The sequence below is a fragment of the Xanthomonas sp. 1678 genome, from assembly GCF_031455575.1.
Classification (GTDB): Bacteria; Pseudomonadota; Gammaproteobacteria; order Xanthomonadales; family Xanthomonadaceae; genus Xanthomonas_A.
Genome location: NZ_JAVDSZ010000001.1, coordinates 450866 through 506287, shown reverse-complemented (window position 1 = coordinate 506287; position 55422 = coordinate 450866). Strand labels below are relative to the sequence as shown.

The 55422-nt window shown below is 70.3% G+C and carries 53 protein-coding genes (1 of these 53 running past the window's edge); 27 read left to right on the top strand and 26 right to left on the bottom strand.

Annotated elements, in window-relative coordinates:
- Nucleotides 1-107: 107 nt before the first annotated feature.
- Both J2Y70_RS02305 and J2Y70_RS02300 read right to left on the bottom strand, forming a co-directional pair.
- Complete coding sequence (locus tag J2Y70_RS02305) at nt 108-452, bottom strand: RidA family protein (protein WP_263397774.1); 345 nt, start codon at nt 450-452, stop codon at nt 108-110.
- Entirely contained in the window at nt 449-1135 is a 687-nt protein-coding gene (locus J2Y70_RS02300) for a DUF998 domain-containing protein (protein ID WP_309912779.1), read from the bottom strand. The genes J2Y70_RS02305 and J2Y70_RS02300 overlap by 4 nt, the downstream gene beginning before the upstream one ends.
- Nucleotides 1136-1658: 523 nt before the next feature.
- On the opposite strand from J2Y70_RS02300, the gene mprF reads away from it, so the two are divergent.
- Entirely contained in the window at nt 1659-4226 is a 2568-nt protein-coding gene (mprF, locus tag J2Y70_RS02295; RefSeq protein ID WP_309912778.1) for a bifunctional lysylphosphatidylglycerol flippase/synthetase MprF, read from the top strand.
- Nucleotides 4227-4486: 260 nt separating this feature from the next.
- Here mprF and J2Y70_RS02290 read toward each other — a convergent pair whose 3' ends face one another.
- The 5 genes from J2Y70_RS02290 to J2Y70_RS02270 form a co-directional block, all read right to left on the bottom strand.
- Nucleotides 4487-5893 (bottom strand): AcvB/VirJ family lysyl-phosphatidylglycerol hydrolase, encoded by a 1407-nt coding sequence (locus J2Y70_RS02290; protein ID WP_309913251.1) that lies wholly within the window; start codon nt 5891-5893, stop codon nt 4487-4489.
- A 167-nt stretch (nt 5894-6060) separates the two neighbouring features.
- Complete coding sequence (locus J2Y70_RS02285; protein ID WP_309912776.1) at nt 6061-6255, bottom strand: oxidoreductase-like domain-containing protein; 195 nt, start codon at nt 6253-6255, stop codon at nt 6061-6063.
- 68 nt (nt 6256-6323) lie between these two features.
- A complete protein-coding gene (locus J2Y70_RS02280) occupies nt 6324-6926 on the bottom strand; it encodes a hypothetical protein (protein WP_309913246.1) in 603 nt (200 codons plus the stop codon).
- An 8-nt stretch (nt 6927-6934) separates the two neighbouring features.
- Complete coding sequence (gene thpR / locus J2Y70_RS02275; protein WP_309912774.1) at nt 6935-7579, bottom strand: RNA 2',3'-cyclic phosphodiesterase; 645 nt, start codon at nt 7577-7579, stop codon at nt 6935-6937.
- A 238-nt stretch (nt 7580-7817) separates the two neighbouring features.
- Nucleotides 7818-8273, bottom strand: a complete 456-nt coding sequence (locus J2Y70_RS02270) for a PA2169 family four-helix-bundle protein (protein WP_309912772.1) — start codon at nt 8271-8273, stop codon at nt 7818-7820.
- Nucleotides 8274-8730: 457 nt separating this feature from the next.
- Between J2Y70_RS02270 and J2Y70_RS02265 the strand changes: the two genes are divergently transcribed.
- Nucleotides 8731-9810, top strand: a complete 1080-nt coding sequence (locus tag J2Y70_RS02265; RefSeq protein ID WP_309912770.1) for a tetratricopeptide repeat protein — start codon at nt 8731-8733, stop codon at nt 9808-9810.
- Nucleotides 9811-9902: 92 nt separating this feature from the next.
- Here J2Y70_RS02265 and J2Y70_RS02260 read toward each other — a convergent pair whose 3' ends face one another.
- Nucleotides 9903-11108 carry an MFS transporter gene (locus J2Y70_RS02260; RefSeq protein WP_309912768.1) on the bottom strand — a complete coding sequence of 402 codons (1206 nt, stop codon included), beginning with the start codon at nt 11106-11108 and terminating at the stop codon, nt 9903-9905.
- A gap of 266 nt (nt 11109-11374) precedes the next feature.
- Here J2Y70_RS02260 and J2Y70_RS02255 point away from each other — a divergent pair, with 266 nt between their 5' ends.
- Nucleotides 11375-12463 carry an alkene reductase gene (locus tag J2Y70_RS02255; RefSeq protein ID WP_309912766.1) on the top strand — a complete coding sequence of 363 codons (1089 nt, stop codon included), beginning with the start codon at nt 11375-11377 and terminating at the stop codon, nt 12461-12463.
- Between the two features lie 51 nt (nt 12464-12514).
- Here J2Y70_RS02255 and J2Y70_RS02250 read toward each other — a convergent pair whose 3' ends face one another.
- Nucleotides 12515-15013 (bottom strand): S9 family peptidase, encoded by a 2499-nt coding sequence (locus tag J2Y70_RS02250; protein ID WP_309912764.1) that lies wholly within the window; start codon nt 15011-15013, stop codon nt 12515-12517.
- Nucleotides 15014-15108: 95 nt separating this feature from the next.
- The gene (locus J2Y70_RS02245) at nt 15109-16014 is read right to left on the bottom strand and encodes a LysR family transcriptional regulator (protein WP_309912762.1); all 906 of its coding nucleotides are present in this window, start codon (nt 16012-16014) and stop codon (nt 15109-15111) included.
- An 85-nt stretch (nt 16015-16099) separates the two neighbouring features.
- On the opposite strand from J2Y70_RS02245, the gene J2Y70_RS02240 reads away from it, so the two are divergent.
- Together J2Y70_RS02240 and J2Y70_RS02235 are read left to right on the top strand one after the other, a co-directional pair.
- Entirely contained in the window at nt 16100-17308 is a 1209-nt protein-coding gene (locus tag J2Y70_RS02240) for a serine hydrolase domain-containing protein (RefSeq protein WP_309912760.1), read from the top strand.
- The gene (locus tag J2Y70_RS02235) at nt 17305-18516 is read left to right on the top strand and encodes an MFS transporter (protein WP_309912758.1); all 1212 of its coding nucleotides are present in this window, start codon (nt 17305-17307) and stop codon (nt 18514-18516) included. Before J2Y70_RS02240 ends, J2Y70_RS02235 begins: the two co-directional genes overlap by 4 nt.
- Before the next feature lie 92 nt (nt 18517-18608).
- Here the strand turns inward: J2Y70_RS02235 and J2Y70_RS02230 are convergent, their stop codons facing one another.
- Entirely contained in the window at nt 18609-18950 is a 342-nt protein-coding gene (locus J2Y70_RS02230) for a zinc ribbon domain-containing protein YjdM (RefSeq protein ID WP_263397760.1), read from the bottom strand.
- 104 nt (nt 18951-19054) lie between these two features.
- Between J2Y70_RS02230 and J2Y70_RS02225 the strand changes: the two genes are divergently transcribed.
- The 9 genes from J2Y70_RS02225 to J2Y70_RS02185 all read left to right on the top strand — a co-directional run bounded on the left by J2Y70_RS02225 (nt 19055) and on the right by J2Y70_RS02185 (nt 25632).
- Entirely contained in the window at nt 19055-20008 is a 954-nt protein-coding gene (locus tag J2Y70_RS02225) for a cation diffusion facilitator family transporter (protein WP_309912756.1), read from the top strand.
- A 125-nt stretch (nt 20009-20133) separates the two neighbouring features.
- A complete protein-coding gene (locus J2Y70_RS02220) occupies nt 20134-20604 on the top strand; it encodes a peptidylprolyl isomerase (RefSeq protein WP_263397758.1) in 471 nt (156 codons plus the stop codon).
- A 162-nt stretch (nt 20605-20766) separates the two neighbouring features.
- Nucleotides 20767-22125 (top strand): Hsp70 family protein, encoded by a 1359-nt coding sequence (locus J2Y70_RS02215; protein ID WP_309912754.1) that lies wholly within the window; start codon nt 20767-20769, stop codon nt 22123-22125.
- 303 nt (nt 22126-22428) lie between these two features.
- The gene (locus J2Y70_RS02210; protein ID WP_309912752.1) at nt 22429-23109 is read left to right on the top strand and encodes a methyltransferase domain-containing protein; all 681 of its coding nucleotides are present in this window, start codon (nt 22429-22431) and stop codon (nt 23107-23109) included.
- Nucleotides 23106-23441, top strand: coding sequence for a YkgJ family cysteine cluster protein (locus J2Y70_RS02205; RefSeq protein WP_309912750.1), 336 nt, complete (start codon nt 23106-23108; stop codon nt 23439-23441). The genes J2Y70_RS02210 and J2Y70_RS02205 overlap by 4 nt, the downstream gene beginning before the upstream one ends.
- A gap of 16 nt (nt 23442-23457) precedes the next feature.
- Nucleotides 23458-23655 (top strand): hypothetical protein, encoded by a 198-nt coding sequence (locus J2Y70_RS02200; RefSeq protein WP_179563732.1) that lies wholly within the window; start codon nt 23458-23460, stop codon nt 23653-23655.
- 94 nt (nt 23656-23749) lie between these two features.
- A complete protein-coding gene (locus J2Y70_RS02195) occupies nt 23750-24547 on the top strand; it encodes an EAL domain-containing protein (RefSeq protein ID WP_309912748.1) in 798 nt (265 codons plus the stop codon).
- Between the two features lie 134 nt (nt 24548-24681).
- Nucleotides 24682-25260 (top strand): mechanosensitive ion channel family protein, encoded by a 579-nt coding sequence (locus J2Y70_RS02190; protein ID WP_309912745.1) that lies wholly within the window; start codon nt 24682-24684, stop codon nt 25258-25260.
- A gap of 99 nt (nt 25261-25359) precedes the next feature.
- A complete protein-coding gene (locus J2Y70_RS02185) occupies nt 25360-25632 on the top strand; it encodes a DUF2789 domain-containing protein (protein ID WP_263397752.1) in 273 nt (90 codons plus the stop codon).
- A gap of 148 nt (nt 25633-25780) precedes the next feature.
- Here the strand turns inward: J2Y70_RS02185 and J2Y70_RS02180 are convergent, their stop codons facing one another.
- Nucleotides 25781-26047 (bottom strand): DksA/TraR family C4-type zinc finger protein, encoded by a 267-nt coding sequence (locus J2Y70_RS02180; protein ID WP_309912743.1) that lies wholly within the window; start codon nt 26045-26047, stop codon nt 25781-25783.
- A 234-nt stretch (nt 26048-26281) separates the two neighbouring features.
- A complete protein-coding gene (locus J2Y70_RS02175) occupies nt 26282-27187 on the bottom strand; it encodes a LysR family transcriptional regulator (protein WP_309912741.1) in 906 nt (301 codons plus the stop codon).
- 253 nt (nt 27188-27440) lie between these two features.
- Between J2Y70_RS02175 and J2Y70_RS02170 the strand changes: the two genes are divergently transcribed.
- Together J2Y70_RS02170 and J2Y70_RS02165 are read left to right on the top strand one after the other, a co-directional pair.
- Nucleotides 27441-28220, top strand: a complete 780-nt coding sequence (locus J2Y70_RS02170) for an SDR family oxidoreductase (protein ID WP_309912739.1) — start codon at nt 27441-27443, stop codon at nt 28218-28220.
- Nucleotides 28221-28305: 85 nt separating this feature from the next.
- Nucleotides 28306-28485, top strand: a complete 180-nt coding sequence (locus J2Y70_RS02165) for a hypothetical protein (protein WP_309912737.1) — start codon at nt 28306-28308, stop codon at nt 28483-28485.
- Here the strand turns inward: J2Y70_RS02165 and J2Y70_RS02160 are convergent.
- Nucleotides 28446-28979 carry a DUF2058 domain-containing protein gene (locus J2Y70_RS02160; protein ID WP_309912736.1) on the bottom strand — a complete coding sequence of 178 codons (534 nt, stop codon included), beginning with the start codon at nt 28977-28979 and terminating at the stop codon, nt 28446-28448. The genes J2Y70_RS02165 and J2Y70_RS02160 overlap by 40 nt on opposite strands.
- 124 nt (nt 28980-29103) lie before the next feature.
- Here J2Y70_RS02160 and J2Y70_RS02155 point away from each other — a divergent pair, with 124 nt between their 5' ends.
- The 3 genes from J2Y70_RS02155 (at nt 29104) to J2Y70_RS02145 (ending at nt 31657) form a co-directional block, all read left to right on the top strand.
- A complete protein-coding gene (locus tag J2Y70_RS02155) occupies nt 29104-29610 on the top strand; it encodes a YgjP-like metallopeptidase domain-containing protein (protein ID WP_309912734.1) in 507 nt (168 codons plus the stop codon).
- A gap of 70 nt (nt 29611-29680) precedes the next feature.
- Entirely contained in the window at nt 29681-30391 is a 711-nt protein-coding gene (locus J2Y70_RS02150) for an rRNA pseudouridine synthase (RefSeq protein ID WP_263397746.1), read from the top strand.
- A 159-nt stretch (nt 30392-30550) separates the two neighbouring features.
- Nucleotides 30551-31657: a S41 family peptidase gene (locus J2Y70_RS02145; RefSeq protein ID WP_309912732.1), complete on the top strand. Its 1107-nt coding sequence runs from the start codon at nt 30551-30553 to the stop codon at nt 31655-31657.
- 68 nt (nt 31658-31725) lie between these two features.
- Here the strand turns inward: J2Y70_RS02145 and J2Y70_RS02140 are convergent, their stop codons facing one another.
- The gene (locus J2Y70_RS02140) at nt 31726-32529 is read right to left on the bottom strand and encodes an SGNH/GDSL hydrolase family protein (RefSeq protein ID WP_309912731.1); all 804 of its coding nucleotides are present in this window, start codon (nt 32527-32529) and stop codon (nt 31726-31728) included.
- Between the two features lie 169 nt (nt 32530-32698).
- Nucleotides 32699-33835, bottom strand: coding sequence for a HAMP domain-containing sensor histidine kinase (locus tag J2Y70_RS02135; protein WP_309912729.1), 1137 nt, complete (start codon nt 33833-33835; stop codon nt 32699-32701).
- A gap of 837 nt (nt 33836-34672) precedes the next feature.
- Between J2Y70_RS02135 and J2Y70_RS02130 the strand changes: the two genes are divergently transcribed.
- The 3 genes from J2Y70_RS02130 (at nt 34673) to J2Y70_RS02120 (ending at nt 38476) form a co-directional block, all read left to right on the top strand.
- The gene (locus J2Y70_RS02130) at nt 34673-36445 is read left to right on the top strand and encodes a PQQ-binding-like beta-propeller repeat protein (RefSeq protein ID WP_309912727.1); all 1773 of its coding nucleotides are present in this window, start codon (nt 34673-34675) and stop codon (nt 36443-36445) included.
- 344 nt (nt 36446-36789) lie between these two features.
- Nucleotides 36790-38190 (top strand): serine protease, encoded by a 1401-nt coding sequence (locus tag J2Y70_RS02125; RefSeq protein ID WP_309912725.1) that lies wholly within the window; start codon nt 36790-36792, stop codon nt 38188-38190.
- Between the two features lie 133 nt (nt 38191-38323).
- Nucleotides 38324-38476 (top strand): hypothetical protein, encoded by a 153-nt coding sequence (locus J2Y70_RS02120; protein ID WP_263397740.1) that lies wholly within the window; start codon nt 38324-38326, stop codon nt 38474-38476.
- Between the two features lie 363 nt (nt 38477-38839).
- Here the strand turns inward: J2Y70_RS02120 and J2Y70_RS02115 are convergent, their stop codons facing one another.
- The 3 genes from J2Y70_RS02115 to J2Y70_RS02105 form a co-directional block, all read right to left on the bottom strand.
- A complete protein-coding gene (locus tag J2Y70_RS02115) occupies nt 38840-39013 on the bottom strand; it encodes a DUF1328 family protein (protein WP_309912723.1) in 174 nt (57 codons plus the stop codon).
- Between the two features lie 157 nt (nt 39014-39170).
- Nucleotides 39171-39746 carry a glycosyl hydrolase 108 family protein gene (locus J2Y70_RS02110; RefSeq protein WP_309913243.1) on the bottom strand — a complete coding sequence of 192 codons (576 nt, stop codon included), beginning with the start codon at nt 39744-39746 and terminating at the stop codon, nt 39171-39173.
- 122 nt (nt 39747-39868) lie between these two features.
- Complete coding sequence (locus tag J2Y70_RS02105; RefSeq protein ID WP_309912721.1) at nt 39869-40831, bottom strand: lipase family protein; 963 nt, start codon at nt 40829-40831, stop codon at nt 39869-39871.
- A 325-nt stretch (nt 40832-41156) separates the two neighbouring features.
- On the opposite strand from J2Y70_RS02105, the gene J2Y70_RS02100 reads away from it, so the two are divergent.
- Nucleotides 41157-41645 (top strand): pyridoxamine 5'-phosphate oxidase family protein, encoded by a 489-nt coding sequence (locus tag J2Y70_RS02100; protein ID WP_263397738.1) that lies wholly within the window; start codon nt 41157-41159, stop codon nt 41643-41645.
- Nucleotides 41646-41738: 93 nt separating this feature from the next.
- Here J2Y70_RS02100 and J2Y70_RS02095 read toward each other — a convergent pair whose 3' ends face one another.
- The 6 genes from J2Y70_RS02095 to J2Y70_RS02070 all read right to left on the bottom strand — a co-directional run bounded on the left by J2Y70_RS02095 (nt 41739) and on the right by J2Y70_RS02070 (nt 48536).
- Entirely contained in the window at nt 41739-42074 is a 336-nt protein-coding gene (locus tag J2Y70_RS02095) for a hypothetical protein (RefSeq protein ID WP_309912719.1), read from the bottom strand.
- A gap of 30 nt (nt 42075-42104) precedes the next feature.
- Nucleotides 42105-42716, bottom strand: a complete 612-nt coding sequence (locus J2Y70_RS02090) for a M50 family metallopeptidase (protein ID WP_309912718.1) — start codon at nt 42714-42716, stop codon at nt 42105-42107.
- A 12-nt stretch (nt 42717-42728) separates the two neighbouring features.
- Nucleotides 42729-42902, bottom strand: coding sequence for a hypothetical protein (locus J2Y70_RS02085; protein ID WP_309912716.1), 174 nt, complete (start codon nt 42900-42902; stop codon nt 42729-42731).
- Between the two features lie 148 nt (nt 42903-43050).
- Nucleotides 43051-43890, bottom strand: coding sequence for an HDOD domain-containing protein (locus tag J2Y70_RS02080; protein WP_309912715.1), 840 nt, complete (start codon nt 43888-43890; stop codon nt 43051-43053).
- A gap of 374 nt (nt 43891-44264) precedes the next feature.
- Nucleotides 44265-44747 carry a nuclear transport factor 2 family protein gene (locus J2Y70_RS02075; RefSeq protein ID WP_309912713.1) on the bottom strand — a complete coding sequence of 161 codons (483 nt, stop codon included), beginning with the start codon at nt 44745-44747 and terminating at the stop codon, nt 44265-44267.
- Nucleotides 44748-44906: 159 nt separating this feature from the next.
- Entirely contained in the window at nt 44907-48536 is a 3630-nt protein-coding gene (locus J2Y70_RS02070) for a methylmalonyl-CoA mutase family protein (protein WP_309912712.1), read from the bottom strand.
- Nucleotides 48537-48765: 229 nt separating this feature from the next.
- Between J2Y70_RS02070 and J2Y70_RS02065 the strand changes: the two genes are divergently transcribed.
- The 4 genes from J2Y70_RS02065 (at nt 48766) to J2Y70_RS02050 (ending at nt 53051) form a co-directional block, all read left to right on the top strand.
- Entirely contained in the window at nt 48766-49083 is a 318-nt protein-coding gene (locus tag J2Y70_RS02065) for a YXWGXW repeat-containing protein (protein WP_263397733.1), read from the top strand.
- Between the two features lie 299 nt (nt 49084-49382).
- A complete protein-coding gene (locus tag J2Y70_RS02060) occupies nt 49383-49925 on the top strand; it encodes a hypothetical protein (RefSeq protein WP_309912710.1) in 543 nt (180 codons plus the stop codon).
- 196 nt (nt 49926-50121) lie between these two features.
- Nucleotides 50122-51705: a S53 family peptidase gene (locus tag J2Y70_RS02055; RefSeq protein WP_309912708.1), complete on the top strand. Its 1584-nt coding sequence runs from the start codon at nt 50122-50124 to the stop codon at nt 51703-51705.
- Nucleotides 51706-51950: 245 nt separating this feature from the next.
- On the top strand, nt 51951-53051 hold the full coding sequence (locus tag J2Y70_RS02050; RefSeq protein ID WP_179563706.1) for a Glu/Leu/Phe/Val dehydrogenase: 1101 nt from the start codon (nt 51951-51953) through the stop codon (nt 53049-53051).
- Between the two features lie 540 nt (nt 53052-53591).
- Here the strand turns inward: J2Y70_RS02050 and J2Y70_RS02045 are convergent.
- A protein-coding gene (locus J2Y70_RS02045; protein WP_309913240.1) for a S8 family serine peptidase crosses the window boundary here: on the bottom strand, nt 53592-55422 show its 3' portion. The gene runs 1016 nt beyond the window's last position; only the last 1831 of its 2847 coding nucleotides appear in the window; its start codon lies off the right edge, out of view — the gene reads right to left on this strand; its stop codon occupies nt 53592-53594.

Below are 55422 nucleotides of genomic sequence, written 5' to 3'. Positions count from 1 at the left end.
CTGAAGCGCGACGTGATACGGATCGGCCCCTGGACCGATCGCATGGTCAAGCGGCTGGAAGTGGGGATCGAATCCCCACTCCCCACTCCCCAATCCCGGCCTTCAACTCACACGGCAGCAGTAATCACGATCTCGACCTTCCACTCCGGATTGGCCAGCTTGGCCTGCACGGTGGCGCGGGCCGGGGTGCTGCCCGGGCAGACCCACGCCTCCCAGACCTTGTTCATTTCGGCGAACTCGGCCAGGTCGGTCATGAAGATTTCCGCGCGCAGGACCTTGCTCTTGTCGCTGGCCGCACGCGCCAGCAGTTCGTCGATCGCCGCCAGCACCTGGCGGGTCTGCCCGGCGATGTCGGCACTGGTGTCGTCGGCGATCTGCCCGGCCAGGTAGGCCACGCCGTTGTGCACGGTCATTTCCGACATGCGCGGGCCGGTATCGAAACGCTGGATCATGATGGGCTGTCCTGAAGAGGGGAAACGCTGCCATTGTCGCGCGATTGCGCCGCCGCTGCAGGACGCCACAACCGATACGCGGCCAGCAGCAGCCAGGCCAGGATCAGCACGATCGCCAGTTTCTGGGTCAGTCCGCGCGGCGGCGCGCGCCACAGCACGTGCAGCCACAGCGCCACGAACGCCGCGACTGCCAGCGCTGGCAAGGCGACGGCGGCGCCGCGCCAGCGCGGTTGCCGACGCAGCCACGCGCTCTGCAACAGCATGGCCGTGGTCACGCACAGGAATGCGGTCTGTGCCGACACCGCATGCAGCAACGGCGCCAGCAACGGTGCGCGCTGCGGCAGGTAGCTGTCGCCGATCGCCACGCCGCACAGGCCCAGCGCGGCCACCGCGAACAGCAGCGGCGGCGCGGCGCTGCGTGCCTGCGGCGGAGCCTGCGCGTACAGGCCGGCCGCCAAGGCGACGATGCCCGCCGCCAGCAGCACGTAGACCACGCGCAGCAGCAGCCCGCCGGGACCGTGCAGGTACAGGCTCAGCGTCGCCTGCTGCCAGTGCAGGTCGGTGCGCAGCAGTTGCAGCGCCAGCGCGGTACCGAGGAACGACAGGCACAGCACCGTGGCGAGCGCGCCGGCGGCGCACGGCCAGCGCGGCGGTGCGGGGACGAGGTCCATGGGCGACGGCATGGGCAGGGCTCCGGATCGGATCGGGGATGCGACGCGTGCGGCAGGTCCGCGCCGGCACCGTCGGCGCGCACCGACGCGGTACCGACGTGCGATTCCACTATGATGCGCGACGCCGGCGCCGCCGGCACAGCCCCCCAGGGTCGGTCGACGCCGTTGCAACAGGCCGCGCCATGTCTGGGCACGTACGGGTAAGGAAGAACGAGTTGATCGTATGCCGACAAGCCAGCACAGGATGACGCGGCCCGATGCGCGCCCAGGCACGGCCCGCCGGAGTGCCGCCGCCGGTGCCCGGGCGAGCGTGCGCGGCGCGAGCCGGCGGGCATGTTGCCGCGGCGCCGCGCATAGCAACATGGTCCGCCGCGGCCGCGCCGACCAGCCCTAGGCGACCCGACATCGCGATGGACCAGCCCCTCCCTGCTTGCAGGCTCGCCCCAGTGGCTGCCCGCACCGCCACCGCCCCACTGCGCAACGCCACCGGCGCGCGCGCGCTGCCGCCCTTCTTCTTCGCTTACGCTGCCCTGCAATGACCGACGCCGCACCTCCCGTTTCCTCCTCCCCGGCCGCTGGCTGGCGCCGTGCGCTGCCGGTAGTGATCAGCCTGGTGATCCTGGCGCTGGCGCTGCGCGCGCTGGCCACCGAGTTCAGCACCCACGGCTACGGCGCGATCCGCCACGCCTTCAACCAGCTCGGCGCCGGCCAGATCGCGCTAACCTTGCTGCTGGGCCTGAGCAGCTACGCCTGCCTGATCGGCTTCGACGCGATCGGCCTGCACCGCAGCGGACGCAAGCTGCATCCGATGCGGATCGGCGTCACCGCGTTCCTGGCGCATGCGGTCGGCCAGACCCTGGGCTTCGCCGCGCTCACCGGCGGCGCGGTGCGCCTGCGCGGCTACGGCCGGGTCGGGCTGAGCCTGGCCGAGATCGGCCAGGTGGTGCTGATGAGCACGCTCGGCTTCGTGTTCGGCGCGTGGCTGCTGCTGGCGCTTGCCCTGACCCTGGAGCCGGCGTCGGCCGCGCTGGCGTTGCCGCTGGCCGCGCCGGCGGTGCGCACGATCGGCATCGCGCTGCTGGCCGGCTTCGGCTTGATGCTGCTATTGGCCGGACGCGAGGGCCGCACGCTGCGCTGGCGCAGCCACGAACTGTGGCTGCCGGACCGGCGCACCACCCTCGGCGTGACCGCACTGAGCGTGGTCGAACTGGGCCTGGCCAGCGCCGCGTTCTACGTGCTGCTGCCGAACGAATCGGGCATCGAGTTCGTCGGCTTCGTCGGCCTGTACCTGGTCGCGGTGGTGGCCGGGCTGATGTCGACCGTGCCGGCCGGGCTGGGCGTGTTCGAATGGAGCCTGCTCAAGCTGCTGCCCGGCGTGGCGCCGGCGGCGCTGCTGGCGGCGGCGCTGATCTATCGCATCACCTACTACGTGGTGCCGCTGCTGCTGTCGGTGCTGATGGCCGCGGCCTCCGGCCTGCGCCGGCCGTTGGCGGCCAGCGCCGGCGGGGTGCGCGTGGCCTGGGGCACGCTGCGCCCGTGGCTGCCGCAGATCATCGCGATGGCGGTGTTCGCGGTCGGCGCGGCGCTGGTCATCGACGGCACCCTGCCGACCCCGAAGCGGCGCCTGGGCATGGCGCCGCTGTCGATCGTGGAGACCTCGCACCTGCTGGCCAGCCTCGGCGGCGTGGTGCTGCTGCTGATCGGCCAGGGCCTGCAGCGGCGCAGCCATGTGGCGTGGATGCTGGCGATCGGCATCTGCGTGCTGCTGCCGTTGCCGGCCTGGCTGCGCGGCGGCCACGCCTCGGTGGCGCTGTCCTCGCTGGTGGTGGCGGCCGGGCTGTGGGGCGCGCGCCGCGAGTTCTACCGCCAGGGTGCGCTGCTCGACGAGGCCTGGTCATGGCCATGGATCCGCAACCTGGGCCTGGTGCTGATCGCGACGGTGTGGCTGCTGTTCTTCGTCTACAGCCATGTCGAATACCAGAACGAGCTGTGGTGGCAGTTCGCCACTTCGGCCAACGCGCCGCGGGCGCTGCGCGCGGTGTTGCTGGTCAGCGTGGCGGTGGTGGTGTTCGGCATGGCACGGCTGCTGCACAGCACGCGCTCGCCGCTGCCGCCGGCCGATGCGGCGCAGCTGGACGCGCTGGCGCCGGTCCTGGCCACGGCCACCGACACCCAGGCCTGCCTGGTGCTGACCGGCGACAAGGCGCTGCTGCCGGCCGAGGACGGCCGGGGCTTCGTGATGATGCAGCGCTACGGCGGCTCGCTGGTGGCGATGGGCGATCCGGTGGGTCCGCAGGACGTCGCACGGGCGCTGATCTGGCGCTTCCGCGAGGAGGCCGACCGGCTCGGCCTGCGCCCGGTGTTCTACCAGGTCGGCGAGCAGCACTGGCAGACCTACCTCGACCTGGGCCTGACCCTGGTCAAGCTCGGCGAGGAAGCGATGGTGTCGCTGGAGGGCTTCCACCTGGAGGGCCGCGACCGCGCCGACCTGCGCCAGGCCTGGAACCGCGGCAAGCGCAGCGGACTGAGCTTCCGCATCGTGCCGCTGGAGGAGATCGATGCGCTGATGCCGGCGCTGGCCGAGGTCTCGCAGCAATGGCTGGAGGAAAAGGCCGGCGAGGAGAAGGGCTTCTCGCTCGGCAGCTTCGACCCGGCCTATCTGCGCCGTTTCCCGATCGCGGTGGTCGAGACCGAAGGCAAGATCGTCGCCTTCGCCAACCTGTGGCAGGCGCCGGCCGGGCACGAGCTGTCGGTGGACCTGATGCGGCACATCGCCGATGCGCCGAAGGGCACGATGGATTTCCTGTTCATCGAACTGTTCCTGTGGGGCCGCGACCAGGGCTACCAGCGCTTCTCGCTGGGCATGGCGCCGCTGTCGGGCCTGGCCCAGCATCGCCTGGCCGGGCGCTGGAACCGCTTCGGCAACCTGATCGTGCGCCACGGCGAACGCTTCTACGGCTTCACCGGGCTGCGCCGCTTCAAGTCCAAGTTCGCCCCGGTCTGGCGTACCCGCTACCTGGCCGCGCCCGGCGGCATGCACCTGCCGGCGGCGCTGCTGGACGTAACGCGGCTGATTTCGCTGGATCCGCGGAAGCCTGATTGACGGCCGGGATTCGGGATTGGGGATTCGGGATTGGTAGCCATTCGGTTGCGGAAGCAGGGATTCGGGGTGATGCCCCACGCGTATCGTGATCGAGCGGTTCGATCTAGCGCCTGGAAGCCACGACGCTCGTGGCTTCCAACGCATCCGCGCTGAGACGTTCACCCCAGACGGGTAAACGCTGGAACACCTGGCCTAAGGCGACCAACGCATGCGCGCCGTGCTCTTGCGAATCCCCAATCCCGACTCCCCAATCCCGGCCTTCAATCGATCCGCTGCAATATCTGCTTGGCCAACTCCGCGTAGTCGCCCTCGAAGTGATGATCGCCGGGCAGCTTCACCAGCTGCGCGCCGCCGCGCGGCAGGTCCGGGCACAGTGCGTCGTCGTCGTCCTCGCCGTAGATGCACAGGGTCTGCGCGCCCGGCATCTTCGCCACTTCCGGCGCGATCGGCAGGCCGTCGTCGCCGGAGCTGATCCAGTTGGAGACGTGGAATTCGTAATCGGCGGTCTTGCCCAGCGACAGCAGCGCGGTGGCCTGCACCTGCGCGCGCATCGGCGCCGGCAATTGGTTGTAGGCGGCCGGCAGCACGTCGGCGCCCTGCGAGAAGCCGATCAGCACCACCCGCCCGCGCCGCCACAGGCGGCTGTAGTGGCGGTAGATCCGGTCCAGGTCGGTGGCGAAGCCCTGCGGCGTGCGCTCGCTCCAGAAGTAGCGCAGCGAATCCACGCCGACCACCGGGATGCCGGCCTGCGCCAGCGCGCCGGCGACCTGCTGGTCGAGTCCGGCCCAGCCGCCGTCGCCGGACACGAAGATCGCGAACACCTCGCCATTGCCGGCCGCTGCGGTGTCGGCCGCGACCGGGACTTCCACCACCGGCAGTCCGGCCAGATCGGCCGGCGTCGGCGGCAGGCTGACCCCGGGTTGCGCGCCCAGCGAACGCACCGCCGCGCGCAACCCTGGCAGCGCATCGCCGCTGGCGCTGCGGCGGAACTGCCGCGCCTGCGGCACCTTCTGCACGAACGCATCGCTCTGCTGGCTGCAGCGCGTCGCCGGCTTGGCCGCGGCCGCCGCCAGCCACGGCAACGGCAACGTCGCCGGCTGCAGCGCGCGCGCCGGCGCGGTGATGCCGGCGCCGCAGATCTGGTCGTCCAGCACCTGCACCGGGCAGAAGTCCTCGGTGACCATGCCGGCCAGCAACTGCTTGGGCGCTTGCGCCGCGACCGCATAGGCCAGCGCGGCGCCGTCGCCATCGCCGACCAGCAGCGGCAGGTGGTAGGTGGGCATGTGGTAATAGGCCTGCACGTAGCGCGAGAAGTTCTCCACGTCGCCGGCAGAAAAGCCGCAGGTGCCGTCGATCTTGGCCAGCACCGCCTGCAGGTGCGCGCCGTCGATCACCGCGACCATCGCGCCGTCGCGGCGCAGCGCCTCGATCTGGCGCGCGCGCGCGGCGTCGCCGTGCTTGCCGCCGGCGAACCACAGCACCACGCGCTGCGCGTCGCCCTGCGGCAACAGCACCGGCACCTGTTCGAAGCGGCCGTGGCTGAGCTTTTCCGGGGCGGCGGCCGGTGCCGCCGGCGCTGCAGGCGTCGCTGCGCCGGGCGCCGCCGAGGCGGCCGCCGACGCGAGCAGCCCGGCCAACGCACTTCCCCACATCCATCCGCCACGCATTCGCATCATCCGGCAATCCTGAAAAGGCGTGTAAAGATAAGCCCGAACGGCGGCAGCGCGAAGCGCGGCGCCGGCGCCGGTTCATGCGAGGTACGTGAGCGCGCTGCCATGGCCTGCCGCTGCGGCTGCCGCACCCCACGCGGATGGCGGCGGCGCGCGGCAGGCGCTCACGCGTCCGGCGCGGCCTCGGGATGGCGCAGCCGCCATGCCGCCAGCGCCTGCCGATAGCGCTCCAGCTCCTCGTTGTACAGGTCATGGACGCACAGCGGGCAGCCGCTGTTGCAGCAGTCGCCGGGCGCCGGCGGCTCGGGTGGCTGCGGGCGCGGATCGGCCATGGCGGGGTCGGACGCGGGATCGGGCATCACGGTGCGCGGCGGAGGGCACGCCGGAGCGTGCGCACAGAGGCAAGTATCGAGCGCATAGCCACGGCTCAGCCGATCGCCTGGCGCAGGTTGGCGCGGGCGGCCGCGTCGTAGCGCGCATGGAACCAGTCGCTGAGGAAGATGCGCGGCTGCGCCAGCACCGTCTTCAGGAACGCGCGGCGCTTGCGCCGGTACAGCCAGCCCGGCACCACCCCGCGGTACTCCTCGGCGATGGCGGCGTCGTAGGCGGCGAACGCGGCGGGATCGGCGCCGAGGATGGCCATGTCGCAATCCAGGAACAGCGCCGCCTCGGCGTCCACCGCGGCGGCCGACAGCTGCCCATGGCGCGCGGTCAGCTCGATCAGCGCGGTCACGCGCGCCGCGTCCAGCCCGGCATCGTGCAGCCATTGCGCGATCGCCGCCTGCGCCAGGCGCGCCGACTGCGCCTCGTTGTCGCCGCGCCCGGCCTGGTACACCGCGTCGTGGTACAGCACCGCCAGGTAGACCTCGCGCGGCTGCCGCCAGCCCACCGCGTGCGCGACGTCGGCGTAGTGTCCCAGCACCGCCTGCACGTGGCCGAAGTGGTGATACGCGCGCGGCGGCGCGGCATAGGCCGCCTGCAGCTGCGTCCATTGCGCGTCGGGCAGCACCAGCGGCGCCGGTTCGCGCATCGGATCGCTCATCGGTTCGCTCCGCCGTCGCCCGCTTCGCAGGCCGGGTCCGCGCGCAGCGGCCAGGTCGCTTCGTGCAGATAGCGTCCCTGCCCCTGCACGCTGCGGATCAGGCTCAGCGTGGCGACCGTCCAGCGCAGTTCCGGCACCGGCTGCGGCGGCACCTCGCGCTCGTCGTAGGCCAGGGTGAGGTGCGGGACATAGGCCGCATCGGCGCGCGTGGCCAGGCCGTGGCGGCCGAGCTGCCGCTGCAGCGCCTCGCGCAGCTGGCGCAGCGCTGCCGGTTCGGCGTCGCCGAGCAGCACCAGCGGCCGCGCACCGGTCCGGTTGCCGAAGCTGGCGACCCGGTCGAAACACAGCTCGAACGGCGCCGACGCCAGCGCCTGTCCGGCGCCATGCGCCTGCTGCAGCAGCCGCGGCGGGATGCCGGCGTATTCGCCGAGATAGTGCACGGTGACATGCAGGCGTTCGGGCGGCAGCGCTCGCCCGCGCAGGCCGTGCGCCGCGCGCAGGCGCTCGCCCAGCGCGAACGCGCGCTGCGCGGTGGCAGGGTCCGGCAGCAGCGCGAAGAACAGGCTCTCGCGCGGTGCCGGCGCGGCGAAGCCCAGCGAGAACTGTGCGCCTGCGGGGGAAGCATCGTGGGCCATCGGCATGGTGCGGCGAAAAACCGCGAACGCTCGGCAATGGATCGGGCGGCCATGGTAGCAAGCGCGCTGTGTCAGGCGCATAGCGCGAACCCGCGATGCGGCGGTGGCTTGCCCCCAACGCAAGAAGGCCGACCGGACGGATCCGGTCGGCCTTCGCCTGTTCGGCACCGGCGCGATACTGCCCGCAAAGGCAGCACCATGCCGAGCCGCTGAAGTCGGCCGGACGCGCGGTCCGGCCGCCGGCTTACGCCGCGTTCTTCATCGCCAGCTTGCGATTGCGCATCACGTCGTGGCAGGCGCGCACTTCCGGCAGCAGGCGGGTGGCCGCATCGCGCGCGGCGACCGGGGTGTCGCTGTCGGCGATGGTCTCGTTGAACGCCTTCACCAGGCGATCCTCGGACTCTTCCAGTTCGGCCACGTAGCCGTACTTGGTGTCGCCCAGCGCGGCGCGCAGCTTGCCGTACATCTGCTGCATGCTGCCGACCATGGTGCCGTGTTCCTCGGGCTTGCCGCCGACCCCCTGCACCACCGCGCTGAGGCTGCTGACGATGTCGGACTTGACCCCGGCGATGCGCAGGAACAGCGCCGACAGCTCCGCGTCGCCGACCTTCTGTGCGGCTTCTTCGTAGAACTGCTTGCCGTCACGGGAAATGGCGATGAGGTCGTTGAGGCTGTGGGTGGTCTTGCTCTGAATGCTCATGGATGGAACTCCTTGCTGCGGTGGGCCGGCGACATCGCGCAACGGGCACGTCGGGTCGTGTTCCCCTGGATGTCGTTCGGCCGCGGATGAAGAATTTGCCGCGTTGCGTCTTGAGGGCGATGCTGGGCGCGGCGGCATAAAGCGCACGTGAGCCGCAGCCGCATCGTCGTCACGCACCGTTGCCGGCGATGAACAGGTGTTCATCGCTGCGCGCAGACAGCTTGGTGATATTTTCGCCAAGGCATGGCGCCGCCTTGCGTGAGTGGACGCGAAGCCGGTTATGCACACGGCTGCCCGGGTTTCGTCCACAGCCGCTGTGGATGAATACGCGCGACCGGGCCGCGGTCACGCCGCTCGCCTACCCGGCTTCGAGCCAATGCCTTCCGGCACATCCAGGGCGGCGGCGAAGGTCTATATTGGCGGGGAGGCCCACTGCCGGGTCGCTGCGAGGTGCGCCATGTTCGGTTGGACCGCATTCGCCCTGGTCGCCGCAACGGCGATCGCACCACCGCCGCCGTCACCGCCCTCGCCCGAGCAGCTGCTGCGGATCCCGCCTGCCCTGCACGCCTTGGTGCAACAGCGCGTGGATCCCCGCGCCTCGCGCGAACACCGCCTCGAGCAGCTGGTGCAACTGGCGTTCGACGCCGATGGGCTGAACCTGCAATACGACGCCAAGGCCACCCACAGCGTCGCCGAGAGCTACGCCACCCGCCGCGTCAACTGCCTGGCCTTCACCCTGCTGTTCGTGGCGCTGGCGCGCGACGCCGGGGTCGAGGCGCAGGTGCAGGAAGTGGGCCGCGTGCTGAGCTGGTACGAGGATGGCGATGCGCTGTACAACGCCGGCCACGTCAACGTCGGCGTGCGCATCGACGGACGCCGGGTCAGCATCGACCTGGACCGCAGCGTGCTGATGGAACGGCGCGGGCCGCAGCCGATTTCAGACCGCCGCGCACTGGCCCACTACTACAACAACCGCGGCGCCGAGCTGATGGCCGACGGCGCGCTGCCTGCCGCGCAACAGCACCTGGCGATGGCGCTGCAGATGGACCGCGACTTCGCCGCAGCCTGGAACAACCTCGGCGTGCTGGCGCTGCGCCAGGGCGACACGCAGGGCGCCGCCGCCGACTACGCCACCGCGCTGTCAATCGATCCCGGCCATGTCTCCACCCTCTCCAACGCCGCCAGCCTGTACCGGCGCCTGGGCGACAGCCGCCGCGAGGCGGCGATGCTGCAGCGGCTGCAGCGCGTGCAGCTGACCGATCCGTTTCACCAGTACCTGCTCGGCAACGAGGCCGAACGGCGCCAGGATTATCCCGCCGCCATCGGCTATTACCGGCATGCGCTGCGCCTGTACGACAGCGCGCACCTGCTGTACTTCGCGCTGTCCCGCGCCTACCTGCTCAACGGCGATCCGCGCCGCGCCAACTGGGCGATGCAACAGGCCCTGGAGCACGCGGACAAGACCGCGCAGCCGCGCTACCAGTCCAAGCTGGACGCGTTGCGGCGGCTGTCGCACAACGCGCAGGCGCGGCGCTGAGCGAACCGGCGCGTCGCTCGGCGCGAACATGTGCCGCCACTTCGCACGCAGGCGCCACGCGCACCGCAGCGCGCGCTGCCCACCGATGCGCGCTAGCTGGCGGTCGCCAAACGCGCGCGGCGCGCGTCGTGGCGCGCCCACAGGTACACCAGCAGGCCGCCCAATGCCGCCGCCGCGCCGACGTAGCCGGTCGAGGTCCAGCCCAGCCCGGCGCTGATCGCGATCCCGCCCATCCACGGGCCCAGCGCGTTGGCCAGGTTGAACGCGGCATGGTTGGAGGCCGCGGCCAGGGTCTGCGCCTCGCTGGCCACGTCCATCAGCCGGGTCTGCAGCACCGGCGCCAGCGCGCCCATGGTGCCGACCGCGACCACCGCCGGCAGCACCGCCCACGGCGACTGCGCGGCCAGCGGCCAGGCCAGCAGCACCGCCATCGACCACAGCAGCACCAGCGGCACCGCACGGAACTGCAGGCGGTCGAACAGCCAACCGCCGGCGAGGTTGCCGAGCAGGCCACCGAAGCCGAACGCGCCCATCGCGAACGGAATCCAGCGTTCGGAGACGCCGGTGACCTGGGTCAGGGTCGGCGCCAGATAGCTGAACACGCAGAACATGCCGGCGAAGCCGACCGAGCCGATGCCCAGCGCCAGCCACACCTGCGGACGGTTGAACGCGCGCAGTTCGCGCAGCGGCCGCTGCCGCGGCTCGTCCGGATCGGCCGGCAGCAGGCGCATGACCAGCACCACGGTCAGCACCGCGATCGCCGCGACCAGCGCGTAGGCGTAGCGCCATTGCGCCACCTGCCCGAGCCAGGTCGCCAGCGGGTTGCCGATCAGCACCGCCAGGTTCAGCCCGAGCAGTACCCAGCTCACCGCCGCGCCGCGCTGGTCGGCAGGGCTGATCGACGCGGCGACCAGCGTGGCCACGCCGAAATAGGCGCCATGCGGCAGGCCGGCGATGAAGCGCACCAGCAGCATGCTGTGGTAGTCCGGCGCCAGCGCGCTGGCCAGGTTGCCGACCGCGTAGAAGCCCATCAGCGCCAGCAACAGCGTGCGCCGTGGCCAGCGCGCGCCGACGATCGCCAGCAGCGGCGCGCCGACCACCACGCCCAGCGCATAGGCGCTGATCAGGTGCCCGACCTGCGGCTCGTCGATCGCCAGCCCGCGCGCGATGTACGGCATCAGGCCCATCGTGGAGAACTCGCTGGTGCCGATCGCGAAGCCGCCCATCGCCAGCGCGAACAGGATCAGCACGTAGCCGCGGCGCGACAGCGGCGCCGGGGAAGTGGCGGGAGTGGACATGCCCGAAGCCTGATCGAAGAGGGCCGCCCATTATTGTGCATCGCAGCACGCGATTGAACCCACGCCCGCGCAACACCGCGTTGCAGCGCTTCCAGGCGGCCTCAACACGGCGACGGCCTCGCCGGCCAGACCTCTGCCGGTAACGCACTGTCCTACCGCGCCCGTGCGCAATCGGCCGCAGCCGTCCCCATCTGATCCAGGGCACGCCTGCGCCGCCGGCGCTGCGTCGCCCTTGCCTCCCCCAATTTCTACGAGAACACCTGCCGATGACCGCTACCGCTTCCCCGCTGTTCACGCCGCTGCGCCTGGGCGCGATCGAACTGGCCAACCGCATCGTGATGGCGCCGCTGACCCGCAACCGCGCCGAAGGCGACGGCCGCATCCCCTCGCCGCTGGCCATCGAGTACTACGGGCAACGCGCCGAGGCCGGGCTGATCGTTGCCGAGGCCACCCAGATCAGCCCGATGGGCCAGGGCTACCTGGACACGCCCGGCATCTACAGCGACGCGCAGGTCGCCGCGTGGCAGCCGATCACCGCCGAGGTACACCGCCGCGGCGGCAGGATCGTGCTGCAGCTGTGGCATGTCGGCCGCATCTCCCACGTCAGCCTGCTGCCGGACGGCGCCGCGCCGGTGGCGCCGAGCGCGCTGCGCGCCGAGGCCAAGACCTACACCGCCGAGGGCTTCAGCGACGTCTCCGCACCGCGCGCATTGCGTCTGGACGAGATTCCCGACCTGATCGCGGACTACCGCCACGCCGCACGCAACGCCATCGCCGCCGGCTTCGACGGCGTCGAGGTGCACGCGGCCAACGGCTATCTGATCGACCAGTTCCTGCGCGACGGCAGCAACCACCGCGACGACGCCTACGGCGGCAGCATCGAGAACCGCACCCGCTTGCTGTTCGAGGTGGTGCAGGCGGTGGCGCAGGAGATCGGCGCCGAGCGCACCGGCGTGCGCCTGTCGCCGGTGACGCCGGTCAACGATGCGCACGACAGCGACCCGCAGCCGCTGTTCGAGCGCGCGGTCGAGCGCCTGGATGCGCTGGACCTGGCCTTCGTGCACGTGATCGAGGGCACCACCGGCGGCCCGCGCGACGGCATCGCCTTCGACTACGCCGCGCTGCGCGCCAGGTTCCGCGGTCCGTGGCTGGTCAACAACGGCTACGACAAGGCCCTGGCCGAGCAGACCGTCGCCTCCGGCCGCGCCGACGCGGTGGCGTTCGGACGCCCGTTCATCGCCAACCCGGACCTGGTGGAACGGCTGCGCCGCGACGCGCCGCTCAACGCGGTGGATGCGGACACGCTCTACGGCGGCGGCGCCAAGGGCTACATCGACTACCCGACGCTGGACTGAGCCGGGCGGGCGTGCGGCGGCGGCGCGAATCGCGTGCCGCCGCCTCACCGGTCAGGGCGTCGCCGCCTGCGGCGATGCGCCCGCGGCCAGATGCGCCTGCAGGAAACCGGCCACGCCGCTCCACAGCGCGGCACGGTGATCGACATCGGCAAAGCCGTGGCCCTCGCCGGCGAAGCTCAGCCCCACCGGCGGATTGCCGGCCATGTCCAGCATCCGCAGCATGCGCCGGGTGTGCTCGTAGTCCACGCGCCGGTCTTCCAGTCCGTGCGCCAGCATCACCGGCACCTTGATCGCGTCGTAGCGGTACAGCGGCGAGGTGCTGACCATCCGTTCCTGTTGCGTGTTCGGGTCGCCGAGCCAGCGTTCCAGTTCGGCGCGGCCTTTCGCATGGCTGCCCGAATCGCTGGCGGTATAGAACAGGATCCGGTCGGCGACCCCGGCGATCGATACCGCGCAGCGGAAGCGATCGGGCCAGCGCATCGCCATGACCAGCGCCGAATAGCCGCCGTAGCTGGCGCCCAGCACGCACATGCGCTGCGCATCCAGCGGATAGCGCGCCAGCGCCTGTTCGATCGCCGCGTCGATGTCGTCCTCGATCAGCGTGCCGAACCCGTCGCGCCCGGCTTCGCGGAACGCGCGGCCATAGCCGTCGGAGCCGCGGAAATTGACCCGCAGCACCGCGTAGCCGAGCGAGGCCAGGAACTGCGTGTCCGGATCGAAGCCCAGCGCGTCGGCCACGCCGATCGGGCCGCCATGCGGGAACACCACCAGCGGCTTGCGCCCGCCGCCTGGCGGCAGGGTCAGGAACGCGTCCAGCGCCAGCCCGTCGCGACCCTTGAACTTGATCACCTCGCTGGGCGCGAACGCCGTGCGCTGCAACCACGGCATGTCCTCGCCGATCGACACCGCGGCGCGCTTGTCCAAGTCCAGGTGAAACAGCTGCGGCGGGCGGTCGGCGGCATCGGCCCACAGGATCATCTGCCGTCCGTCCACATTGCGCGCGGCGATCTGCACGTTGCGCCCGGGCAGCGCGGCGCTCAGCGCGCGGTTGAGGCGTTCGTCGGCGCTCTCGAAATAGTGGCTGACCAGGCGCCCGCTCTCGTAGTAGGTCACCCCGATCGGCGCGCGCCGCGGGCCCTGGATCAGGTCGACGACGTCGACCCCGGGCTGGCTGAACAGCGTGCGCACGATCTTGCGCGCGGCGACGTCGTAGGCCACCAGCTCGCGCTGGCCGCGCCCCTCGTCGGTCACCGCGTAGATCTCGCCCGCATCGAAGGACAGGCCCATCGGCTCGAAATCGCGCAGGTCGCTGAGCGTCATCACGTCGCGGTAGGTCGCGCCCATGCCGTCGCGGTACATCAGCACGTAGTCGTCGTCGCGCCGCACCACCGCCAGGCGCAGCCGCCCGTTGCCGTCGGTCAGCCAGCCCACGTCGCGCTCCAGGCCGATGTTCAACCGCTCCTGGTAGCGCGGCCGCCAGCGGTCGATCGCCGCCTGGCTGGACACGTCCATCAGCTGCACCGCGGTGTCGCCGTTGCGCAGCGTGGTGGCGTACAGCACCGTGTCCGGCGTCTGCGGCAAGGCGGCCACGATGTAGCCGCCGTTGGGCAGGTTCAGCGGCATCCACTTGCGCGTGCCGTCGGCGGCGGTGTCCACGCGCATGCCGCGCACCACGTCCGGGCCGTTCGGCACGCGCACGCTGAACAGCAGCGTGTCGTTGCCGGCCCACAGCAGCTGCTTGATCGGCTCGACGCTGGTGGCCAGCAGGCGCTGCTCGTTGCTGGGCAGATCCAGCAGTTCGATCCGCCATTCGTCCTTGCGCTCGTGCAGCTGCAGCGCCAGCAGGTCGCCGCGCGGATTCAGGCGCAGCGCATTGACCAGACTGTCGCGGAACAGCGTGGCCGGCGCGATCGGCAACGCGCTCGCCGCCGGCGGTGCGCGCAATGCCACCTTGGCGGCCGGCGTGGCGCCCGGATGCTGCGCCAGCGCCTTGCGGTAGAACTGCGGGAACGGATCGGGATAGTGCCCCGAATAGGCCAGTTCGTAGCCGGACCACAGCGCCGGGTGGGTCTGCTGCAGCCAGTCCATCGCCGCCAGCGACCGGTTGACCATGCCCATGTCGGCACGGAACAAGGACGTGGGACGGAACAGCAGGTCGCCCGGATAGGTGATGCGCCCGGCCTGGATGCGGAAACGGAACTCGTCGCTGTCGCGCAGGTTGTAGGCGAACTGCGGTACCAGCACCACCTTGCGCCAGGCGTAGTCGCCGACCGGCGCGATGTACAGCCGGTAGCTGATGCCCGGCTTGAGCCTGGACATGGTGCCGGCGCCGAACAGCTTGCCGTCCTTGTTCAACTCCACGCCTTGGAGGTCGATAGCGGTGTCCACCGCGACCAGCACCAGGCCCTCGTCCGCCGCCAGCTGCGGGGTCTGCCCGGGTTTGACTTCCTGCATCCGCGCCCACGCCGGCAGCGCCAGCAGGCACAGCAGCAACAGCCCTGCCAAGCGGCGCCCCACGCGACCGCCGGCCGCGACAATCTGCTTCTCCATGCGTCCCCCTGCTCCCTGGTTGGGCGGCGCCCCCCGGCGCCCGTCCGCATCATAGCCGCGGCCAGGGCGGTCCGCAGGCCGGCCCGCGCCAGGACCTAAAGGGTCAGACGCTCGCCGAGAAAATCAATGAACACGCGCAGTTTCGGCAGCATGTGCCGGCCCGACGGCCACAGCAGGTGGAAGGTGCCGATGGAATCGACATGGTCGTCGAGCACGGTGCGCAAGCTGCCGGCCTCCAGTTCCGCGCGCACCGAGTGCTCGGGCAGGAAGGCGATGCCGCAGCCGCGCAGCGCCAGGCTCAGCCGCGTCTCGATGTTGTTGCAGACCATCGATACCGGCAACTGCAGCCCGGCCGCCGCCGCACCCAGCGGCCACGCTTCCAGGCGCCCGCTGCTGCGGAACCGGTAGTGCAGGCACTGGTGCGCGGCCAGATCCTCCGGAAGCTGCGGCGTCCCGTGGCGCTGCAGGTAGTCCGGAGAGGCGACCAGGCAGCGCCGGAAGCTGCCCAGCCGCCGCGAGGCCAGCCGCGAATCGTCCGGCTCGGCGACGCGCAGCACCGCATCGAAGCCTTCCTCGATCACGTCCACCAACCGATCGTCGAAATCCAGGTCGAGCTGGATCTGCGGATAGGCGCACATGAACCCGGCCAGCGTCGGCAGCAGCACGTTGTTGTTCATCGGCAGGCTGATCCGCAGCCGCCCTTTCGGCGTCCCGGCCAGGCTGCTCAGTTCGCCGCGAGCCGCCTCGGCCTCGGCCAGGATGCGCCGGCAGCGCACCAGGAACAGCTGGCCCTCGGCGGTCAGGGTCAGGCTGCGGGTGCTGCGATGGAACAGGCGCACGCCCAACGACTGCTCCAGCCGCGCGACGCTCTTGGCCATCGCCGACGCGGACACGCCCAGCGCCCGCCCGGCCTCGGCGAAACCGCCGCTCTCCACCACCTGTACGAAGCCACGCAGGCTGCCCAGACTGTCCATCGCATCGCCACCATTGCGGACATTCATGTCCTCACAGCCAGGAACTCTACCCGTCTTTTTCCGCAATCGGCATGCGCCCATGCTGCACCTCCCTCTTCCACGAGTTGCGCCGATGTCCCTGTCCCCCGCCGTCGCCATCCCTGCCCCGGCCCACGCGCCAGCGCTTTCGCCGCAACACGCCGCGCCGCTGGATGCCGCGATCGATGCCGCGCTGCGTCAGCAGCGGCTGGTCGGCGCGGTAGTGCTGGTCGCCCACCGCGGCACCTGCGTCTACCGCCGCGCCGCCGGCTGGGCCGACCGCGAGGCGCAGCGGCCGATGCGCGAGGACACCGGGTTCCGGCTGGCCTCGGTCAGCAAGCTGGTCGTGGCGACGGCTGCGTTGGCCCTGGTCGCGCAGGGCCGACTGACACTGGATGCGCCGATCGCGCGCTGGCTGCCATGGTTCCGTCCCGCACTGGCCGATGGCCGGGTGCCGGACATCAGCCTGCGCCAGTTGCTCAGCCACAGCGCCGGGCTCGGCTACCGTTTTCTCGAACCGGCGGACGGCGCGCACGCGCGTGCCGGCGTCTCCGATGGCATGGACAACAGCGGCCTGAGCCTGGAAGACAACCTGCGCCGCCTCGCCGAGGTGCCGCTGCAGTACGCGCCCGGCACCGGCTGGGGCTATTCGCTGTCGATCGACGTCGCCGGCGCGGTGCTGCAGGCGGCCAGCGGCCAGTCCTTGCCCGCGCTGGTGCGCGAGCTGGTCACCGCGCCGCTGGGCATGCACGCCACCGCCTTCCATGCCGAGGACGCGGCCAGCCTGGCCGTGCCCTACGTCAACGGCGATCCGGTGCCGCACCGGCTGGGCGAAGGCGAAATCGTCGCGCCGTTCGCGGACGGCGCCGGCATCGTGTTCCATCCCTCGCGCGCGCTGGACCGCGACGCGTTCGCCTCCGCCGGCGCCGGCATGGTCGGCACCGCCGACGACGTGCTGCGCCTGCTGGAGGTGCTGCGCGGCGGCGGCGCGCCGCTGCTGCCGGCCGCGCTGGTGGCCGAGATGGGCCGCGCGCAGGCCGGCGACTTCGGCCCAGCGGATGGGCCCGGCTGGGGCTACGGCCTGGGCTTCGCGGTACTGCGCGATCCCGCGCCGACCGCGACCCCGGAAGCGCCCGGCAGCTGGCGCTGGGGCGGCGCCTACGGACACGCCTGGTTCGTCGATCCGGCGCGGCAGCTGAGCGTGGTGGCGCTGACCAACACCCTGTACGAAGGCATGTCCGGTGCGTTCGTGGTCGAGCTGCGCGACGCGGTCTACGCCAGCCTGCGCGGGGTGCCGGCATGAGCGGCGACTGCCTCGCGCCGTGCCCGGCCGCGGCCGCTGCGACCGCGCCGCCCGCAACGCGGCGCCTGCCGTGGAGCGGCTTGCTCGCGCTGGCCTGCGCCGGCTTCGTCACCATCCTCACCGAAGCGCTGCCGGCCGGCCTGCTGCCGCAGATGGCGGCGGGGCTGGGCGTCGGCGAGGCCTGGGTCGGCCAACTGGTCACCGTCTACGCGCTGGGCTCGCTGCTGGCGGCGATCCCGCTCACCGCCGCCACCCGGCGCTACCGCCGGCGCCCGTTGCTGCTGCTCGCCATCGCCGGCTTCGTGGTGGCCAACACGGTCACCGCGGTGTCCGCCAGCTATCCGTTGATCCTGGCCGCGCGCCTGCTCGCCGGAGTCAGCGCCGGGCTGCTGTGGGCGCTGCTGGCCGGCTACGCGAGCCGCATGGTGGCGCAGGCGCAGCAGGGCCGCGCGATCGCGGTGGCGATGGTCGGCACGCCGCTGGCGCTGGCGCTGGGCGTGCCGGCCGGCACCTTGCTCGGGCAGCAGTGGGGCTGGCGCTGGACGTTCGGCGCGATGTCGCTGCTGGGTCTCGGCCTGCTCGGCTGGGCCCGCGCCGCGCTGCCCGACTTCGCCGGCCAGGCAGCGACCGCCGCGCTGCCGCTGCGCCGCGTGCTGGGCCTGCGCGGCATCGCCCAGGTGCTGGCGGTGATGCTGCTGTTCGTGCTCGCGCACAACCTGCTCTACACCTATGTGGCGCCGCTGCTGGCGCTGTCGACCGCGGCGGCCGCGCTGGACCGCTACCTGCTGCTGTTCGGCGTCGCCTCGCTGCTGGGCATCGTCGCGGTGGGCGTGTGGATTGATCGCTGGATGCGGCCGCTGCTGCTGGCCAGCATCGGCCTGTTCGCGCTCGCCGTGCTGGCGATGGCGCTGTGGCCGCGTTCGCCGGCGCTGCTGGCCGCGACGCTGGCGGTGTGGGGCCTGGCGTTCGGCGGCTGCGCGACGCTGTTCCAGACCGCGATCGCGCGCCGTGCCGGCGACGCCGCCGATCTGGCGCAGTCGATGGTGGTCACCGGCTGGAACCTGGCGATCGCCGGCGCCGGCGTGCTCGGCGGCATGGTGCTGCAAGGTTCCGGCGCCGCCGCGCTGCCGTGGGCGGCGCTGGCGCTACTGGTGCTGGCGTGGGCGTTCGCGCAGCGCCGGCACGGCTGGGCCAACGCCGGCGCTTGAGCAGGGCCGGCACGACCGGCGCGTGCTGTCCGTGATGCCCGCGGCCCATGCGCAACGCGCGACGATCTCGGCGCGCGCCTTTGCGCCGCCGCTCAGGCCTTGCGCAGGAAGCAGGTCTTCAGCACCAGGCCCTTGATCTTGTCCGAATGGCCTTCGATGTGTTCGGCATCGTCCTCGACCAGGCGGATGCCGCGGATCACCGTGCCCTGCTTGAGCGGGATCGACGAGCCCTTGACCTTCAGGTCCTTGATCACCACCACCGTGTCGCCGGCCTGCAGCACGTTGCCGTTGCTGTCGCGTACCACCGTCGCCGTGGCGGCAGCGCTGTCGGCTGCAGTCGGCCACTCGTGACCGCAGTCGGCGCAGATCCACATCGCTCCGTCGACATAGGTGTTCTGCAGGGTGCATTGCGGACAGGCGGGTGCGGCAGGCATGGCATTCCTTGATACGGCGACGACGGCAGGACGGCTATTGTAGCCGCCCGCTCCGCGCCGCCTCGCGCTGCCGCGGTCCAGGCCGCCTCTGCGCAGGAATGCCCATGTCCGCCGCTTCCGGATCCCGCCTTGCGATCTACGCCGCGCTCGCCGGCAATCTCGCCATCGCCATCGCCAAGTTCGTCGCCGCCGCGCTGTCCGGCAGCTCGGCGATGCTCAGCGAGGGCGTGCACTCGCTGGTGGACACGGTCAACGAACTGTTGCTGCTGTACGGCCTGCGCCGCGCCGCGCGACCTGCAGATGCCACGCATCCGTTCGGCTACGGGCGCGAACTGTATTTCTGGAGTTTCATCGTCGCCCTGCTGGTGTTCGCGCTCGGCGCCGGGGTCTCGCTGTACGAAGGCATCGCCCATCTGCGCAACCCGGAACCCGCCGGCAGCCATACCCTCAACTACGTGGTGCTGGGCCTGTCGATGCTGTTCGAAGGCGGCTCGTGGTGGGTGTCGCTGCGCGAGTTCCGCGCGCGCAAGGGCGCCATGGGCTACGTGCAGGCGTTTCGCGAGAGCAAGGATCCGAGCCTGTTCACCGTGCTGCTGGAGGACAGCGCCGCGCTGATCGGCCTGTTCATCGCGATGGTCGGCCTGCTGGCCGCGCAATGGCTGCAGATGCCGGAATTGGACGGCGTGGCCTCCATCGGCATCGCCGCGGTGCTGGCGTGCTCCGCCTTCCTGCTGGCGCGCGAGAGCAAGGGCCTGCTGATCGGCGAGCCGGCGGCGCGCCCGTTGAGCGACGCGTTGCGCCGCATTGCCGGCGCCGATCCGGACGTGCGTGCGGTCAACGGCGTGCTGAGCGTGCAGATGGGGCCGGAGCAGGTGGTCGCCGCGCTCAGCGCCGAGTTCGAGGACCAGCGCAGCACCGCGCAGATCGAAGCCTGCATCGAGCGCATCGAACGCGCCGCGCGCGCCGAGCATCCGGAACTGCAGGCGCTGTTCGTCAAACCGCAGACGCCTGCGGCCTGGCAGGCGCGGCGCAGCGCCCTGCGCGCGCCGCCCGCCTGAACGCGCGACCGGCGCGCCGACTTGCGATCCGCCGCTGCTTTTCGTTAGGGTATCCGGGTAGCACCTCTCATCGCGCTGTGACTGTGCCGGCGTATCCCACTTCTTCCCAATGAATGAGGTTTCCCATGGAGATCGCCAATGGTCTTGTCGCCACCATCCACTACACCCTGACCGACGATGCGGGCGAGGTGATCGACCAGTCCGCGCCGGACAATCCGCTGAGCTATCTGCACGGCGCCGGCAACATCGTGCCCGGGCTGGAAAAGGCGCTGACCGGCAAGCGTCCCGGCGAGCGCGTGCAGGTCGACGTGATCCCGGCCGAAGGCTACGGCCCGCGCCACGAACAGTTGAAGCAGCAGGTGCCGCGCAGCTCGTTCCCGGATGCCGAGGGCCTGGAGCCCGGCATGCAGTTCCAGGCGCAGACCGACCAGGGTCCGCTGCTGGTCACGGTCGCCGAGGTCGGCCCGGAACTGGTGACCATCGACGGAAATCATCCGCTGGCCGGGCAGGTGCTGCATTTCGCGGTGGAAGTGGCCGGCGTGCGCGAGGCCACCGAGCAGGAAAAGAACCAGGGCCACGCCGGCGCGGCGCTGTAACCGCCCGCAGCGAGCGCTGGATCCGTACGAGGCCCGCCATCGCGGGCCTCGTGCATTTGCGGCACCGTGCCGCCTCCGTGCACGCTGCCGGCACGGCGACCGGCTTGCGCCGCGCTGCGGCTTGCCGCACAGTGCGCGGCCCCCTGCCCGGCCCGCAGCGCGATGAGACTCGGCATCGATTTCGGCACCAGCAACTCCGCCGCCGCCGCGGTCGTGGACGGCCGCGTGGTGCCGATCGGCTTCGGCGACCAGCACCAGTTCCGCACCACGGTGTACTTCCCCGAGGTGATGCGCGATCCGTCCGATTTCGAGCTGACCCCGGCGCTGGAACGGCAGGTCGACGAACTGATCGAAGCCGGCCGCCGCGATGCTGCCGCCGCCGGCCGCGAACGCAGCCGCGACGAACTGCGCCGCGACGCGATCCGCGTGGTGCGCCGGCAATGGATGGAAGCGCAGATGCGCGAGCCGCGCAGTTCCGCGGCGCTGCTGCAGAACGCGGTGTACGGCGACGCGGCGCTGGACGCGTATTTCGTCGAAGGCGAAGGCAGCCTGGTGCAGAGCCCGAAATCGATGCTCGGCTACAACCTGCATCCGCGCGCCAGGCAGACCATCACCGGCATCGCCACGCACATCCTCGAACACATCCGCCTGACCGCCTCGCAGCAACTCGGCCTGCAGGTGCGCAGCGCGCTGCTCGGGCGTCCGGTGCAGTTCCGCAGCTCGATCGGCGAGGCCGGCAACGCGCAGGCGCTGGAGATCCTGCACAGCGCCGCGCTCGCCGCCGGCTTCGACGACATCGCGTTCCTGGAAGAACCCGCCGCCGCGGCGATGCACTACCACGCCGGCAGCGGCGAGCGCCACGACGCGGTGGTGGTGGACATCGGCGGCGGCACCACCGACATCGCCCATGCCAGCGTCGGCGGCGACGGCGCGCCGGACGTGCACCGTGCCTGGGGCATCGCCCGCGGCGGCACCGACATCGACCTGGCGCTGAGCCTGGCCAGCTACATGCCGCTGTTCGGCCGCGGCATCACCCGCGTGCCGGCGCACCACTACGTGGAAGCGGCGATGGTGCAGGACACCACCCGTCAGCGCGATTTCCGCCAGCACCGCTACGACGAGGTGCCGCGTCCCTACGACACCCGGCTGCAGGCGCTGCAGGACACCGGCAACACCGCGCGCCTGTACCGCGCGGTGGAACGCAGCAAGATCCGCCTCAGCGACAGCGCGCAGCACGACGAGGCGCTGGACTACATCGAAACCGGGCTGCAGGTGCGGATCCGCGCAGACGAACTGGCCCATGCCGCGCGCAGCTATCTGGACGCGCTGGGCGAACTGCTCGCGCAGGTCCGCAGCGACATCGGCCGCGATCCGGCGGCGGTGTTCCTGACCGGCGGCATGTCGCGCGCCGGCTACATCCAGCAGGTGGTCGCCGCCGCGTTCCCGCAGGCGCGCCTGGTGCATGGCGACCCCTCGTTCGGCGTGGTCCAGGGCCTGGCCCTGGCTGCCGCGCAGCACTGAGCGCAGCGGACCGCACGCAGCGCTGCGGGGCCCGGCGCTTCGCACGCGCGGCGGGACTCTCGCATTGCGCCGGCGCCGCAGCGGATGCGGCAGCACGCCGCGGCTGCGATCGCGACGCACCGCGGCCAGCGCTAGCGCAGGTTCCGTTCATACGCAAGGGGCGCGACTGGCGTAATATGCGCGGTCACGCTTCAGCGTCACGTTCCTACACGCGTCTCGTCCGGCCGTTTCTGTCGCCCGACTCGCCCCTCTTCTCGCGCCAGCCTCCGTCCCGCTTTCGGGCCGGACCCATCGGGAGCGCCTGTGTCCGGCTACGCCACCCAGATTCAAACGCTCAACCTGGGCGGCCAGGACTATCGCATCCGTTCGCTGCTCGATATCCAACAGTTCTCCGATCCCGACGCGCTGGCCGAAGACGCCGGCATCTCCTCGGCGCAATGGAGCCTGTTCGGCAACGTCTGGCCGGCTGGCCGCCTGCTCGCCGAAGCGATGGCGCTGTACGACGTCGCCGGCAAGCGCGTGCTGGAGATCGGTTGCGGCCTCGGCCTGGCCAGTCTGGTGCTGCGCCGTCGCGGCGCCGACATCGTCGCCAGCGACCGCCACCCGCTGACCGAGGTATTCCTTGCCTACAACGCCGCACTCAACGACATGCCCGCCGTGCCGTACCGCCGTCTCGACTGGGACCAGCCCAATCTTGACCTGGGCCGTTTCGACGTGATCATCGGCAGCGACGTGCTGTACGAACACCAGCATCCGACGCTGCTCGCCGACCTGCTGGCGCGGCACGCCACGGCCAGCGCGGAAGTGCTGATCGCCGATCCGGGCCGCGGCAACAGCGCGGCGCTGACCCGCGCGCTGGCCACGCAGGGCTATGCGCTCAGCGAACAGCGCGAAATGCAGCTGGGTCCGGACGATCTGCCACCCTACCGCGGCCGCGTGCTGCGTTTTCGGCGCGACGTCGCGCCCACCGGTGACGCCACTTGAGCGCGCACCCGCCAACGCCCCGCGCCCCGGCCGAAAAATCCGTCGCGTGCGATCGCTGCGACGCGATCTGCTGCCGCCTGACCGTGCTGCTGATGCCCGACGACAACGTCCCCGAGCACTACACCGAGCACACCGCCGAAGGCCTGCACGTGATGGCGCGCGACGAAGACGGCTGGTGCGTGGCGGTGGACAACAAGCGCATGTGCTGTTCGATCTACGAACAGCGCCCGGCAATCTGCCGCAAGTTCACGATGGCCGGCCCGTATTGCCGCGACATCCGCCGCATCCACAACGACCAGTTGGCGCGCGGCATTCCCCTGACGATGTACTGACTCCAGGAGATCCACCATGGCACGTCCCACCAGCAAGACCCCACCCCCGACCGCCAAGACCGCACGCAGCGGCGCCGGCGACAAGGCGCAGAAAGGCCTCAGCCGCGAGCGTATCGAGGCCGACATGGCCGCGTTCCGCAAGGCCGGCGGCCGCGTCGAAGTGCTCGGCACCACCCGCGTGCTGAAGAAAGTCGACGAAGCCGAAGCCGGCTGAGCAAGCGCGCTGCGGCAACGCCGCAGCCGATGTCGGCGCCGTCTTCACGGCGCCGGCCGATAATCGGGCCTCACTCTAGCGGTAGACGCACGGCATGCTCCTGCGATCCCTCTCCGCTGAACTGGGCCAGCCGGCCTGCGGCAACTGCCGCGATGGCGAACCGCTCGACTTCGGCATCCGCATGGCGTTCCAGCCGATCGTCGATGCGCACACCCGTACGATCTACGCCTACGAGGCGCTGGTGCGTGGCGAGGACGGCAGCGGCGCGGCCACGGTGCTGGCACGGGTGCGGCCGCAGCAGCTGTACCGCTTCGACCAGACCTGCCGGGTGCAGGCGATCGCCACCGCCGCGCGGCTGGGCCTGCGCACCCGCCTGTCGATCAACTTCATTCCCAATGCGGTCTACGAACCGGCGACCTGCATCCGCCTGACCCTGGCCGCGGCCGAGCACTACGGCGTGCCGACCGGCGACCTGATCTTCGAGATGAGCGAGTCCGAGCGCATCCGCGACCTGCCCAAGGTGGTGCGGATCCTGCGCGACTACGCGCAGCGCGGCTTCCTGACCGCGATCGACGACTTCGGCGCCGGCCACTCCGGACTCACCCTGCTCGCCGAGTTCCAGCCGCACCTGCTCAAGCTGGACATGGCGCTGATCCGCGGCATCGACGCCAGCGCGCCGCGCCGGCACATCGTCGCCAGCATCGTCGGCCTGGCCGCGGCACTGGGCTGCAGGGTGCTCGCCGAGGGCGTGGAGACGCCCGCCGAATACCGCGCGCTGCGCGCGCTGGGCATCGACCTGTACCAAGGCTTCCTGTTCGCGATGCCGGCGCTGGAAGCGCTGCCGCAGATCTCCGCCGAACGTTGGGACGCGCTGGAACAGGCGGCCTGCTGAGTCAGGCGCTGCACGGCCGCCGACGCGCTGGCGCCGCTGCGGTAGCGAGGCACCGGCTTCGCCGCACCAGCGCACTTGCCCGACACCGCGACGATTGCGACCATCGCGCCTCCCCCGCCACGCCGAAACCGCCGATGTCCTCGTTCCACGCCATGCTGCCGCCCTGGGTCCACCGCTGGCTCGACCTGATCGTGCCGAGCGCGCAGGTCGCCCTGATCGTGCTCGCCGCATGGCTGCTGCGCACGCTGCTGCGGCGGCTGATCCGGCGCCTGGGCACGCACTACGCATTGCCGCCGGAGTTGGTGATGATGGCGCGCCGCGGCAGCGGCTTCGTGATCTACACCGCGGCGTTGCTGATGATCCTGGACCGGCTCGGCGTGTCCGGCACGGTGCTGTGGACCGCGTTCACCGGCTTCGCCGCGGTGGCGGCGGTGGCGTTCTTCGCGGCCTGGAGCGTGCTGTCGAACATCTTCTGCACGCTGCTGATCTTCACCACGCGGCCGTTCCGCCTGCTCGACCACATCGAGCTGCTCGAGAACGGCGAAAAGCCCGGACTCAAGGGCCAGGTGATCGACATCAACCTGATCTACACCACGCTGCACGAGGACCGCGGCGACGAGCGCGACAGCGTGCTGCAGATCCCCAACAGCCTGTTCTTCCAGCGCAGCGTGCGGCGCTGGCGCGGCCACCCGGTGCCGCCGGGGCTGGGCTAGCAAGCGCACGTCCTAACAAGACACTGATCGGCGCATCGGTATCGTTGCCGGTCAGCCCGCCGCCGTGCGACGCGCCCTCCCCTGCCGACAAGGTCTCCCATGGAACACCCCGTCCACCCGTTTGCCGAACTGTTCGCCCAGTTGGGCCTGCCCAACAGCGAAACCGAGATCCGCCAGTTCATCGCCCGCCACTCGCCGCTGCCGGACACGATGCGGCTGGAAGAGGCGCCGTTCTGGACCCCGGCGCAGGCGCAGCTGCTGCGCGAGGAGCGCCTGGACGATGCCGACTGGGCGATGGTGGTCGATCAGCTCAACATCGCCCTGCACTCGCGCCCGGTGCCGCCGGTCAGCAGCGCCGCCAACGACGACTGAGCCTCTGGGGCGTCAGCCAGCCCGAGCGATCGCGCCACGCTGACGCACGGACGCAGCGGAAGCGCAAAGGACGGCACCCGGCCGCGGTGCGCAAAATCAGCTCTGCGTTTGAGGGCTGGCAACCGAACGCGATCCGTCCGTAAATGCCCTAGCGCAGCTGGCTGTCCTTGCTGCCGCGGCGGTTGTAGCCGCTGTGTTCGTGCTGCTCGCGGTCATGCGCTTCCTGGCACGCCACGCACAGGCGTACGCCCGGCACCGCCTTGCGCCGCGCCTCGGGAATCGGCGCATCGCAGTCCTCGCACTGGGCCAGGCTCGGCCCCTGCGGCAATTGGCTGCGCGCGCGCTTGATCGCATCTTCCACGGTGGCGTCGATCTGGTCCTGCACCGCCCCATCGTTTGCCCATCCGGTCGCCATCGGCGTCTCCGCTGTGTTGCCTGTCTGGATGATGCGGCCGTTGCCGGCCGATGCAATGAAGGGCGGCTTCACATTGCCGATGCGTTCAGCGGTTGGGTTAGTCGGGACTCGGGACGGGGGACTCGGGACTCGGCAAAACCTCGGAACTCGCGGCTGCTGAGAAACGCTCGCCTCACCTGGCCACTCGTCAGTCGTCATGACCGCGAGTCCCGAGTCCCCAGTCCCGGCACCCAATCAGCGCCCCGCCAGAAACCCCTGCAACCGCGGCACCACGAAATCCAGGAACACGCGCACGCGCTGCGGCAGTCGTGGACCGCCGCGGTAGAGCGCGTGGATCTCCTCCGTATCGCCTTGCACCGCCTCGCGCAGCACTTCCACCAGGCGGCCCGCCGCCAGGTCGTCGCGCACGTGGTAGTCGCCCAGCCGCGCCAGGCCGATGCCGGCGACGGCCATGCGCCGCACCGTTTCGCCGTTGTTGGCCAGCAGCGCACCCTGCACCGTGCGGTCGACGATGCGGCCGCTGTGCGCGAGCGGCCACACCGGCGCGGCGCGGCGGAAGTTGAAGCCCAGGCAGCTGTGCCGGGACAGCTCGTCGATGCTGCGCGGCGTGCCATGGCGCGCCAGATACGCCGGCGCGGCGACGATCTTGCGGCGCGCCACGCCGACCGGCCGCGCCATCATGCTCGAATCCTGCAAGGCGCCGACGCGGAACGCGACGTCGGTGCGGTCCAGGTACAGATCGACCATCTCGTCGGACAGCGAAAGATCGACCACGATCTGCGGATGCGCCTGCCAGAACGCGGGCAGCACCGGCTCCAGGCCGAGAATGCCGAACGCCACCGACGCGTTGACCCGCACGCTGCCGCCGGCGCTGGCCGCGCCACGCCCGAGCTCGCGCTCCACGTCGTCGAGTTCGGCGAGCAGCGACAGGCTGCGCTCGTAATAAACCTGGCCTTCGGCGGTCAGCGACAGGCGCCGGGTCGAGCGCTCGAGCAGGCGCACGCCCAGGCGGGTCTCGACCCGGCCGATCAGCTTGCTGACCGTGGACGGCGTCATGCGCAAAAGGCGCGCGGCGGCCGAGAAACTGCCGGCATCCACGACCCGCAGGAACACCTGCATCTCGCCAACCCGATTGTCCATTGCACCAACCTGTGAATTCGTTTCACGGATCATAGGCGGGCGCGGCGGATTATCAAATCCGCCATTGCGGCCTATCGTCGCCCCTATCCAGCGGCGTGCATGCCCTCTGCAGTGAGCCGCCTCTTCAGGCCGGCAACCGCCGGCGATGTTCGCGGCGGCCATGCATGACGGGCTTCCGGCCGCATGCGTTTCAGCCTTTGCGCCCACCACAGCTCGCGCCGCTCTCTCTCACCCTTACAGAAGGATGTCCCCTATGGACCTGCAACTCGACGGCAAGACCGTCCTCGTCACCGGCGCGACCGCCGGCATCGGCCTGGCCATCGCCCGCACGCTCGCCGCCGAAGGCGCCGAGGTGATCATCTGCGGCCGCACCCAGGCCAATCTGGACGCCGCCGCCGGCGCGATCGGCGGCAAGGTGCGCGGCGTGCTGGCCGACCCGGCGACCGCGCAGGGCGCACAGGTGCTCACCGTCGCGGTGCCGCAGGTCGACGTGCTGGTCAACAACCTGGGCATCTACGAATCCAAGGAATTCGGCGCGATCAGCGACGCGGACTGGATGCGCTTCTTCGAGGTCAACGTGCTCAGCGGCGCGCGCCTGGCCCGGCACTACCTGCCCGGCATGCTGGCGCGCGACTGGGGCCGGATCATCTTCATCTCCAGCGAAAGCGCGGTGCTGGTGCCGCCCAACATGATCCACTACGGCATGACCAAGACCGCGCAGCTGGCGATCTCGCGCGGCCTGGCGGCGACCACCAAGGGCACCGGCGTCACCGTCAACGCGGTGTTGCCGGGCACCACGCGCTCGGCCGGCATCGAGGACTTCATGCGCAGCGTCGCCAGCGATCCGGACATGGCGCCGGCGGACATGGAGCGCGAGTATTTCGCCAAGGAACGCGCCAGCTCGCTGATCCAGCGCATGATCGAACCCGAAGAGGTCGCCAGCCTGGTCGCCTACGTGGCCAGCCCGCTGTCAGCGGCGACCAACGGCGCGGCCCTGCGCGTGGACGGCGGCATCACCCCGACCATCGTCTGACGCGAGGCGCGGCGCGCGCGCAGGCACTGACAATGCATCGACGCAATGCGCGCAGGCGCTGCCCGATGCACCGTTCCGGATTCTGGTGATCGCCGACGGTCCCGACACCAACGCGTTGCGCGCGGCGCTGTGCGAAGGCCTGCATGCGCACTTCGACATCGACCACGCCGCACGGCGCATGTCTCCGCACACGCCGCACGATGGCGGGCGCGGCGCTGCCGCCGGCTACCAGATCAGGTCGTCCGGCACCTGGAAGCGGCTGTAGTAGTCGTCCTCGTCGCCGGCGGTCGGCGCGGATTGCGTGGTGTCCAGCACGATCGCCGCAGGATCACGACTGGCCACCTTTTCCACCACAGCGCGCGGGATCGGCACATAGCCGGCGTCCAGCCGCGCGATCACCGCGGCGCCGCTGATCAGTTGCGCGCGCAGCGCCGCATCCACCCGCAGTCGCTGGATCTTGCCTGCATCGGTGAAGTGGTAGTCGATCTCGCCATCGGCCTTGAGCTTATTGCTGTCGACGATCTGCCGCGCCTGCGCGCGTTGCTCCTGCGCGCGCGCCTGCGCGTTGCGCTCGGCGGCCAGCGCGCGATCGCGCTCCACCCGTTCCAGCCGCAACCGCTCGCTCTCCAGCTGCTCGGCGCTGGGCGGCGGCGGCGCCTTGCCGTGGCGTGCCTTGGCCTGCTCGCGCGCGACCTGCGCCACCTGGTTCTTCTTCACCAGGCCGGCCTTGAGCAGTTGTTCCTGCAGGGGATTGCGCATCGGGAAAATCCAGTCGATCCAAGACGTTGGCCGCTATCTTACCCGCTGCGGCCAAGCCCTGGCCGCGTGCCTGCGACGGCCGCCACGGCTCGTGCCGGCCGTCGTGGCACGCTATCGTGGCGGCATGCAAGCGCTGAAATTCCTCCTCGGCTATCCGCCCCATGTGCAGGACCAGGTCCGCGAGCTGATCGCGCGCGATCGCCTGGGCGAGTGGCTGCGCAAGCGCTACGACGCGCCCAATCCGGTCCGCAACGACCGCCAGCTGTACGACTACACGCTGGCCCTGAAGGAGCGCCACATGCGCAACTCAGAGCCGCTGCACAAGGTGATCTACGACAACCGGCTGCAGGCGGTGAAGCACGCGCTCGGCACCCATACCAGCATCTCGCGCGTGCAGGGCAGCCGGCTCAAGGCCAGCCGCGAGATCCGCATCGCCGGCGTGTTCCGCGACGCGCCGGCGGCGTTCCTGCAGATGATCGTGGCGCACGAGCTGGCGCACCTGAAGGAAAGCGCGCACAACAAGCCGTTCTACCAGTTGTGCACACACATCGCGCCGGACTACCACCAGCTGGAATTCGACCTGCGCCTGTACCTGACCCAGCTGGATCTGGCCGGCGCGGCCGACGCCTGAAGGCGCCCCGCCGATGGCCGTGCGGCGACGGCTGCACGTACACTGCCCTGCCCTGATCGCCGAGTTTTCGATGTCCGCTCCCACCCGCCTCGACAAATACGTGGCCGCCATGCTGCCGTGCTCGCGCAGCGAAGCGCAGCAGTACATCGAAGGCGGCTGGGTCAGCGTGGATGGCGTGGTGGTCGAGGAACCGCAGGCGGCGGTGACCACGCAGCAGGTGACCCTGGCCGCCGACGCGCAACTGGGCGCGGTCGAGCCGGCCACCCTGCTGCTGCACAAGCCGGCCGGGCTGAGCCTGGAGGCCGCCCTGGCGCTGGTCACGCCGGACACCCGCAGCGCGTTGGACATGGCCAACGTGCGCGTGCTCAAACGCCACTTCCTGCGCCTGAACGCGCCGCTGCCGCTGGAAGATGTCGCCAGCGGTCTGCTGGTACTGAGCCAGGACGGCCGCGTGTTGCGCCGACTGACCGAGGACGCGACCTCGATCGAACAGGAATTCGTGGTCGAGGTGCGCGGCGAACTGAAGCCTTACGGCATGCTGCGGCTGGCGCACGGCCTGGTCTACCGGCAGCGCAGCCTGCCGCCGTGCAAGGTCAGCTGGCAGAACGAGGACCGCCTGCGCTTCGCGATCAAGCACGTGCAGCCCGGGCAGCTGCAGCACATGTGCGCCGAGGTCGGACTGGAAGCGATCAGCCTGCGGCGCCTGCGCGTGGGCCGCATCCCGTTGGGCAAACTGGCAGCGGGCGAATGGCGTTATCTGCCCGGCGGCGAGCGTTTCTGAGCGGCGGCGTTCGCGACCGGTGACGCGCCGACGCACGGCGCGCGCAGCCGTGCCGTCGCGCACGCTTGAGCCTGGCGGTGCGAAGTCCCCCTGTCTTGCGGCCTATTGCGCGCGTCGCGGCTGGCGGCCGACACTCGCCGCGGGCACAAGGGGACGGACATGATCGCAACGATGCTGGCAGCGGCACTGGCCTTGGCGCCGACCGATGCCGCGCTGGCGCAAGCCGACCTGCAGTTCGCGGCCGCGCGCATCGCCGCCGATCATCCCGGCCTGGCCCCCGGCGCGGATCCTGCGCTGGCCGCGCAGGCGCGGCAGGCGGCGAGCACGGCGCAGGCCCGGGCGCGGGGCGTCGTCGATCGCGTCGGCTATGCCCAGGTCATGCAGGCCTATGTCGCCTCGTTCGGCGACCCGCATGTCGCGATCGAACTCGCCTCGCCCGACACCAACACCGGCGCCGCGAGCGCCACCCCGTCCACGCCGGACACCGCCGCGCAAGGCGCATTCGAACGCCTCACGCCGGCGGCCTGGAAATTGACCCTGCCGACCTTCTATGCCGGCGATCCCGGCTTCGAGTCGACCATGGCCGCGATCGCCGCGGCGGCGGACGCGCTGCGGCAACACACGCCCGCCCTGCTGGTCCTGGACCTGCGCGGCAACGGCGGCGGCGCCGCGGCGCCCGGCGATGCGGTGCTGGCCGCGATCTGGGGCGAGCAGGCGCTGCCCACGCTGGACCGCCGCCGCGCCAGCGCCTCGCTGTGGCGGGTCTCCGACGGGGTGATCGAGAACCTGCAGACGCGCCGCACGCGCATCGCCGCGCGCTACCCGCAGGAACTGCCCGGCTTCGACCGCTTGCTGGACGGCCTGCGCGCGGCGCAGCACAAGGGAGAGACGCTGTATCGCGACCCGCTGCCGAGCGCGGCCGCCGGCACCCCGCCGCGCGGCGGCCCGGCACGCATCGTCGCGATCACCGATGGCGCCTGCATCAGCGCCTGTCTGGATTTCATGGATCGGCTGCTGGAAGGTCCCGGCGTGGAGCAGGTCGGCCAGCCGACCGGCGCCGACACGCTCTACACCGAAGTGGAAAGCGTGCCGCTACCGAGCGGGCGCGCGACGTTGCTGCTGCCGATGCAGCGCCTGGAAGGGCGCCAGCGCGGCGCGATGCAGGCCTATGCGCCGCGCGTGCGCCTGGACGACGACGCGGCGGTGAGCGCCTGGCTGCGCCGCGAAGTGGCCGCGGTCTCGCCGCCGGCCGGCACCGCGCCGTAGCGGCGCGGCGCGATCAGGATCCGGATCGATCCATCCGAGCGTGTCGAGCGCGCCTGTGCCGCAACGCGCTACGGCTGCGCCAGCGCGCGCTCCACCGCCTGCTGCGCCAACGGCGCCATCAGCGCGTAGCCGGCGGCGGTGGGATGCACGCCGTCGTTGGCCAGCGCCTTGTCCAGGCCACCTTGCCGATTGCGCATCCTGGTGTGGTAGTCCAGGTACACCGCGCCGTGGCTTTCCGCGTACTGCTTGATCCACGCATTGAGTGCGCCGATCTTCTCCGCCGGCTGCAGCCCCGGCCGCCACGGGTAATCGCTGACCGGCAGCACCGAAGCCAGCACCAGCTTGATGTGGTTGGCCTGCGCCAGCTCGGCCATCGAGCGCAGGTTGTCTTCGATCATGCGTTGCGTGGACAGGCCGGTATTGCCGGCCAGGTCGTTGGTGCCGGCCAGGATCACCACGGCCGCCGGCTTGAGGTCGATGACGTCCTGGCGAAAGCGCACCAGCATCTGCGCGGTGGTCTGCCCGGAAATGCCGCGATTGACGTAGGGCTTGCCGGGGAAGAACCTGGTGCCCTCGCTACGCCCCCACATGTCGGTGATCGAATCGCCGTAGAACACCACGCGCCGCTCGCCCGCGGCCGGCGGCGCCAGCGCGGCATTGTCGGCGCGATAGCGGTCCAGCTGCGCCCAGTCCAGCAGGCGTCGTTGCAGTTCGGCCACGTCCTTGGCCTGCAGCGTGTTCGGCGCGCGCGTGTACAGCGCATCCACCTTGCCCTGCAGCGCGTCGGCGGCAGGCGTCACGCTCTGCGCGAGCGCGGGATGCGCGGCGCCCAGGCATAGCGACAGCATCGTGGCGATCGATGACGGTTTCACGGTCCACCTCCAGCTTGGGGAAACGCGCCACCCTAATCCAAATTTCGCGCCCGCGCGCGGGTGGCGGGTTCGGCGCGCATGGCACGGGTCACGGCAACGCCGCCCCTCGCCAGCGTGCGCGCGGCCTGCGCTGCGCGCGACGCCCGACGCCCGCCGCGGCCGTATGCGCTCAGCCGCTGGCGCGTGCCTGCCGCGGCAACGTCGCCAGGAACCGGGTGCCGTCCTGCTGCGACGAGCTGACGTCGATGCGCCCGCCGTGTGCGCGCACGATCCTGTCGACGATGTACAGGCCCAGGCCCAGGTTCGCACCGGCCACCTGCGGCGCGCCGTCCGCCTCCGCGGTGGTGGTCAACGGCTCGAACAACGAGTCCAGCATCTCGGCGGGAATCGGCGGTCCCTCGTTGTGCACGCTCAAGCTGACCTCGTCCGCCCGCTCGCCATTCACCACGATGCGGATCGGCTGGTCGCGGCTACCGTACTTCAACGCATTGGTCAGCAGGTTCGCCACCACCCGGCGCAGCCGCATCGCGTCCCAGCTGCCGTGCAGGTCGCCGGCCGCGCTCACCTGCACCGGCGGCTTGGGATAGATGGCGGCCATCTCGTCGACCACCTCGCGGGTCAGCCGTTCCAGGCTGGCCGCTTCCGGACGCACCGGCACCGCCACCCCCAGATTGTCCCCGGTGAATTCCATCAGGTCGTCGAGGATCGCCTTCATCTGTGCAGCGCTGCGCATCAACACATGCGCCTGCGGCGCCCGTTCGGGGCCCTGGCCCAGCATCAACTCGGCACAGCTCATCACCGTGGACAGCGGCCCGCGCAGGTCGTGGCCCAGGATGCCCATGAACAAGTGCCGGGTCTGCTCCATGCTCTCCATGAAGGCGCGCAACGAATCGGCCAGGATCTGATCCAGCGCCTCGTTGAAACGGCTCATGTCCGGCAGATCCTGCACCCCCGGGGTGTGCTCGGAGTTGCCCCACAGGCGCATCACGCTGGCGCGCAGAGCGCGGAATTCGGACACCAGCTGCACCATGCCGAAGCCGTGCTTGACCCGCTGCCGGGCATGCAGGCTCGCCGCACCCTCGGCCTCGAACACCTCCGGTCCGGCATCCTGCGAGCGCAGCCGCCGCTGCGCGGCGCTCATCGGCGCGCGCATGTCGGCGACGATTTCGGCCAGCAGTTGCGCGGCGTGATCGCGCAACTGGTAGGGGGTCATCGCCTCGCCCTGCTCGCCGCGGGTCCGCGCGAACGCCATCCAGTCGCGACACAGCGGCTCGATGTTCGCCTCGATGAAATCGGCCAGTTTCATGATGGCGCCCCCGTCCCGCGGCAACCGTGCCCTGCCCGCCGCGCGCGGCCAGCCCACGCACGCATGTGCCCCGCGCCGCCATGGCGTGTCGTCGACGCCTCGCAGCCCCGCCAGCAAAGCGTTCCCATTGCCTAGTCCCCGCGTCAATGCGCCAGCTTAATCATTCTCCGCCTCGATGCGTACATATGCCGCGTGCCGGCAACGGCGGCAGGGGCCCGCCGCCGCCGTCTGGCGGGGCGGTGGCGCCCCCGTGCGGCGCGGACCGCTCCTGTCCGGCAGCACCGGTGCGGCTGGGGCGGCCTGCCGAGGCAGACGAGCGGCGCCGACGCCCACCGCTCCCAGGCAGAAGAGATCACGCCCCGGCGTCGGCGTCGGCACCGGCGTCTTCGCGGCGCGCTCGCGCTGCCGCGCGCGCGCGGCACGGCGAGCGTCTCGCGCGCAGCCTGTCACCAAGGTGACATGCAGCCGCATCGCGTCACGCTGTCGCAGAGACGCCGGTGTACCCGCACCGTCGGCATTCAGCCGCTGCTCATGCGCTGCCGACCGGCATGCCGAGGACGCCGGCGCAAACGCCCGCTTCCCCGCGTTCCAACACGCAGAGCGTTGCCAGGCAAGCGGCTGCGTCGGATGTTGCAGGGACGTGCGACGAGGTCCGTCTTCCCGGGCGGTACAGGCAGTTCCTTCGAAGTGCCATGCGCACGATTGTTTTTCGCTATCTAGGCGGGCTTTTCGCATGCCCTAACTTTTTTGTACGTACATGACACACGCGGTTTTCCGTTCCTACCATTGCGCCGGACGCAAAGGGGGGTCCCCACTCCAAGTCCCGAAGGACACCGCATGAACAGGCATTACGCGCACCGGAAACTCTCCCTGCTGTGGCTGGCGCTGGTTCCCGGATTGATGCTTGGCGCCTCGGCGTCGGCACAGTCCGCCACCGCTCCCACGGCGCCAGGCTCGAACGGCAACGCAGCGCCTTCCAGCTACCTGGACAATCGCGAAGACGACCGCGCCAGCGGCACTTCCGGCAGCAACGCCGGCCCCGATTCCGCGTATGGCGGCGGCAATGGCGGCGCATGGTTCGGCAGCGGCGGCGGCGCGCCGTTCGCCACGCGCAACAGCTGGGAAAACGCCGGTGGCGGCTATCTCAACACCCGCTTCGCGCCTGCCGAGTGGCAGATCACGCCGTTCAATGCGGCACGGCTGCAGACCGCCTGGACCTTCACCACGCAAGGCGACGTCTCCGCCACGCCGACCGTGCAGGGCACTGCGCTGTACGTGCCCGACTGGGGCGGCCAGCTGTATCGCATCGACACCACGCTGGGCAAGGCGGTGTGGCAGGTGAAGCTGTCCGATTACACCGGCAACCCCAACTCGCTGTCGCGCAACAGCCCGGCGATCGCCCGCAACAGCATCCTGGTCGGCGACCAGGCCAGCGGCACGGTGGTGGCGGTGGACAAGAACACCGGCAAGCTGCTGTGGAAGACCCTGGTCGAAGCCAATGCGCAGGCGCGCATCACCGCCTCGCCGGTGGTGTACGGCGATCGCGTCTACGTCGGCGTGTCTTCGGGCGACTGGGGCGGGCTGAGCCCGGGCTACACGTTCTCCTTCCGCGGCAGCGTGGCCGCGCTCGACCTGAAGACCGGCAAGCTGCTATGGCGCTTCCAGACCGCGCCGGAAGGCTATACCGGCGCCTCGGTGTGGGGCACGCTGGCGATCGACCCGCGCCGGCAGCGCGTCTACGCCACCACCGGCAACAACTACTCGGTGCCGCTGGCCGTGGCCAGCTGCGTCAAGAACGCCAATGGCGACAAGAGCGCGCAACTGGCCTGCCTGGCGCCGGACAACTACGTGGACTCGGTGCTGGCGCTGGACATGCGCAGCGGCAAGCCGGCGTGGACGCGCCGCCTGCAGGGCGCCGATGCGTGGTCGCTGTCGTGCCTGGTCGCGCCGACCGCCGGCATCTGCCAGGAGCCGCAGGGGCCGGACTACGACTTCAGCGGCGGCGGCGCCAACCTGTTCACGGTGATCCGCAACGGCAAGCCGCAGGCGCTGGTCGGCGCCGGGCAGAAGAGCGGCGTGTACTGGGCGCTGGACGCCGACAGCGGGCGCACCGTGTGGTCCACCCAGGTCGGTCCGGGCGGCACCGCCGGCGGCATCGAGTGGGGGTCGTCGGTCGATCCGCTCAAATCGCGCGTCTACGTCGCCATCAACAACAACAACCACACCAGCTACACCCTCGCCCCCGGCAACACCGAAACCTGGAACGCCGGCTCGTGGGCGGCCCTGGACGCGGCCACCGGCAGGATCGTGTGGCAGGTGAAGGTGCCAGGCATCGATCCGGTCCTGCCCAGCTTCGGCGCCGGCGGGCGCGGCCCGCTCGCCTCCTCGCCCGGGCTGGTCTACGCAGGCTCGATGTCCGGTGCGATGACGGTGCTCGACGCCGAGACCGGCGCCACGCTGTGGAATTTCGGTGCCGGCGGTTCGGTCTCGAGCGCGCCGGCGGTGGTGGACGGTGCGGTGTACTGGGGCGCCGGCTACAGCCGCTTCAATTTCGGCACCGGCGTGCACAAGCTCTACAAGTTCGTGCCGGCGACGCGTCGCGCTCTCTGATCGCGCGTCCATCGCACCACGTCGCAGCTCACGGCCTCTCCCGCGCAGGCGGGAGGGGCTTTTTTGTGCGCGGGCGCCACGGTTGCGCCCGCGCGCTCGCCGAGACGATCGGCAGCGTTGCGCCATGGCCTGCGCCGCAGCCGCGTGCCGCATGGCGCCGGACCATGCGCATGCAGGCCACGGCAGGAAGACAAGCGTCTACAAAATCGGCCCCTGGCACGTGACGGCGCGCACGCAATCGCCGTGCCGGCGCCCGTAGCCTCGGCCGTGCACCTTGGACGAGGTGCAACGGCATCCGGTCCCCTGCCGGATGATCCAATCGTCTTCTAGCAGAAGGAAGATCCATGAATCGCAAGAACGCACTGTATCTGGCCCTGCTCGCCGGCATCTCCGGCCTCTCCCCCGTCGCCATCGCCGCCAATCCCCCCGCGGCCGAGATGGACTCCGCACCTGTCCAAGCCCGCCCCGACGCGGCCGCGCTCGGCGGCGCCGAACTGCGCAGCCTCGCCACCGGCAGCGCGCATGCGCCGCGCCTGATCGAACTGGCCGCTCCGGACAGCGCCCAGGCCGCGAAGATGAAGCAATTGCGCGGGCAGCAGGTCAAGCATGGCCAGCCGCTGCAGATCGGCTTCTCCCGCGACGTCGCCACGCCGGCGATCAACCTACGCCGGCTGCGTTGGCAGAGCCTCCCCAGCGGCGCGCAGGTGACCAGTTTCGAGATCGTCTCGACCGATGCGGCAGCGCTGCGCGCGGCGTTGCAGCTCAGCGGCAGCGGTGCGCAGCCGGGCGACCCGGCCAAGGCCACGCTGCGCTTCGCCGGCGACGACGGCCGCGTGTTCGAACAGAGCGGCGCCGACTTCGCCGGCAGCGCGCCGGGCTGGTCGGCGGCGGTGTCCGGTTCGCGCCTGGTGGTGGAGATCGAACTGCCGGCCGGCCAGTATCCGCAGGGCTTCGCGCTGAAGATCCCGCAGATCTCGCACATGGACATCAATCCCGTCGCCAGCGAGGAAATGATGCGGCCGATGATCGGCGAGAGCGATTCGTGCGAGCGCGACATCGTCTGCCGCGCCAGCCCCAGCAGCGGTTTCACCTCGGCGGCCAAGTCGGTGGCGCGCATGGTGTTCAGCACCAGCAGCGGCTCCTACCTGTGCACCGGCACCCTGCTCAACAACAGCAACTCGCCGAAGAAGTACCTGTTCTGGACCGCCGCGCACTGCATCAGCACCCAGACCGTGGCCAACACCCTGCAGACCTACTGGTTCTACGACGCCACCACCTGCAACGGCTCCACGGTCAGCTCGGCCTACACCACGCTCAGCGGCGGCGCCTACCTGCGCCATGCCAACACCACCCGCGACACCTCGCTGCTGGAACTGAAGACCGCCCCGCCCAGCGGCGCGTTCTACGCCGGCTGGAGCAGCTCGGCGATCGGTTCCACCGGCACCGCGATCGAGGGCATCCACCACCCCGCCGGCGACGTCAAGAAATACTCGCTGGGCAGCGTCACCGGCCTGTCGACCTCGATCGACGGCAAGTCGCCGCTGTACCGGGTGGTGTGGAACACCGGCGTCACCGAGGGCGGCTCCTCCGGCTCGGGCCTGTTCACCGTCAACAGCAGCGGCGCCTACCAGCTGCGCGGCGGCCTGTACGGCGGCACCTCGTACTGCAGCGCGCCCAGCGATCCGGACTACTACTCGCGCCTGTCCGACGTGTATTCGACCATTCAGCCCTACCTGAGTCCGTAAGCGGCGCCCGGGAGGGCCGTACTCCCGTGCCGGGACAGGCCACGCCGCGCGCGTGGCCTGTCCGCTGCCGGCCACCGCCCCGGCGCGCAACGGTTACACTGGGGGCCCCATCTCACATACGGCAGGCATCCACTTGGCAAAGCCCAACTACTCCTTCGAAAAACGTCAGCGCGAAATCGCCAAGAAGAAACAGCAGGACGAGAAGGACGCGCGCAAGCGCGAGGCGCGCGAGGCGGCCAAGGCCGCAGCCGACGCCGAAGCGAAGACGCCCGACAGCGGCAGCTGAGCGCCGCCGCGACAGCGACCCCGCGCCGGCGTTCGCCAGCGCGTACCGGTTTGCGCTTTACCGGCCGTCCAGACATGACGGCCTCTCCATAGACAGGCATTCGGCGATCTGGCGTAGCGCGCGATGCGGTGCCGATATGCCCGAAATCCCTGGCCGCCTGCTCGGCTGGCTATGCCTGCGCCTGATTCCCACACTCCGTTTCTCGACGCCTACGCTGCACACTTGGCGCCGACCGACGATGCTGCCGATGGACATCCGGCCAGCGGCCCGATCTGGCAACCCAGCCCAAGCGCCTCATGGCCTTGCCAGGCGAGCCGTGGCAAGCCGGATGGCACGTGCGCGCCGCCCGAAGCATGCGAACGTTTAGCCGACCTTCTTGGCCAGCACGGTGCCGAGCAGGAACAGCACTACGGCAATGGCGATGCCGGCCCAGAACAGGAACTTGGCGATACCCATGGCCGCGCCCGCCGCGCCGGTGAAACCGAGCGCGCCGGCGATGAGTCCGATGATGGCGATGATGATGGCCCACTTGATCATGCTGCTGTCTTCCCGCATCCGATAGCGACGCGGCGCCGGTGGCGCGCTCGCCGCAGCCGCACCGTGCGGCCGCATCGGTCCAGGATGCTAGCCAGCGGCGCATGCCCCGCACGTGAAGCGTGCGCGCCGCAGCGGATCACGCCGCACCTGCCCGGCCTCAGGCGACGTCGCCGGACGGTGCTGCCGCGGACGCGGACGGCAACGTAGCCGGAAACCACTCCGCACGCGCGATCCAGCCTGCCAGGAATCGAGCGTCCGCCGGGCGTTCCGCCGCCAGCCGCTGGTAGTAATCGATGCGGCCCTGTCGGTACAGCGCATACACCTTCGCCGGATCGGCCGCCTGCAGTGCGGCCAGCGTAGCCGACCCCATTTCCCCGTCGACGGCCAAGCCCGATGCGCCGAGCTGCTGCAGGATCCGCTGCAACAGCAGGACCGCCTCGGTACCGGCGTTGACGTAGAAGTCGAACACGATCTCCGCCAGCGGCTGCGAGGCGATCTGGTCGGCGTCGAGCTTGTCCCAATAATCCTGTTTGTAGATGGCGGCCGCCTGCATCGGGGTCAGCGCCTGCAGCGCCTGCAGCGTCGGCGCCTCGCCGAGGACCGGCTGCGCATCGCGCTGGAACGTGGCCAGGGTGATGCCACGGTTGGTGACGCCGCCGGGATCGGCCGGATCGTCGACGAAGCCGCCCTCGAAGCGCAGCAGTTGCGGAAAGTACAGATCGAACGATGCCATGGTGGTTGCACTCCTCAGGTGGGATCGGAACCGGCGGCACGCGGTGTGGCGCCGGACCGGCTGCGGCGCCGTGCCGCAGGGAACACCGCCGCGCAGAGAGCCTTTGTCCGGCGCGGCACGGTTCATGGCGCCGCGGCCGCCGCCTCGTCCGGGAATCCCAGGGCCTGTTCGGTAGCGCGTGCGGCCAGCGCGACATCGGTCCATGCGGGCTGCGGCGCCGCCGGTGGCAGTTGGCTGAGCATCAACCGTTTGCTGTCCACGTAATCCGGGAATGTGCCGGACCAGGCCTGCGGCGACAGGTACAACGCATGCTGCAGCACTCGCTGCATGTTGATGATGGAATGCCGCGACAACAGATGCGCGAACCAGGCATCGCGGACGTAATGCGCGGTGCGGAACGCCTGCCCCACCGCGACGTAGCCGAACGCCGACGGCGGCACCGTGGGCGCGTAGTCCCAGTAGTTGTAGCAACGCGTGCTGTCGGCGGCGGGAATCGCCGCCGCGTAGGCCCGGCCCCAGCTGGCGTCGCCGACCATCGGGCTGCAGAAGTTGATGTTGCGCATGCGCCGGCGCGGCTGGCTGACCGCCAGATCCAGCGAGAACAGCTGGCTCAACGCGCCGCCCAGGCTATGGCCAGTGACGTAGACCTCGATCGGCGCGAAATGCGTCAACAGCGCGAACAACTGTTCGCGCATCGAGGCGCGCATGCCGCCGCCCCTGTCGTTGTAGATGCCGTAGAACCCCGCCGACACGCGCGGCGGCGGCGACAGCGTCCCGCCGCTGGGAACGAAATCGGTGGTGACGAAGTCCAGGTCTTCGTAGATGTCCAGATCCGAGTCGGTCCCGCGGAACGCGAACAGGCAGATGCGCGCGTCGTGGATGGATTGGAACAGCAGCCCGAACAGCTCTTCGCTGCCGCCGAACGGATCGCCGTCCCACCCCGACCACCTGGCGACCAGCCGGTAATCGGACGGCGCCATCACCGGCTGGCGTTCGTAGGCTGCATAAGCGGCGATGCTGGCCTGGGCCATCGCCAGCGTCAATTGCGGATCCAGGAAGGGCTGTGTCGCGGAGCTGGCACTCATCGTCGTGCGTCCTTTGCCGAAGCAGGCGACGGATACGGCCGCCACGCAGGAACGCGACACCGCACCCGGCGTGCTGCGCCGGCGCCTCGGAATCCGTCGTGCCCCAGCCACTAGGTATCACTGGCGCGGCCAGCAAGCCTCGACGCCGATCCCAGTCGAAGCCGCGCGCGACCACTGTCTACCACCACGGCGCCACCCGGCTCGCCTTCCCTCCACGCATCGCCGCGGACTCTACCTACACGCCCTGTCCACGCCTCCGTCACGGGTCGCGCGCGCGCGGCGCGGCACAGTGACCGCCGGCATTCACGCCCTATCGGAGATCCGCATGGCCAGCCCGCAGGAACTGGAAGAGAAATTCTGGAAGGCATTGAAATCCGACCGCACCGTCATGCTCGGCCTGGATGGCGTCGAGGACGGCCACGCGCGGCCGATGACCGCGCAGTTCGAAGGCGACCGCGGCGGCCCGATCTGGTTCTTCACTTCCAAGGACAACGCGCTGGTGCAGAAGCTGACCCAGAGCCAGCGGGTGATCGCCGCGTTCAGCGCCAAGGACCACGACCTGTTCGCGAGCATCAGCGGCACGCTCAGCGTGGACAACGACCAGGCGGTGATCGAACGCCTGTGGAACGGCTTCATCGATGCCTGGTACGAAGAAGGCAAGGACGATCCCAAGCTGGCGCTGTTGCGCCTGGATCCGGACCACGCGCAGATCTGGCTCAACGGCTCCAGCCTGGTAGCCGGGATCAAGGTGCTGTTCGGCATCGACCCCAAGCGCGACTACCAGGACAAGGTCGCGGACGTGCCGCTGCGCTGAGCCGCGCCGGTGCGGCGCCACTTCTGGCACAGGCCTGGATGGCGAGCATCTTTCCTCAACTGCATGCGGCGGCTTGCACAGCCGCCGCACCGGCTACGCCGCACTGCGCGATGGATCATTGCGAATGCGCTGCCGGACTGCTTCCAACAAGATGCCCTCGCTGATCCGCAACGAAGGATCGAGTTCGCCCTGAGCGCACTCCTGAGCCTGGCGCAGCAAACGCAATGCGGATTCATCGTCGCCGCGCTGTACGGCCATCAGCGCTCGGCAGCGCATGCGCAAGCACGGCATCAACCAGTCGAGTTCCGGAGTCAAGGTTGCGTCCAATGGCGCAGCACTCGCCTCTGCGGCCATCGCACGCGAGAAAGAGAGTTCGCACTGCAGCATCGCGATCAACTGGGAAAAATGCGCCCCGGATTGCTCGGGCAAAGCTGCGATCTGATCGGCAACTGCCGCCTCCTACGCCGCAGCCTGCCGCCATTGGCAACGATTCTGCGCCGCTTTCAGCACAAACCAGCTGTGGAACAGCCACCAGTCGTCTTGCGCGAGCAAGGCCACCCGTTCCGCGGGCAAGTTGTCCGCGGTGATGCCCCTGCATGACAGGCCATTGAGTTGGGCCAACACCCGATCGGGCCGGTCCGCATCTAGCCTGCGCGACAACCCGAGCAGATACAGACCATCGCTGGGTCCGATCGCCGTCCGCGACGGTATCAAGTTGGCCAATCCGACTGCCAGGTTGAGCACGGCGAAACCGACGCAGAACGCGCCCACGCGCGCCTGGACCCCCAGATTCAACCCCAGCGCGCCCATCAGCAGCGCCACCAGCAGATTCGCAGCAGGCCCCCCGGCGCTCAACACTGCGTATTGCGGGCGCAACGCGGCATACGGATTAATCAGCGCCATCACATAACCGGCGTAACCGGGCCATCCGCGTTGCCAACGCAGTCGCCAACCGCGACGGCGCGCAAGCATCTGCAGCGGGCCGATCTTCATCATGTACACGGTCATGCCTATGCCGCGTGCGGCAAGCAGGTGGCCGTACTCGTGCACGGCGAGCGTGGCCAGCAGCATGACCGGAAGCAGTCAAACCGCCAGGAACTCCAGCGAGCGCGGAATCCACACTGCGGCCACCGCCGCGCAGCCGACCAGCATGGCGCCCACCCCCAAGGTCAACAGCAGCACTTGGAAAAACTGCAACACCCGATTGGCGTTCGGCGAAGGCGACCACGCCTCGGGCGCAGGCTCGGTCGCGCTCATGGCCTGCGCCGATATGCGGAGCGGGAGATATTCGATCTTGCCAGCTCGCGCGAGCGCCGGTGGTTCCGCGCCGGAGCGCGCGTCTCGTGCATGGAGTGTTGCCGTCGTATCGTCGCCACGCCTCGCCTCCATCGCCTGTTCTGTTGTTTCATCGCGCGGCGGGATCCTCGTACACGGCCAGCATGTCGGCGGCCGCCAACGCGCGGTTGCGGCGCAGCGAACGCGCCAAGGTATTTCCGGACTGAAGTGCGGCCGCAATGTCCTGCTCCTCGAGCGCATGTTGCAACCGCGCAGGAAGCGCCCAATCGGCCGAGATGGCTTTCGCGCAGGGCGCAGACCAGGTTTCCAAAATGCCGGCGATCAGTTGCGGATCCAGACGCACTCCAGGATGCTTGCCATGCGCATCGCGCACCACCTGCACCACAGCCACGGCTGCCAGTCCATACATCAGCGCCAGCAACTGCATCCCATTCGGATCATCGCGCCGCATTGCCTTTGCATCGCCGACCGTGGCCTTGGCCGACAGCAAGGCGTGCTCCCACAGCAGCGCCGCGCAGCGGCCGAACGCGCTGCCGTCGTCGGCGATGACCGGCTGCAGCAGCGCGGCCAGCACGATCTGGCGCAGGCCCTCGGTGCCGAGCAAGGCCACCGCGCGCTCCAGGTTCTCGATCGGCTCGGCGTGGCGGCGGTACGCGGCGCTGTTGGCGATGCGCAACAGATTGCCGGCCAGCGCCGGATCCTGGCCGAGAATCGCGGCGATGGCCTGGGCGCCGGCATCGGGATCGTTGATCGCGCGGGTCAGCTGCGGCAACAGCTGCGGGCGGCGCGGCGTATAGCGCGGATGCGCGTCGATGCGCGCCAGTACCGCGACGGCCGCCGCGGCGATCTCGGCCTGCGCGGCAAGCGACGCCGCGCTCGGTTCGGGCGCAGCCACGCCGGCGAACGGTAGCGCGTACAGGCGCAGCAACAGCGCGGATTCCTGCTCCAAGGACAGTTCGGTGGCAGCGGCAGCCACGCCCTGTCCCGGCTCCGCCGCAATCGCCGCATCGGTGACGGCGTCTTCGCCGGTGGCACGGTGCGCAGCCGCTGCAGCTTTTTGCACAACGGCAGTCGGCACCACGGGTCCGCGCGGGCGTCCACGGCGCCACATCCAGCCGCCGATGCCCAGCAGCAGCACGACGGCAACCCCTGCAATCCAGATCGACGGCACCATCATCGGCATCCGCAAGGTCGCCAGATCCCCCACCCGGCTGGAAGCGCAGACACGGCCTGGCGCGCCACGTCATTCAACCATGGCGCGTGCGTTAGCGCCTGGATTGCTGCGCCTGACCGCACGCGAATGCGCAGTGCAGCCGCGCACGCTCAGGGCGCCGGCGAAGCGGCCGCGCGATGCCCGTAGCTGAGCACCCGCGTGAGCTTCCAGCCGTCCTGGTCCTGGCGCCATACCATCACGAACTTGGCGATGCCTTCGCAGCGCCCGCTGGCCAGCTCGCAGAAGCGGTGCTCGCCTTCCTCGATCGCACCGAAGTCCTTGACCGGGTAGACCCGCAGCGTGCCGTCCACCAATTCGCGGCGCACCTTGCCGCAGATCCACTTGCGCGTGTTGTCCACCACCGTCTTGCGGTCCCAGCTGGCCCCGCCCGTGTCGTGATAGAACTCCACATCGGGCACGAACAGCTGCTCGAACGCCGCCATATCGCAGCTGTTGTAGGCGCCGAACAGGCGCTGGTCCAGCGCCGCGACCGTGTCAAACAGCGGTCCGGCGCTGCCGTCCGCGGCCGGCTCGGCCGCGCCGGCGTCGGCCGCGCAGGCCAGCAGCAACAACAACGCTCCCCATCCCTTCATGCGCCGCCCCCGTTCGTCGATGCCTACTATGTGCCGACCAAGGCGGACGCCGCAAGACGCAAGCAAGGGACCGCGCCTCCAAAGCACAGCGAGCGAGCGGCACCTTGCAGCGCGATCGCCTGCAGCGCCACGACCGCCGCCGCGGCCTATCACGCAGCGCTACATATTGCGCCGGTACTCCCCACCCACCTCGTACAGCGCGTGGCTGATCTGCCCCAGGCTGTGGGTCTTCACCGCCTCCATCAGCGCGGCGAAGACATTGCTGCGCGCGCGGGCGGTGCGTTGCAGATAGCCGAGGCCGGCGGCATCGCCTGCCACGTCGGCCTGCTGCGCGGTCGGCGGCACGATGCCGTTGCGGCGCCGCTGCCAGTCCTGCACGTTGGCGATCTGCTGGCCCTTCTCCTCCTCGGTGGAGCGAATCAGCTCGATCTGGGTCGCGGTTTCGCCGGCGTGCTGCTTGGGCAGGAAGGTGTTGACCCCGACCAGCGGCAGGCTGCCGTCGTGCTTCTTGTGCTCGTAGTACAGGCTCTCTTCCTGGATCTTGCCACGCTGGTACATGGTATCCATCGCGCCGAGAACGCCGCCGCGCTCGCTGATCGCCTCGAACTCCTTGTACACCGCCTCCTCCACCAGGTCGGTGAGCTGCTCGACGATGAAGCTGCCCTGCCACGGGTTCTCGCAGAAGTTCAGCCCCAGCTCCTTGTTGATAATCATCTGGATCGCCACCGCGCGGCGCACGCTCTCCTCGGTGGGCGTGGTGATCGCCTCGTCGTAGGCGTTGGTATGCAGGCTGTTGCAGTTGTCGAACAGCGCGTACAGCGCCTGCAGCGTGGTGCGGATGTCGTTGAACTGGATCTCCTGCGCGTGCAGCGAGCGGCCCGAGGTCTGGATGTGGTACTTCATCATCTGGCTGCGCTCGTTGCCGCCGTAACGCTCGCGCATCGCCCGCGCCCAGATGCGCCGCGCCACGCGGCCGATCACGGTGTACTCCGGGTCCATGCCGTTGCTGAAGAAGAAGCTCAGGTTCGGTGCGAAGTCGTCGATGCGCATGCCGCGCGCCAGGTAGTACTCGACGATGGTGAAGCCGTTGCTCAGGGTGAAGGCGAGCTGGCTGATCGGGTTCGCCCCGGCCTCGGCGATGTGGTACCCGGAGATCGAGACCGAGTAGAAGTTGCGCACCTTGTGCTCGACGAAGTACTGCTGGATGTCGCCCATCATGCGCAGCGCGAACTCGGTGCTGAAGATGCAGGTGTTCTGCGCCTGGTCCTCCTTGAGGATGTCGGCCTGCACCGTGCCGCGCACGCTGGACAGCGTGGCCGCCTTGATCTGCGCATAGGTCTGCGCGTCGACCACCTGGTCGCCGCTGACGCCGAGCAAGGCCAGGCCCAGGCCGTCGTTGGTCGGCGGCAGTTCGCCGTGATAGCGCGGGCGTTCCCGGCCCTCGAACAATGCGTCCAGGGTCTGCTGCGCCTGCGCCCAGCGCTGCGCGTCGGCCTTGAGGTACTTCTCCACCTGCTGGTCGATGGCGGTGTTCATGAACATCGCCAGGATCATCGGCGCCGGGCCGTTGATGGTCATCGACACGCTGGTGGTCGGCGCGCACAGGTCGAAGCCGGAGTACAGCTTCTTCATGTCGTCCAGGGTCGGAATGTTGACCCCGGAATTGCCGACCTTGCCGTAGATGTCCGGGCGCGGCGCCGGATCCTCGCCATACAGGGTGACGCTGTCGAAGGCGGTGGACAGGCGCGCGGCCGGCTGGCCCACGCTGAGGTAGTGGAAGCGGCGGTTGGTGCGCTCCGGCGTGCCTTCGCCGGCGAACATGCGAATCGGGTCCTCGCCGGCACGGCGGTACGGATACACGCCGCCGGTGTACGGATAGCTGCCGGGCAGGTTCTCCTTGCCGAGGAAAGTCAGCAGCTCGCCCCAGCTCTTGTAGCGCGGTGCGGCGATCTTCGGGATCGGCTGGTGGCTCAGCGACTGCCGGTAGTTCTCCACGCGGATGGCCTTGCCGCGCACCTCGTACTCGGTGACCGGATCGGTGATCGACTTCAACCGCTGCGGCCACTCGCGCAGCAATTTCAGCGACTCGCTGGACAGCGCCTGCACCGCATCGTTGTAGCGCTGGCGCAACAGCAGCAAGGTGGCGTCGACTGCGACCGCGTGAGGCGCAGCGTCGGCAGGCTTGGCAGCCGGCTGCAGCGCCTCCGCCGCGTACAGCTCCAGTTGCTTCGGCAGCTGCGGGTCCTGCAGTTCGTGCAGCGACTGCCAGAACGACTGCGCGCGGTCGGCGGCCTCGGCCTGGCGCTCGATGCCGGCGTTGAGCGCGCGGCCCTGCTCGGCGATCTCGGCCAGGTAGCGCACGCGGGCGCCGGGGATCAGCACGGTGGCGCGCGGTTCCTTGAGCGAGGTGTCCAGCTCCGGCCGGAAGTCGCAGCGCAGCGCATCGGTGCCCGCCGTCGCCGCAGACGCCGCTGCCGCCGTGTCCAGGCCCAGCTTGTCGCGCAGCAAGCGGCACAGGTTGACGAACATCCAGCTGATGCCGGGATCGTTGAACTGGCTGGCGATGGTCGGATACACCGGCACCGCCTCGTCCTCCAGCTGGAACGCCACGCGATTGCGCCGCCACTGCTTGCGCACGTCGCGCAGCGCGTCCTCGGCGCCGCGCCGGTCGTACTTGTTCAGCACCACCAGCTCGGCGAAGTCGAGCATGTCGATCTTCTCCAGCTGGCTCGGCGCGCCGTAGTCGCTGGTCATCACGTATACCGGGAAATCGACCAGGTCGACGATCTCCGAATCGCTCTGGCCGATGCCGGCGGTCTCCACGATCACCAGGTCGTAGCCGATGCCTTTCAGGAATGCGATGCAGTCCTTCAGTACGCGGTTGGTGGCCGCGTGCTGGCGGCGCGTGGCCATCGAGCGCATGTACACGCGCGGGCTGCGCAAGGCGTTCATGCGGATGCGGTCGCCGAGCAGCGCGCCGCCGGTGCGGCGCCGGCTCGGGTCCACCGATACCACTGCGATGCGCATCTGCGGGAAGCCGGCCAGGAAGCGGTTGAGCAGTTCGTCGGTGACCGAGGACTTGCCGGCGCCGCCGGTCCCGGTCAGACCTAGCACCGGCGCGGGGCGCCTGGTGCGGGACTCGGGACTCGGGACGCGGGACTCGGAAGTGCCCGGCAGGCCGGATTGCCATTGCTTGCGCAGCAGGGCCAGCTCGGACTCGGAGAACGCGCCGTCCTCGAGTGCCGAGAGCACTTTGCCGATGCCGATCTCGTCGTCGATGCTCGGCAACGACGCACCGGCCTGTTCCGGGTCCCGAGTTCCGAGTCCCGAGTCCCGCGCGCGCGAAGCGCGCGCCACCACGTCCTCGATCATCTCCACCAGGCCCATCTTCATGCCGTCGTTGGGGTGATAGATGCGTTCCACGCCATAGGCCTGCAACTCGGCGATCTCTTCGGGCGTGATGGTGCCGCCACCGCCGCCGAACACGCGCACGTGGCCGGCGCCGCGTTCGCGCAGCATGTCCACCATGTACTTGAAGTATTCGACGTGGCCGCCCTGGTAGGACGACAGCGCGATCGCATCGGCGTCTTCCTGCAACGCCGCGCGCACCACGTCCTCGACGCTGCGGTTGTGGCCGAGATGGATCACCTCGGCGCCCTGCGCCTGGATCAGCCGGCGCATGATGTTGATCGCCGCGTCGTGACCGTCGAACAGGCTGGCGGCGGTGACGAAGCGCAATGGGCTGGTGTCCGCTTGCGGCAGCGGGACGCGGGATGCGGGAATGCTCATCGGAAAGAATCGGCAAGAGAATGCGGTGATTCTAGGCGTGCGGCGCGGCGCGGGCAGGTTGCGCTGCAACATGCGGCAGCGATTGCACCGGCGGCCGACCGACGTGCAGGCGCCACATCGGCCGATAGCTATCCGCCACATGAATGCGACCGCGCGATGCGTCAACAGCGGCCGCGCTTGCCGCGTTTCCGCTGGCGTCGGCATCCCGCCGATATCGCTGGAGACTCCCATGTCGGTTCGTCCTTTGTTGTTGGCTTCCCTGCTCGGCAGCGCGCTCGTCGGCGGCCTGCTGGCCGCGCCCGCGCAGGCGCGTTCGGTGGTGGAACTGTCGGTACGGACCGCACCGCCGCCGCCGCGGTTCGAGCGCGTGGTGGTGCGGCCGGGCTACGTCTGGGCGCCCGGTTACTGGCACTGGAACGGCCGCCGCCACATCTGGGTCGCCGGCCGCTACGTGGTCGCACGTCCGGGTTACGTCTACGTCGGCCCGCGCTGGGAGCATCGCGGCCCCGGCTACCGCTTCCGCGATGGCTATTGGGTGCATCGCTAGGCCACGGCATGGCGGCGCACGACGGCGGCAGCGGCGGGCGCCGCCACGATGTTGCGCGGCGACGTGACCGGGTGCGTCGCGCTTTGCGATAGTGCGCGAACCACGGCATCCGGCCGGTCCTCGAGAGCACGCATGTCCAGGCATTCGCTGTCGCGCGCGTCCTTGTCGCCGGCATCTACGGCTGGCGCGGGCGCACCTCCACGCTGCGGCACCGCTGCTGGGACGCGCGGCCCGTCATGCGTTCCGCGCATGCATGCCTGCGGCCTGCTGCAGCGCCTGCCATCCGGGAGGCCGTAGCGATGCCGAAGGTACCGCCGGGAACCTACGTGATCGCCATTACCGTGATCGCGGTGGCGATCGCCAGCGTCGCCGCCTGGCACGAACGGCCCACCGACGCGGCGTCGCGCCGCGGGCTCGGTGAAGCCATCGGCCACACCGCCAGTGCGGTTGCGGCAGACAGGTCCGCGGTGCCCGTTGCGCCCGCCAAGCCGACCGCGCCCGACGCCGCCCGCGCCGAAGCCGCGCTCCGCTTCGACAAGCAGGGCCAGGTGGTGCCGGACCTGGCCTTGCGGCGCCACCTGGACCGCTACCTGGTCATGCAGGAGGCCCAGCCGCTGGCGATGCAGCGCCAGCAGCTGCAACGCGACCTTGCGGCCGCCATGCCCGCCGCACAGACGCAGCAGGTGCTCGCCTGGTTCGACCGCTACGCCGCCTATCTGCAGGCCGAGGCCGCGGACTCTGCGCACCGCGCCGATCCGCAACGGCAAGCGCAGTTGCGCGAGCGCCTGCTCGGCCCGCAAGCGGCCAAGGCACTGTTCGCCGACGAGCACGCCGTGCGCTGAACGCCGCACTGACCGACGCCTCGGCACCAGCCCACAAGATCGGCTCCTGCCGCCGTGCCGGATACCGCGTCAAGCACATGAACCGGCGGTGCGCGCCGACCTGAAGCGCCACAGACCTCTCACGGCCGGTCGCAGCTGCAGAGAACCGCGCTGCCTATACTCGCCGCGACCTCCCCCCCCCTGCAAGGAACGCACGATGGACTACCAGATCCTCTGCGGCAGCGAGCGCAGCCCCTTGCCCGGCTGCGTCGACGCCGGCAAGTTCCCGGCCGCGCAGCGCCTGCGCGTGTTGCTGGCGCTGCGCCAGCCGGCGCTGGACGCGGCAGCGGCCCGTTTGCTCGCCACGGCCGGCGACGACCTGCCCGCGCCACTGTCGCGCGACACCTTCGCCACGCGCTTCGCGGCCGACGCCAACGACCTGCGCGCGGTCGAGGCCTTCGCCGCGCAGCACGGCCTGTGCGTGGAGCAGACCCTGGCGCATGCCGGCGTGGTGATCCTGGAAGGCAGCGTGCAACAGTTCGACCGCGCGTTCCAGGTGGATCTGCGCGACTACCGCAACGACGACCTGCGTTACCGCGGGCGCACCGGCGCGGTGTCGGTTCCCGCCGCCCTGCACGGCGTGGTGAGCGCGGTGCTCGGCCTGGACGATCGGCCGCAGGCGCGCACGCTGCCGCGCGCGCAGGCGCAGGACGTCGCCGCGCCACCCGGCGCCGCCGTGGCGCCGGTGGCGCAGTACACGCCGCCGCAGCTGGCCGAGCTGTACGGCTTTCCCGAGCACGACGGCGCCGGCCAGTGCATCGGCATCATCGCGCTGGGCGGCGGCTATGCGCGCGACCAGCTGGCCGCCTATTTCGCCAAGCTGGGGCTGCCGATGCCGCAGATCGTCGATGTGCTGCTGGCCGGCGCGCGCAACCGGCCCAGCGGGCAGGCGCACAAGGCCGACATCGAGGTGCAGATGGACGTGCAGATCGCCGGCGCCATCGCGCCGGGCGCCAAGCTGGTGGTGTACTTCGCGCCCAATACCGACAACGGCTTCCTCGAAGCCATCGTCAGCGCCATCCACGATCGCGAACACGCGCCGGACGTGATCGCGATCAGCTGGGGCTTCACCGAGACGCTGTGGACGGCGCAGTCGCGCGAGGCCTACAACCGCGCGCTGCAGGCGGCCGCGCTGATGGGCATCACCGTGTGCATCGCCTCCGGCGACGACGGCGCCAGCGACGGCCAGCCCGGTCTGAATGTGTGCTTCCCGGCGTCCAGCCCGTTCGTGCTGGCCTGCGGCGGCACCCGCCTGCAGGTCGACGCGCAGGCGGCACACGAGCAGGCCTGGTCCGGCACCGGCGGCGGCCAGAGCCGGGTGTTCGCGCGGCCGCGCTGGCAGCGCGGCCTGGCGCTGCACGGCACGCGCACCGAGGCGCAACCGCTGAGCATGCGCGGCGTGCCGGACGTGGCCGCCAACGCCGACGCCGAAACCGGCTACTACGTGCACATCGACGGACGCCCGGCGGTCATGGGCGGCACCAGCGCCGCCGCACCTTTATGGGCGGCGCTGCTGGCGCGCGTCTATGGCCTGAACGGCGGCCGCCGCGTGTTCCTGCCGCCACGGCTGTACGCGGTGGCCGACACCTGCCGCGACATCGTCGACGGCGGCAACGGCGGCTTCCGCGCAAGCCCCGGCTGGGATGCCTGCACCGGCCTGGGCGTGCCCGACGGCGCGCGCATCGCCGCCGCGCTCGGCGCCGGACCGGGCGCGCGCCCGGCGCAGGCCGGCACCGGCTGAGCCGGTGCAGCCGCCGTCAGTTCATAGCGCCTCCAGCGTCGCAGATCGCGCCGAGATGCTTGTGCGGCAAGGGCCGGCGCCGACCCCTGGAGCGCTGCACGGCATACGGGCAATTGCTTTAAAATGCGCCCATCGCGACGATCAGGACCCGTTCCGGAACCCGTCGCGTTTTTCGTTTTACGCACCTCACTAGGACGTTCCTGGAACCAAGGTGTCCTACACCTGCAACGCCAGCGGAGCCCCCCATGCTTTTCGAAACGCTAGCCACCACCGGCCACGAACAGGTCGTCTTCTGCCACAACCGCGACGTGGGCCTGCAGGCGATCATCGCCATCCACAACACCGTGCTCGGCCCCGCATTGGGCGGCGTGCGCATGCGCCCCTACCCCAACACCGAGGCCGCGTTGCACGACGCGCTGCGGCTCAGCCGCACGATGACCTACAAGAACGCGCTGGCCGGGCTCAACATCGGCGGCGGCAAGGCGGTGATCATCGGCGACCCGAAGGCCGACAAGTCCGAGGCGCTGTTCCGCGCGTTCGGCCGCTACGTGGATTCGCTGGGCGGGCGCTACATCACCGCCGAGGACGTCGGCACCGACGTCAACGACATGGAGCAAATCTACCTGGAGACCGAGTACGTCACCGGCGTGCACCAGGTGCACGGCGGTTCCGGCGACCCGGCGCCGTTCACCGCCTATGGCGCACTGCAGGCGCTGATGGCCTCGCTGCAGCGCAAGCTCGGCCACGAGGAGATCGGCAAGGCCAGCATCGCCGTGCAGGGCCTGGGCCACATCGGCATGGAACTGGTGAAGCTGCTGAAGGAACGCGGCGCCAAGCTGTACGTCACCGACCTGGACCAGGCGCTGGTCGAGCGCGCGGTCGCCGAGTACGGCGCCGAGGCGGTCAAGCCGGACGAGATCTACGACGTGGCCGCCGACGTGCTGGCGCCGTGCGCGCTGGAAAGCGCGATCGACGAAGCGACGCTGCCGCGGCTGAAGGCGAAGATCATCTGCGGCACCGCCAACAACCAGTTGGCCAACGCCGCGGTCGGCGAGGAACTGCATCGGCGCGGCATCCTCTACGCGCCGGACTACGCGGTCAACGCCGGCGGCGTGATGAACGTGTCGCTGGAGATCGACGGCTACAACCGCGAACGCGCGATGCGCCTGATCCGCAGCCTGTACCACAACCTCGGCAAGATCTTCGACCTGTCCGAGCGCGACAACATCCCGCCGCAGCAGGCCGCCGACCGCATCGCCGAAGCGCGCATGCACGCGATCGGCAAGCTCAAGCTGCCGCTGGGCCGCACCGCCCCGCGCTCGATGGGACATCTGCGCGGCGAGTAGGCGCCGCCGCGCACGGGCGATCCGCGGCGATGCGCGGAGAGCAGTACCTCCCGACACCCAGCGCGTCGGGACTGAAGTCCCTCCCACAAAGGCCGGTGCGCTACCCGAAGGCTACTGTAGGAGCGACTTCAGTCGCGACGAGCGAAGCGCTGCGCTTTCCGGCGTCGCAAGCTGTCGGCGCCGAAGCCTCTCCTAAAAACCGAGTCCACGCGACCAACACCGCATCCGCACGACGGCTGCATCAGACCCCCAGCCGGTAGCGCAGCGACAGCGCATGATCGTCGCCGCGCCGGCCGAAGCGCCGGTCGTAGCCGATGCCCGCGTCGGGACTGAAAGTTCCTCCCACATGTACTCGGCAGACTATCCGGAGACCACTGTAGGAGCGACTTCAGTCGCGACAAGCGAAGCGGCACGCTTTCCGGCTTCGCAAATTGTCGGCACTGAAGCCTCTCCCACAAAAAGCCGGCACCGCATCGCCGGACAGCATGCTTCTGTGAAGCATCTCGTGCAGCGCATTGGCCGGCGCGCACGACGGCCGCATCAGAACCCCAACCGGTAACGCAGCGACAGCGCATGATCGTCGCCGCGCGGGCCGAAGCGCTGGTCGTAGCCGATGCCCAACGCGCTGCTGTTCCAGCGCCGGTCCAGGCTCATCCCGAACAGCCCGCCCGAGCGTGCCGGCTGCAGGTCGAGCAGCGGCGCCCATGCGTCCACGCCGACGAAACTGGCCTGGCGCTGCAATCCTTGCGCGGCCAGGGTCTGCTGCCATTCGCCGTAGCCCTGCAGCGACCAGCCGCGCCAGCCGTAACCGGCGCGCAGGCCGGCCAGCGCCTGGCTGCGCGAAGAGGACGCAGCCGCGGCCATCAACCCGAAGCCGTCGCCGCCCTGCTCGCGGAAGCCGTCGCTGTCGATGCGGCTGTAGTCGGCGCCGGCGTACGGGGTCAGCCACGCCTTGCCGCGTCCGATGCGATAGCCGATCTCGACGCTGCCGGACAGGAAGCGCCCGTCGTAGCGGCTGGACGCCGCGGCAACGGTCTCGCCGAGCAGCAGGCTGCGGTCGAGCTGGCGCCGGTACTGCCCGGTGCCCAGCTGCGCCAGCGCATAGGCATTGCCGCCGACCGCGCCGAGATAGGCCTGGCCTTGCACCTGCCGATCGCGGCTGCGGCCGAGACCGCCATCGTCGCCCCCGTCGGCGCGGGTCTCGCCGAAGGCGAAGCCGGCCACCGCATGCTCGCCCAAGCGCAGGTCCTGGCCCATCATCCAGCCGTCGAGCTGGAACTGGCTGCCGGCGAAGCTGCCCTGCCCGGTGTCGCCCAGCCGCTGGCTCCACGCACCGATCGCCCGCGGTTGCGCGATCAGGCTGTCGAAGCGACCGGACAGCGCGCGCCGCTGCAGGTCGATAGTGTCGAAGGTCATCGCCGTGGCGGCCGCATGCGCTTCGCCGGACAGGCTGCGCAGCGTCGCCGCCGCCACCGCCGCGCTCGGCGACTGCTGCACCGCGCCGGCCGCCTTCAGCAGCGACGCATCGACCGTCGCCGGATCGCGGCCGAGCTGTGCGTCCAGCTGCGCGAACGCCGCATCCACGCGCGTGGCGGAGGCGAGCGTGGCGGCAGTGATGCTGCCGAAGCTCGCCGCGGTGGCGGTGACGCTGAGCGCTTGCACGGTGATCGACGCGCTGGAACTGTCGTAGCTGAGCGAGGAGGTCAGGAACACGTTCGGCGGCGTGGTGACCGACCCGAACGTGCCGCTCAGCCCACCCGTGGTCTCCAGCACCTTGTACGCGGTGTTGTTGACCACGTAGTCACGCTTGCCGAGCACGTACAGCGAGCCGCCCTGCAGCGTCGCGGTGCCGGTCACCGAGAGCTTGTCGCCGACCAGCAAGGCCAGCCGGCCGCTGCTGTCCTGCACGTAATTGCCGCTCAGGCTCAGCGCCGCGGCACCGACCTGGAAGGTGCCGGAATTGCTGACGTTGCCGCGCAGCGGCCCGGTGCCGATGAAGGTGGCGCCGTTGCTGATGGCGAGGCTGGAGCCGCCCAGGCTGGCCGCGCTGAGCGTGCCGGCCTGCACCTGGGTCGCGCCGCTGTAGCTGTTCTGGGTGCCGCTCAGGGTCAGGGTGCCGCTGCCCTGCTTGATCAGGCCGCCGCTGCCGGCGATGTCGTTGGCCCAGGTCGAGCTGCCGCTGAAGGACACGCTGACGTCGCCCCAGTCGAACCGGGCCGGCCCGCGCACCGCCTTGCCGACATTGAGCAGGCCGTAGCCGAAGGTGGCGTCCACGCCGGGCGTACCCAGGTCGGTGGCGGTGCCGAGCAGCGTCTGCCGCAGCAGATCGTTGCTGAAGTAGGGAAACGCCTGCCAGACCAGTGCGGCCGCA

Coding starts and splice junctions, on each gene's coding strand:
- J2Y70_RS02305 (WP_263397774.1), bottom strand. CDS start 452: ATGATCCAGCGTTTCGATACCGGCCCGCGCATGTCGGAAATGACCGTG.
- J2Y70_RS02300 (WP_309912779.1), bottom strand. CDS start 1,135: ATGCCGTCGCCCATGGACCTCGTCCCCGCACCGCCGCGCTGGCCGTGC.
- mprF (WP_309912778.1), top strand. CDS start 1,659: ATGACCGACGCCGCACCTCCCGTTTCCTCCTCCCCGGCCGCTGGCTGG.
- J2Y70_RS02290 (WP_309913251.1), bottom strand. CDS start 5,893: ATGCGTGGCGGATGGATGTGGGGAAGTGCGTTGGCCGGGCTGCTCGCG.
- J2Y70_RS02285 (WP_309912776.1), bottom strand. CDS start 6,255: ATGCCCGATCCCGCGTCCGACCCCGCCATGGCCGATCCGCGCCCGCAG.
- J2Y70_RS02280 (WP_309913246.1), bottom strand. CDS start 6,926: ATGCGCGAACCGGCGCCGCTGGTGCTGCCCGACGCGCAATGGACGCAG.
- thpR (WP_309912774.1), bottom strand. CDS start 7,579: ATGCCGATGGCCCACGATGCTTCCCCCGCAGGCGCACAGTTCTCGCTG.
- J2Y70_RS02270 (WP_309912772.1), bottom strand. CDS start 8,273: ATGAGCATTCAGAGCAAGACCACCCACAGCCTCAACGACCTCATCGCC.
- J2Y70_RS02265 (WP_309912770.1), top strand. CDS start 8,731: ATGTTCGGTTGGACCGCATTCGCCCTGGTCGCCGCAACGGCGATCGCA.
- J2Y70_RS02260 (WP_309912768.1), bottom strand. CDS start 11,108: ATGTCCACTCCCGCCACTTCCCCGGCGCCGCTGTCGCGCCGCGGCTAC.
- J2Y70_RS02255 (WP_309912766.1), top strand. CDS start 11,375: ATGACCGCTACCGCTTCCCCGCTGTTCACGCCGCTGCGCCTGGGCGCG.
- J2Y70_RS02250 (WP_309912764.1), bottom strand. CDS start 15,013: ATGGAGAAGCAGATTGTCGCGGCCGGCGGTCGCGTGGGGCGCCGCTTG.
- J2Y70_RS02245 (WP_309912762.1), bottom strand. CDS start 16,014: ATGAATGTCCGCAATGGTGGCGATGCGATGGACAGTCTGGGCAGCCTG.
- J2Y70_RS02240 (WP_309912760.1), top strand. CDS start 16,100: ATGTCCCTGTCCCCCGCCGTCGCCATCCCTGCCCCGGCCCACGCGCCA.
- J2Y70_RS02235 (WP_309912758.1), top strand. CDS start 17,305: ATGAGCGGCGACTGCCTCGCGCCGTGCCCGGCCGCGGCCGCTGCGACC.
- J2Y70_RS02230 (WP_263397760.1), bottom strand. CDS start 18,950: ATGCCTGCCGCACCCGCCTGTCCGCAATGCACCCTGCAGAACACCTAT.
- J2Y70_RS02225 (WP_309912756.1), top strand. CDS start 19,055: ATGTCCGCCGCTTCCGGATCCCGCCTTGCGATCTACGCCGCGCTCGCC.
- J2Y70_RS02220 (WP_263397758.1), top strand. CDS start 20,134: ATGGAGATCGCCAATGGTCTTGTCGCCACCATCCACTACACCCTGACC.
- J2Y70_RS02215 (WP_309912754.1), top strand. CDS start 20,767: ATGAGACTCGGCATCGATTTCGGCACCAGCAACTCCGCCGCCGCCGCG.
- J2Y70_RS02200 (WP_179563732.1), top strand. CDS start 23,458: ATGGCACGTCCCACCAGCAAGACCCCACCCCCGACCGCCAAGACCGCA.
- J2Y70_RS02195 (WP_309912748.1), top strand. CDS start 23,750: ATGCTCCTGCGATCCCTCTCCGCTGAACTGGGCCAGCCGGCCTGCGGC.
- J2Y70_RS02190 (WP_309912745.1), top strand. CDS start 24,682: ATGTCCTCGTTCCACGCCATGCTGCCGCCCTGGGTCCACCGCTGGCTC.
- J2Y70_RS02185 (WP_263397752.1), top strand. CDS start 25,360: ATGGAACACCCCGTCCACCCGTTTGCCGAACTGTTCGCCCAGTTGGGC.
- J2Y70_RS02180 (WP_309912743.1), bottom strand. CDS start 26,047: ATGGCGACCGGATGGGCAAACGATGGGGCGGTGCAGGACCAGATCGAC.
- J2Y70_RS02175 (WP_309912741.1), bottom strand. CDS start 27,187: ATGGACAATCGGGTTGGCGAGATGCAGGTGTTCCTGCGGGTCGTGGAT.
- J2Y70_RS02170 (WP_309912739.1), top strand. CDS start 27,441: ATGGACCTGCAACTCGACGGCAAGACCGTCCTCGTCACCGGCGCGACC.
- J2Y70_RS02160 (WP_309912736.1), bottom strand. CDS start 28,979: ATGCGCAATCCCCTGCAGGAACAACTGCTCAAGGCCGGCCTGGTGAAG.
- J2Y70_RS02155 (WP_309912734.1), top strand. CDS start 29,104: ATGCAAGCGCTGAAATTCCTCCTCGGCTATCCGCCCCATGTGCAGGAC.
- J2Y70_RS02150 (WP_263397746.1), top strand. CDS start 29,681: ATGTCCGCTCCCACCCGCCTCGACAAATACGTGGCCGCCATGCTGCCG.
- J2Y70_RS02145 (WP_309912732.1), top strand. CDS start 30,551: ATGATCGCAACGATGCTGGCAGCGGCACTGGCCTTGGCGCCGACCGAT.
- J2Y70_RS02135 (WP_309912729.1), bottom strand. CDS start 33,835: ATGAAACTGGCCGATTTCATCGAGGCGAACATCGAGCCGCTGTGTCGC.
- J2Y70_RS02130 (WP_309912727.1), top strand. CDS start 34,673: ATGAACAGGCATTACGCGCACCGGAAACTCTCCCTGCTGTGGCTGGCG.
- J2Y70_RS02125 (WP_309912725.1), top strand. CDS start 36,790: ATGAATCGCAAGAACGCACTGTATCTGGCCCTGCTCGCCGGCATCTCC.
- J2Y70_RS02115 (WP_309912723.1), bottom strand. CDS start 39,013: ATGATCAAGTGGGCCATCATCATCGCCATCATCGGACTCATCGCCGGC.
- J2Y70_RS02110 (WP_309913243.1), bottom strand. CDS start 39,746: ATGGCATCGTTCGATCTGTACTTTCCGCAACTGCTGCGCTTCGAGGGC.
- J2Y70_RS02105 (WP_309912721.1), bottom strand. CDS start 40,831: ATGAGTGCCAGCTCCGCGACACAGCCCTTCCTGGATCCGCAATTGACG.
- J2Y70_RS02100 (WP_263397738.1), top strand. CDS start 41,157: ATGGCCAGCCCGCAGGAACTGGAAGAGAAATTCTGGAAGGCATTGAAA.
- J2Y70_RS02090 (WP_309912718.1), bottom strand. CDS start 42,716: ATGCTGCTGGCCACGCTCGCCGTGCACGAGTACGGCCACCTGCTTGCC.
- J2Y70_RS02085 (WP_309912716.1), bottom strand. CDS start 42,902: ATGAGCGCGACCGAGCCTGCGCCCGAGGCGTGGTCGCCTTCGCCGAAC.
- J2Y70_RS02075 (WP_309912713.1), bottom strand. CDS start 44,747: ATGAAGGGATGGGGAGCGTTGTTGTTGCTGCTGGCCTGCGCGGCCGAC.
- J2Y70_RS02070 (WP_309912712.1), bottom strand. CDS start 48,536: ATGAGCATTCCCGCATCCCGCGTCCCGCTGCCGCAAGCGGACACCAGC.
- J2Y70_RS02065 (WP_263397733.1), top strand. CDS start 48,766: ATGTCGGTTCGTCCTTTGTTGTTGGCTTCCCTGCTCGGCAGCGCGCTC.
- J2Y70_RS02060 (WP_309912710.1), top strand. CDS start 49,383: ATGCCGAAGGTACCGCCGGGAACCTACGTGATCGCCATTACCGTGATC.
- J2Y70_RS02055 (WP_309912708.1), top strand. CDS start 50,122: ATGGACTACCAGATCCTCTGCGGCAGCGAGCGCAGCCCCTTGCCCGGC.
- J2Y70_RS02050 (WP_179563706.1), top strand. CDS start 51,951: ATGCTTTTCGAAACGCTAGCCACCACCGGCCACGAACAGGTCGTCTTC.